We start from the raw sequence: 57,671 nt of genomic DNA on the forward strand, positions 1-57,671 counted from the left end.
CTGCCGCTGTTCCTCGGCTCCTACCCGATCACCCCGGCCTCCGACATCCTGCACGAGCTGGCCAAGCACAAGGCCTTCGGCGTGCGCACCTTCCAGGCGGAGGACGAGATCGCCGCGATCGGCGCGGCCCTCGGCGCGGCCTACGGCGGGTCCCTCGGCGTGACCACCACCTCGGGTCCCGGCGTGGCGCTCAAGTCGGAGGCGATCGGCCTCGCCGTCTCGCTCGAGCTGCCGCTGATCATCTGCGACATCCAGCGCGGCGGGCCCTCGACCGGCCTGCCCACCAAGACCGAGCAGGCCGACCTGCTGCAGGCGATGTTCGGCCGCAACGGCGAGTCCCCGGTGCCGATCGTGGCGCCGCGCTCGCCCGCCGACTGCTTCGACGCGGCGATGGAGGCGGTGCGGATCGCGCTGACCTACCGCACCCCGGTCTTCCTGCTCTCCGACGGGTACCTGGCCAACGGCTCGGAGCCGTGGCGGATCCCGCCGGTGGACGAGCTGCCCGACCTGCGCGAGGCCGCCACGTTCGCGCAGCCCGAGGACTACCCGGACGACAAGGTCTTCCTGCCCTACCAGCGCGACCCGGAGACCCTGGCCCGGCCCTGGGCCGTGCCCGGCACCCCGGGTCTCGAGCACCGGATCGGCGGCCTGGAGAAGGCCGACGTCACCGGGGAGATCTCCTACGACCCGGCGAACCACGACCACATGGTGCGCACCCGCGCGGCGAAGGTGGCGGGGATCGCGAAGAGCATCGCGCCGCTGGAGGCCGACGATCCGGACGGCTCCGCCCGCCTGCTGGTGCTCGGCTGGGGCTCGACCTACGGGCCCGTCCAGGCCGCCTGCCGGCTCGTGCGCGAGCGCGGCGGCGCGGTCGCGCACGCCCACCTGCGCCACCTGAACCCCTTCCCGCCGAACCTCGGCGAGCTGCTTGGCCGGTACGACCGGGTGCTGATCCCGGAGATGAACCTGGGCCAGCTCGCCCTGCTCGTCCGGGCGCGCTATCTGGTGGACGCGGTCGGCTACAACAAGGTCCGCGGCCTGCCCTTCACCTCGACCGAACTTGCCGGCGAAATCGAAGACATGCTTGGAGCTGCTGAGTGATGCTGGACGTCACGGCCTCGGCCGGAGCGCTGTCGGCGAAGGATTTCAAGTCCGACCAGGAAGTCCGCTGGTGCCCCGGGTGCGGGGACTACGCGGTGCTGGCCGCGGTGCAGAGCTTCCTGCCGAGCCTGAACCTGAACCGCGAGAAGATCGTGTTCGTCTCGGGAATCGGCTGCTCCTCCCGCTTCCCGTACTACCTCAACACCTACGGCATGCACTCGATCCACGGCCGCGCCCCGGCGATCGCCACCGGCCTCGCCGCGGCCCGCCCCGACCTGTCGGTCTGGGTGATCACCGGGGACGGCGACGCCCTGTCGATCGGCGGCAACCACCTGATCCACGCGCTGCGCCGCAACGTGAACCTGAAGATCCTGCTGTTCAACAACCGGATCTACGGGCTGACCAAGGGCCAGTACTCGCCCACCTCCGAGCCGGGCAAGGTGACCAAGTCCACCCCGTACGGCTCGCTGGACGCGCCGTTCAACCCGGTCTCCCTGGCGCTCGGCGCCGAGGCCACCTTCGTCGCCCGCACCATCGACTCCGATCGCAAGCACCTGACCTCGGTGCTGACCGCGGCCGCCCAGCACCCGGGCACCGCGCTGGTGGAGATCTACCAGAACTGCAACATCTTCAACGACAACGCCTTCGAGCACCTCAAGGCCCCCGGCGAGCGGGACCGGCACCTGCTGCGGCTCGAGCCGGACGCCCCGCTGGTCTACGGCGAGCACAAGGTGGTGTGGGACGGCGAGCGGCGCGGCCTGACCGTGACCGATCTCACCGACCCGCGCCCGGCCGTCACGCACGACGTCGCCGCCGACGATCCGGCGTACGCCTTCGCGCTCGCCCGGCTGCAGGACCCGGCGACACTCTCGCCGACCCCGATCGGCGTGTTCCGCAGCGTCCGGCGGCCCGTCTACGACGATCTGATGGCGGACCAGCTCACCACGGCCGGCTACGGCGAGAAGGCGCCCGACCTCGGCGCGCTGCTCGCCGGAGGCGACACCTGGACCGTGGGAGGCTAGCCGCCGGACGGGGGTAAGATACGTTTCGATAACTCACTTAGCCTAACTCAATTCTTCTCGCACAGTTCTCACACCACCGGCGGTCGGACAAGTGGATGAACCGACCAGGTCGATGGTAGGAACGATCCTTGGTGAGGGCATGAGCATTGCGTCAGAAGCGTATGCAGCTGGCAAAAAGGCTTGTGCGCACCACCGCGGCGGGCGTGCGGCCCGAGGGCAGAACAGAGTGAGCAGAGGCAACCGGCAGACATGAGCACCTCAACCACGGGGACGACACCCGAGGCGGCGTCCGACGCGGCAGCGCAACCCCCAGCGCTGTCCGCCGCCGCGGTGGACATCCCGGAGAGCCTCGGCTACCGGGTCAAGCGCACTCTCCTGGGCAAGCCGCTGGTCAACGACCAGCTGTACGGCGAGAAGCTGTCCCGGCCGATCGCCCTCGGCGTGCTCGCGCCGGACTGCATCTCCTCCTCGGCATACGGCACCGAGCAGATGCTGACCCAGCTGATCCCGGTCTTCGGCCTGGCCGGCTTCGCCCTGGTGATGCCGATCACCGGCGTGATCCTGGTGCTGCTGATCGTGCTGACGCTGTGTTACCGGGACGTGGTCTCGGTCTACACGAAGGCGGGCGGCTCCTACGTCGTGGCGCGCGAGCAGTTCGGCGTGAAGGTGGCCCAGGTCGCCGCAGTCGCCCTGCTCATCGACTACATCGTGACCGTGGCCGTGCAGATCGCGGCGGGCACCATCGCCGTCTCCTCCTGGTTGTCGCTGACCTTCAACATCGACATCACCGGCTGGAGCATCTGGATCTCGATCTTCATGATCATCCTGCTCTGCTACGGCAACCTGCGCGGGATCCGGGAGGCGGGCCGGGCGTTCGCCTTCCCGATGTACTTCTACGTGTCGATGATCGGGCTGACCGTCGTCGCCGGCCTGATCCGGCTGATCATCGGCGACCTGCCGCACGCGACCAACTTCAGCGACACCAAGTACGGCGGCGCGCTCGGCACCCAGCTCGACTCGGGCGCGGGCACGCACGCGATCCTGACCGGGATCGCGATCGTCGGCCTGCTGCGCGCGTTCGCCAACGGCGGTTCCTCGCTGACCGGTCTCGAGGCGATCTCCAACGGCGTCTCGGCCTTCCGCAAGCCGGCCGGCCGCAACGCGCGCAAGGCCATGGTCTGGATGTCCGTGATGCTGGGCTCGCTGGTGCTCGGCGTGTCGATCCTGGCCTGGCAGACCCACGCCACGCCGTACTCGTCCGGCAGCCCCTCGGTGCTCGGCCAGCTCTCCAGCCTGATCTGGGGCCACAACGGCTTCGGCAACGTGATGCTGACGATCGTGCAGCTGGCCACCGCGCTGATCCTGTACACCGGCGGCAACACCTCGTTCAACGGCTTCCCCTTCCTGGCCTCCTTCGTCGCCGAGGACTCCTTCCTGCCGCGGCAGTTCCTGCACCGCGGCCACCGGCTGGCGTTCTCCAACGGCATCATCGTGCTGGCGGCCATCTCGATGGGCCTGCTGGTCTTCACCGGCGGCAACCTGACGCGGCTGGTCTCGCTCTACGCGATCGGCGTGTTCACCGGCTTCACCATGGCCGCCGCGGGCCTGTTCAAGTACCACAAGAACCGCAACGAGAAGGGCCGCACGATCAAGCTCGTGATCAACGGCACCGCGTGCGTGCTGAGTGCGGCGGTCGTGCTCATCTTCGCGATCTTCAAGTTCACCGAAGGCGCGTGGATGGTCGTCGTGATCTTCCCGATCGGCGTGTTCGCGCTGATCAAGCTGAATGAGCGGTACCGCAGGGAAGCGGCGGCGCTGGCCGGCGCCCCGGCCAGCGCGAGCGTGCCGACGCTGACCCGCAGCACGGTGCTGGTGATGGTGGACTCCGTGGACCTGGCGGTCGTCAAGGCGCTGCGTTACGCGCGCTCGCTGCGGCCGGTCGAACTGCGCGCCGTGCACCTGATGATCGACTCGAAGCACGCGGAGCACCTGCGCAAGCGCTGGGACGCGTCGGTCGCCGCGGACGTGCCGCTGGAGGTCATCGAGGTCCCGGACCGGCGGCTGCGCCGCGCGGCGGCCGAACTCGCGGCCCGCACGCACGAGGAGACCGGAACCGAGGTCACCGTGATGCTGCCGCGCCGCGTCTACGCCTTCACCAGCCGGCTGCTGCACGACCGTACGGCCGACAAGATCGCCGGCGCCGTCTCCCGGCAGCCGCACGTCGCGGCCATGATCGTGCCCTTCGACGTGGTCGAGGCGATCGAGGAGATGCAGGGCGCCTCGGCGGACGGGGCCTCCGGCAAGGTCACCCGCGGCGGCCGGGCCAAGCCCGGCGCGGGCACCAGGAACGACGGCACGCCGGCGCACCAGGTGCGGCGCACCAAGAAGATGCTGCTGGACGCCGAGTGCGTGATCGACGAGGACCAGCCCGCCGGTGGCGCGCACACCGAGGTGCGCCCGCCGATCGCGGTCCGCGAAGTGCGCTGGCGCAACCGCGCGACGCTCGAGGGCCGGATCCGCAGCGTGTACGTGGGCCCGGTCTCGGGTTCGCCCGCGCTGGAGGCCGAGCTCTACGACGAGACCGGCGGCATCACCCTGGTGTTCCTCGGCCGCCGGTCCATCCCGGGCATCGAGCCCGGCGCGAAGGTCCGCGTCGAGGGCATGGTCGGCGAGACCGAGGGCTACCTGGCGATGACCAACCCGTCCTACCGGCTGCTGCCGCGCGAGGGCGAGGAGGACGGCGACGAAGAGGGCTGAGCCGCTGTTCCGGCGCCCCGGGCGTACCCGACGATCTCGGTCGGGTACGCCCGGGGCGCCGTCGTTTTCGCACCCGCCAAGTACCGGAACCTGGCTCAGCTCTTGACAGCGGTGTTACGCGGCCGTAAACAATTCCGTGATTGGAGAGCGCTCTCCCAGTCCGCGCCAAGGCACCTCGCACCCGAACTGCGCGCGCCGCGTTGAAAGGGAACTCCAGCATGCCCGCACACTTCCGCGCCTTACTCACCAGCGCCGCCCTGCTCGCCGGGAGTCTCACCGGCGTCGCGGCCGCGACGATAGCGTTCGCGCCCACTGCGTCGGCCGTCACCGTGCCGCCGGCCCCCTCGGGATGGAACACCGTGTTCAGCGAGGACTTCGCCGGAGCCGCCGGCTCCGCGCCGTCCGCGCAGAACTGGTTCTACGACATCGGTACCGGCTACGGCACCGGCGAGACCGAGCAGACCACGAATTCGACCAACAACGTCTACCTCGACGGCAGCGGGCACCTCGTGCTCAAAGCCACCAACAACAACGGCACATGGGACTCCGCGCGTATCGAGAGCACGCGGGACGACTTCCAGGCGCCGGCCGGCGGCAAGCTCGAGATGACCGCGTCGATCGAGCAGCCGAATCCCGCCAACGGCCTCGGCTACTGGCCCGCGTTCTGGGCGCTCGGCTCGCCGATGCGCACCGGCGGCGGCTGGCCGCAGTCCGGCGAGATCGACATGATGGAGGACGTCAACGGCCTGAACCAGGCCTCGCAGACGCTGCACGACTCGGCCGGCAGCAGCGGCCACGGGCTGATCTCGTGCCCTGACACGAGTTCGTCCTGCCAGACCGGGTACCACACGTACTCGGTGATCGTGGACCGCACGAACACCAGCGCCGAGACGCTCGAGTTCGTGATGGACGGCACGGTGGAGAGCACCATCACCGAGGCGTCCGTCGGCACGGCCGCCTGGCAGGCGGCCGTCGACCACGGCTTCTTCATCATCTTCGACCTCGCGATGGGCGGGAACTACCCGGACGGGGTGTACGGCTCGACCACGCCGACGTCGGCCACCTCCTCCGGCGCCTCGATGAGCGTGGGCTACGTCGCCGTGTACGAGCAGGGCGGCAACTCCACGCCCACCGGGACGGCGACCGCCACCGGAGCGGTCACCGGCATCAACGGCCTGTGCGCCGCGAACCAGAACGTGCTCAACACCGAAGGCAATCCGATCGTGGTCAGCGGCTGCGACGGAGACCCCGGCCAGCAGTGGTCGCCGTACTCGGACGGGACGGTGCGCGTCCAAGGAGGGTGCCTCGACGTGGTGAGTGCGGGGACTACCTCGGGCACGAACGTCGACTGGTATGCGTGCAACGGGTCGAACGCGCAGAACTGGACGTACCAGTCCAACGGCGAACTGGTGAATCCGAATTCAGGGCTCTGCCTGACTGATCCAGGCGGCAACACGAGCTCCAGGCTCGACATCGAGACCTGCACGGACTCCGCGCAGCAGCAGTGGAAGCTGCCCACCGGTTCATCGACCGGCGGCGGTTCTGGAACGATGTCGGTCACCGCGTCACAGTACGCCGCGCAGAACTCCACCCAGAACGAGGCCACGGCGGACACCGGCGGCGGCAACGACGTCGGCTGGATCAACTCCGCCAGCTGGCTCGAATACACCGGCGTCAACTTCGGCAGCGGGTACACCGGCGTCGAGGTACGCGACGCCTCGGCAATCGCCGGCACGAACATCGGATCGATCCAGTTCCGGCTCGATTCGCTGACGGCCACACCGTTCGCCACCGTCAACGTGAACGGCACAGGCGGCTGGCAGACGTGGGTGACGAGCTCCGATTCGGGCGCGTCGCCAACACCCACCGGTAGTCACACGCTCTACGTCACCTTCACGACGTCGACCGGCGCCAACTTCGTCAACGTCAACTGGTTCGAGTTCACCGGCGGCAGCACCTCGAATTCCGCTAACCCGGTGACTCTCACGGCGTCGCAGTACGCCGCGCAGAACTCCACCCAGAACGAGGCCACAGCGGACACCGGCGGCGGCAACGACGTCGGCTGGATCAACTCCGCCAGCTGGCTCGAATACACCGGCGTCAACTTCGGCAGCGGATTGTCCGGCAGCGTGCAGGCCCGCATCGCCTCGGCCGACACCGGAACCAATATCGGCACGGTGCAGTTCCGACTGGACTCGCTGACCGCCACGCCGTTCGCGACAGTGAACGTCAGCGGCACCGGTGGCTGGCAGACCTGGGTCACCGGGACGGCCACCGCGAGCCCCGTCCCCAGCGGTACGCACACGGTGTACGTCACCTTCACGACGTCGACCGGAGGCAACTTCGTCAACGTCAACTGGTTCAAGTTCAGCTAGCGGATCCGGTGTCGATGCCCCGTTCAGAATTCGGACGGGGCATCGACACACGTAATAATCAAATTAGACTTGCGCCCATGACGGAGCGGCGGCGCGGGTTGATATTCGGCTTCGGCGCGTACGGAATCTGGGGCCTCTTCCCGCTCTACTGGCCGCTGCTGGAGCCCGCGGGGGCCGGGGAGATCCTGGCGTGCCGGATGCTGTGGTCGCTGGTCTCGGTGGCGCTCGTGCTCGCCACGATGCGGCACTGGGCCTGGGCCGGCCCGCTGCTGCGCTCGCCGCGCAAGATGCTGCTCCTGCTGGGCGCGTCGGTCTGCATCAGCGTCAACTGGGGGACGTACATCTGGGCGGTCAACGCGGGGCACGTGATCGACGCCGCTCTCGGCTACTTCCTCAACCCTCTCGTGACGGTGTTGTTCGGCGTGCTGATCCTGCACGAGCGGCTGCGGCCCGCGCAGTGGCTCGCCGTGGGGATCGGCGCGGTGGCAGTGCTCGAACTCGCATTCGCGGCCGGGCACCTGCCGTGGATCGCGCTCGTGCTGGCCTGCTCGTTCGGGACGTACGGGCTTTTGAAGAAGCTCGCCGCGGTGCCCGCGCTGGAGTCGATGGCGGTCGAGTCGGGGTACCAGTTCGTGCCCGCGCTCGGTTATCTCATCTACCTGCAGGTCGCCGGCACCGCCGTCTACGGACACGCCGCGTGGCACGTCACTTTCCTGCTGACGCTCGCGGGCGCGGTGACGCTGGTTCCGCTGCTGCTGTTCGCCGGTGCGACGAACCGCCTGCCGCTGTCGATGATCGGGCTGCTGCAGTTCCTCACACCGGTCCTCCAACTGCTCTGCGGCGTGCTCGTCAACCACGAGACCGCGGCGGGCAGCGAGTGGATCGGATTCGGGATCGTCTGGGTCGCGCTGACGGTGCTCACCGTGGACGGGCTGCGCCAGGCGGGGGCGTCGCGCGCTGCGGCCCAGACGAGCGCCGCGGCTCAGACGGCCGGCGCAGCTCAGGCGAGCGGCTCCGGGAGCACGCCCTCGAGCACCAGCAACGCCTCCTTGGTGGCCAAGCCGTCCGCGTAGCCCGTCAGCGAGCCGTTCGCGCCGATGACGCGGTGGCACGGGATGAGGATGCCGAGCGGATTGGAGCCCACCGCACCGCCGACCGCGCGGGCCGCGACGCGATCGAGGCCCAGGGCCGCCGTGACCTTGCCGTAGGTCGTCGTGCTGCCGTAAGGGATCTTCCGCAGTTCGTCCCACACACGGCGCTGGAAGGACGAGCCGCGTGGCTCGAGTTCGAGGTCGAACTCCTTCAGGTCGCCGGCGAAGTACCCCTGGAGCTGCGCGATCGCGTGCGCGAACTCCTCGGGCGCATGCTCCCAGCTCTCGTCGATGCGGGCGACGGGCCGGTTTCTGTCCTCGCTCCAGACCTGCAGCGTGACGCCGGTGAGCACGACGCCGCCGGGGGCGGACGCGTCGCGCACTCCGGTCAGCAGGTAGCTGCCGACGGGGCTTTCCGTGGTCGTGTAGATGGTGGCTGTGCTGGTGGAAGTCATGAGTTGCTCCAGAAGTAGTGGATCGCGTAGGACGCCCAGGGGTGCCAGGACTCGACGTCGGTACGGTCGAGGCCCGCCTTCTTCATCGCGGACTTGATCACGACGTCGCCGGCCGGCACGACGTCCGGGTCGCTCAGGGCACGCATACGCAGGTAACCGGCCGTCCACGGCCCGATGCCGCGCAGTGCCAGCAGCTCCTGCTGTGCCTGGTCGCGGTCCGCGCCCGGGTCGAGGCGCACGCTGCCGTCGGCCAACGCGCCGCTGATCGTGCGCAGGGTCTGCTTGCGCGACTCCGGCATGCCCAGCTCGGCGAAGTCCGCGTCCGCCAACGCCTGCGCCCCGGGGAACACGTGCGTCAGGCCGCCGGTCGGCTCCGGCAGGGGCTCGCCGCGCTCGGCGACGAGCGTGCCCGCGAGCCTGCGTGCCGCCGCCACGGTGATCTGCTGGCCGAGGACCGCGCGGATCGCCATCTCGTCCGCGTCGGCCGCGCCGGGCGAGCGCAGGCCCGGGGTCTTCCTGCTGAGCGGACCGAGGACGGCGTGCGGACCGAAGTACTCGGCGACGGCCACCGGGTCGGCGTCGAGGTCGAACAGCCTGCGCATCCGGCCGATCGCCGTCGTGAACCCGCGCAGATCGGCCAGATCCAGCCGGCAGTCGAGCCACGCTCCGCCGCCGCCGGAACCGTCGTTGTGCCGCTCGCGCACCTCGACGATGCCGGGCCCGTGCTCGAAACTCAGGGTCCGGCGGTACACGCGGTCGCCGCGCTCACCGACCATCTCCTCGACGCCGGGGATCGCACGCGCGCCGATGAAGTCGAAGATCTGCTCGCGGGCGTACGGTTCGCGGTACGCCAGCCGCAGCGAGATCCCGCTGCCGCCGTTCGTCCCCCGTTCGGCCTTACGCGCCGAGTCGCGCAGCTCGGTCGGCGTCGCCGCGTAGATCTCGCGGATCGTGTCGTTGAACTGCCGCACGCTCGCGAAGCCCGCCGCGAACGCCACGTCCGTCGCGGGCAACTTCGTGGTCTGCAACAGCACGCGCGCGGTGTGCGCACGCTGCGCCCGGGCCAGCGCGAGCGGACCCGCGCCGAGCTCCGCGACGAGATGCCGCTGCACCTGCCGTTCGCTGTAGCCGAGCCGCACCGCGAGCCCGGACACGCCCTCCCGGTCGATCACACCGTCGTTGATCAGCCGCATCGCGCGCCCGATCACGTCGGCCCGCAGGTTCCACTCCGCAGAGCCCGGCACCGCGTCCGGCCGGCACCTCCGGCACGCGCGGAACCCCGCCGCCTGCGCCGCCGCCGCACTCGGATAGAAGCGCACGTTCTCCCGCTTCGGAGTCGTCGCCGGACAGCTCGGCCGGCAGTAGATCCCGGTGGTCAGCACCGCGATGAAGAACACGCCGTCGAACCGCGGATCACGCCCGCGCACGGCGTCGTACCGGTGCTCGTCCGTCTGAATTCCGCTGGTCGCCATGAGTCCATGATGACCCCGGACCCGCCCGGTCTCTAGCGGCTTTCGGACATGGATGCTGGCGTCGGCACAGCACGGTCGGTGCAAGTCGGCACAACGCCGACCGCCGCTCAGACGGTGCGGGAGTGGACCAGGTCGCAGAGGGCGTAGAGGGCGGCGCGGGCGGGGATGTCGGGGAGGGTGGCGAGCAGGGCGCGGGCCTCGTCGGCGTAGCGGCGGGCGGTGGCGCGGGCCTGGTTCATGGCCTCGTGGGCGCGCAGCGACTCGAGGGTCTCGGAGACGAGGTCGTCGTCGGTGATGGGGCCGGAGAGCAGCTCGCGCAGGCGGGCGGAGGCGGCGTCGGTCGAGGCCAGCGCGTAGAGGGTCGGCAGGGTCGGGACTCCCTCGCGCAGGTCGGTGCCGGGGACCTTGCCGGACTCCTCGGGGCTGCCGGCGATGTCCAACACGTCGTCCGCCAGCTGGAAGGCGAGGCCGAAGACCTCGCCGAAGCGGGTGAGCTGGTCGACGACCGGGCCGGGGGCGCCGGAGAGCAGCGCGCCGAAGCGGGCCGAGGTGGCGATCAGCGAGCCGGTCTTGTCCGAGAGCACGCGCAGGTAGTGGTCGATCGCCGACTCGCCGGGGGCGGGCTCGAGGCATTCGTTGATCTGGCCGGTGACGAGCCGCTCGAAGGTGATCGCCTGCAGCCGCACGGCCTCCGGGCCGAGGTCGGCGAGCAGCTGAGAGGCCTTGGCGAACAGGAAGTCGCCGGTGAGGATCGCGATCGAGTTGTCCCAGCGGGCGTTGGCGGTCTGCACGCCGCGGCGCAGCGGGGCCTCGTCCATCACGTCGTCGTGGTACAGCGTGGCCATGTGGGTGAGCTCTACGACGCAGGCCGCCACGAGCACGTCCGGGACGACCGCCTCGCCGAACTCGGCCGCCACGAGGGTGAGCAGCGGACGGAAGCGCTTGCCGCCGGCCTCGACCAGGTGGCCGGCCGACTCGCGGATCAGCGGATGGTCGCTGTGCGCGGCCTCCTGGAGCAGCGCCTCCACGTCCGCGAGGCTCGAGGTGACCCGCGCGATGAGTTCGGCGTCCGAGGTGATCAGCCCCCAGGGAAGGGTGCTCGCGCGTCCGGTCTCCACCTGCACGCTCACGTTCTCGCCTTCCGCCCGATAGGGTCAGCCATTGTCCACACTTGCAGCTTCCCAACCTAGTGCATGCCCCTCCTCGGACGACGCCAACGTCGGCATATCGAAACGCCCCGTCCTGCTGCTACGCTCCCCGGCGTAGCGGCCACATGTCGAGGGAGCGGCGCGCGAATGAGCGAAGCGATAGTCAAGGCGCTGGACGAGGCGGCGAGTCGGGTCGGGGCATCGCTCGGCAAGGACGCCTCGAAGGCGATCACCGACCTCTACCGGGATTCGAGCAGCAAGCTCACCGATGTCGTCAAGCGCAGCGTGGGCTCGGACGTCGAGCACGCCGGCCAGCTGAAGCAGATCGCGGACAAGCTCGAGCAGAACGCCGCGCGCACCGGCGTGAGCGACGCCGAGAAGGCCACCGAGAACGCGGCGCTGAAGCAGAAGCTCTCGGACATCCTCCACGATCCGGGCAGCGGCACGAAGCCGACGATCAAGCGCGAGGACAACGACTTCTCCCAGGACCACTTCGTCCCGAACGACCCGAAGACGAAGCAGCCGAAGATCGACAAGACGACCGGCAAGCCGGTCGAGGTCGGCAAGTCCCACATCAACGCGAACGGCGACCTGGAGCCCGCGAACCCGAACGGCAAGACGACGATGACCCAGCACGTCATCGGCGGCAACAACCCGGCAATCAAGGGCAGCAGCCCCTACACCTCCTTCGCGCCCTCGAAGGGTGTCGGCGGCAAGCAGTACGGCAGCCACGAGTACCAGGTGGACTACAACAAGCTGCAGCAGGACATCGGCGGCGGGAAGGTCAACGGCGTCGAGATCCACGACCCGGCCTCGGTGCAGGGCTCGATCCAGGGCGAGATCGACGGCATCGCGGGCCAGCACGTGGTCGTGCCGCACGGCTCGCTGCCGAACGGGGAGATGACCCAGCCCGAGAAGGCCGCCTTCGGCAAGCAGGTCGCGCAGCAGTTCGGGATCAAGGGCGAGGCGAAGAACGACCTCACGGCCCGGATCAACGCGCTGTCCAACTCGCGCCGCGACAACGAGTGGCTGGTCAAGGGTACGATTCCGGGCAGCTACCTGACGAAGATCCGCTAAGCCGGTGGAGGGAACGCAGATGGACGACACGGCCGGGGACGGGCAGTACCAGCCGGGCGAGGTTGCCGAGCGCCTGTTCTTCACCAGGCCCGACGGTACGGAGACCGAGCCGGACTCCGCGATCGCGGTGGCGGCGGACGACGAGGGCTGGGTGCCGCTCGAGCCGGACGCGCGGGCCCTGCTGGCGGACGAGTCGGCGGAGCCGTACGACCGCTACCTGGCGATGACCGCGCTCACCCGCTGGGGCTCGCCGGTCGGCTACGCGGCCGTCCAGGCGGCCGCCCAGGACCCGGACGAGCAGCCCTGGCGGGACTACTCGATCGACCGGTTCTACAGCCTGGACAATACCTTCGCGCTGCTCAGCCGGGCCGTCATCGACAGCGTCGACCAGGCCGTCGAGCGCGGCAGCACCGCCGAGCGGCTCGCGGCGCTCGCGGCGCTGATCGGCATCACCGACCGGGTCTACTTCGAGCACAACCTCTCCCCCTCCGGCATGTACCCCGAGGACATCGCGCAGCTGCGCGGGCCGATCGAGACGCAGATCGAGCGCGGGCTCGCCGAACTCGCCGCGGCCCCGGCCGACGTGCCGCTCCCGGGGTGGGTGTCGGACCAGGTCGAGGAGCTCGCCAACGCGCTCGGCATGATCGACAAGGACGCGGCGGACGCGTACAAGGCGCGGATTCCCGCGTAGCCGCACAGCCGGCCGGGCAGTTGGCCGCCGCCCGTCGCCCACGGCCTCTTTGACGTGGGCGCCGGACGGACGCTTTCTGGTTACTTGGCGAGGGTTCCCGCCGAGTTGTTCGCCAGGTGCAGCAGCAGGCTCGGCGCCACGCCGAGGGCCACGGTGGCGAACGCGGCGACCGCGAGGGCGGTCTTGACCGCGATGGACGGGTGGGCGATGGTCGGCCCCTCCGGCAGCGGGTCGGAGAAGAACATCACCACCACCACCCGCAGGTAGAAGAAGGCCGCGAGCGCGCTGGCCAGCACGGCGACGATCACCAGGTCCGGCGAGCCCGCGTTCAGGGCCGCCTGGAAGATGGCGAACTTGCCGATGAAGATGCTGGTGAACGGGATTCCCGCGAAGGCCAGCAGGAACACGGCGAGCAGCGCGGCCGGGATCGGGGCGCGCCGGCCGAGTCCGGCCCAGCGGGACAGGTCCGTGGCCTCGCCTCCCGCGTCGCGCACCAGGGTGACCACGGCGAACGCGCCGACGATGGCCACGCCGTAGACCGGCAGGTAGAACAGGACTGCCGCGCGGGCCTGCGCGGTCGTCGACGTGACGCCGATCAGCAGGTAGCCGGCGTTGAGGATCGCCGAGTACGCGAGCATCCGTTTGATGTCCCGCTGGGTCAGCGCGAGCACGCCGCCGACGAGCATCGTGATGATGGCGATGGCCTGCATGACGGGCCGCCAGACGGTCTCCGCGCTGCTCACACCCATGCCCACGTCGAGCACCCGGACCAGCGCCCCGAACGCCGCGATCTTCGTGGCCGCGGCCATGAAGCCGGTGATCGGCGTCGGCGCGCCCTGATACACGTCGGGCGTCCACATGTGGAAGGGCGCCGCGCCGACCTTGAACAGCAGGCCCATGCCGAGCAGCGCCAGGCCCGTGTACAGCAGCGCGGATCCGGCGGTCGGGTGGGCGACGTGCTGCGCGATGACCTCGAGGTTCACCGAGCCCGCGTAGCCGTAGAGCATCGCGGCGCCGTAGAGGAAGAACGCGGAGGAGAACGCGCCGAGCAGGAAGTACTTGAGCGCGGCCTCCTGGGACAGCAGGCGACGGTGCCGGGACAGGCCGCAGACGAGGTAGAGCGGCAGCGACAGGACTTCGAGCGCGACGAACATCGTCAGCAGGTCGTTGGCCGCCGGAAACAGCAGCATGCCGCCGACCGAGAACATCAGCAGCGGGTAGACCTCAGTGGTCTGCCAGCCGCGGCGCGTGGTGTCCCGCTCGGCCTGCGAGCCGGGCACCGTGGCGCCCTGCGCGGCGAACGCGTCCTGGTTCTGGTCGGTCTTGCGCTCGGCCACGACCAGCAGGCCGACGAACGCGATCACCAGGATCGTGCCCTGCAGGAACAGCGTCGTGCCGTCCACCGCGACGGCGCCCTGGGCGACCAGGTTCGCACCGCTGTTGTGCAGCGCGATGACGGCGCCGAAGGCGACGGCGATGCCCAGCAGCGCGAGCCCGACCTGGATCCGGTAGCGGTGCGCGCGCGGCGCGAAGGCCTCCACCAGGATGCCGAGCGTGGCCGTGCCGAAGGCGATGAGCATCGGCGAGAGCTTGCCGAACTCGACGTGCGGCGCGACGAACGGGGCTGTGGTGGATGCGGCGGCGAGGACGCTCACTGTTGGCTCCCTGCGGCTCGGGCGGCGTCTGCGACGGTATGCGGAGGCGCGGTGACCACGTGCGTGGTCGACTGCGTGACCGCCGGGTTGATGTACTTGGTGAGGATCCCGGGCGCGAAGCCGAGCACCAGGATCAGCGCCAGCAGCGGGACCACGGCGGTCAGCTCACGCCGGTTCAGATCCTTGAAGCCGGCCACGGACTCGCTCACCGGCCCGGTCATCGTGCGCTGATACATCCAGAGGATGTAGACGGCGGCGAGCACGATCGAGGTGACTCCGAAGATCGCGGCCACCGGGTACTTCTCGAAGGTCCCGACCAGCACCAGGAACTCGCTCACGAACGGGCTCATGCCGGGCAGCGCCAGCGAGGACAGGCCGGCCAGCAGGAAGGTGCCGGCCAGCAGCGGCGCGACCTTCTGCACTCCGCCATACGCGTCGATCTCCGCGGAGCCGCGTCGGCGGATCATGAAGCCCGCCAGGAGGAACAGCGCGCCGGTCGCGAGGCCGTGGTTGACCATGTAGAGCGAGGCGCCGACCTGGCCGCGCGAGGTCCACGCGAACACGCCGAGCGTGATCAGGCCGAAGTGCGAGATCGAGGTGTACGCGATGAGTCGCTTCATGTCGCTCTGGCCGATCGCGAGCAGCGCGCCGTAGATCGTGCTGATGACCGCGAGGACGAGCACGACCGGCGTGAACCAGTGCGAGGCGTTCGGGAACAGTTCGAGGCAGAACCGCAGCATCCCGAAGGTGCCGATCTTGTCGAGCACGCCGACGAGCAGCACGGCGGTTCCCGGCGTCGCCTCGGACGCCGCGTCGGGCAGCCAGGTGTGGAACGGCCACAGCGGCGCCTTCACCGCGAAGGCGATGAAGAACCCGAGGAACAGCCAGCGCTCGACTCCGGTGGAGAAGTGCAGTGTGCCGCTGGAGACGGCGTTGGCCAACGCGGGGAAGTCGAAGGGGTTCGCGACGGTGCGGTTCGCCACCACGTACAGCCCGATCACCGCGGCCAGCATCAGCAGTCCGCCGAGCAGGTTGTAGAGCAGGAACTTGACCGCCGCGTACGAGCGCTTCTGCTCGCCGCTGCGTCCGTACGAGCCGATCAGGAAGTAGCTCGGGATCAGCGTCGCCTCGAAGAGCACGTAGAACAGGAAGACGTCGGTGGCCGCGAAGACGCCGACCATCATGACTTCCAGCACCAGCAGCAGTGCGAAGAACGGGCGCGGCCGGTCCTTGTCGTCGTGCCAGGAGGCCAGGATGACCACCGGCGCGAGGACGGCCGTCATCAGGATCAGGACGAGCGCGATGCCGTCCACGCCGACCGCGTAGTTGATATGGAACTGCGTGATCCAGTTGTAGCTCTCGGTCAGCTGGAACCTCGGCCCGCCGACGTTGAACTTGACCGCGTCGAGGACGGCGAAGACCAGGGTGAGGATCGACGCGCCGAGCGCGATCTCCTTCGAGCGCTTCACCATCCCGGACGGCAGTAGCGACATCGCGGCCACGCCGACCGCCGGCGAGGCGATCGTGAGAGTCAGATACGGGAAGCTCGACATGTCAGCCTCGCACCAGGAGTAGGGCCAGGATCAGCAGCGTGGCGCCGCCGAACATGGAGAGCGCGTAGGAGCGGACGAAGCCGGATTGCAGCTTCCGTAGTCGGCCCGAGCTTCCGCCGAGCCCGGCCGCGAGGCCGTTGACGACGCCGTCCACGCCCTTCATGTCGAAGTACACGAGCACCCGCGTCAGCATCTGGCCGGAGCGCATGAACGCGACCTCGTTGAACGCGTCGCCGTACAGGTCCTGACGCGCCGCGCGGGTCGCGAAGGAGCCGAGCGGGGGCTGCGACGGAGCCTGCTGCAGGCCGTAGCCGAGGTAGGCGTAGCCGGCGCCCGCGACCACCACGGCCAGCGTGATCACCTGGAGCACGACGGAGTTGATGGGCGAGTGGCCGTCGCTGTGGCCGGTGACCGGGGTCAGCCAGTTCAGGAACGCGCTGTGGTAGGAGAACAGGAAGCCCGCGGCCACGGATCCGATCGCCAGCACGGCCATCGGGATCACCATGACCCACGGCGACTCGTGCGGGTGCGGCTCGTGGCCCTCGGCGTCCGGCACCCAGCGCTTCTGGCCGAAGAAGGTCATCAGCATCACGCGGGTCATGTAGAACGCCGTGATCAGCGCGCCGAGCAGCGCCGTGCAGCCGAGGATCCAGCCGGACGTGCCGCCCTGGCTGAACGCCGCCTCGATGATCTTGTCCTTCGACCAGTAGCCGGAGAACGGCGGGCAGCCGATGATCGCGAGATAGCCGAGACCGAAGGTCGCGAAGGTCCACGGCATGTACTTGCGCAGCGCGCCGTAGTGCCGCATGTTCACGTCGTCGTTCATGCCGTGCATGACCGAGCCCGCGCCGAGGAAGAGCCCGGCCTTGAAGAAGCCGTGCGTGATCAGGTGCATGATGGCGAAGACGTAGCCGACCGGACCGAGGCCGGCGGCCAGGATCATGTAGCCGATCTGCGACATCGTCGAACCGGCCAGCGCCTTCTTGATGTCGTCCTTGGCGCAACCGATGATCGCACCGAACATCAGCGTGACCGCGCCGACGATGGTGACGACGAGCCGCGCGTTCGGCGAGACGTCGAAGATGGCGTTCGACCTGACGATCAGGTAGACGCCCGCGGTGACCATCGTCGCCGCGTGGATCAGGGCGCTGACCGGGGTCGGGCCCTCCATCGCGTCGAGCAGCCAGGACTGCAGCGGGAACTGCGCCGACTTGCCGCACGCGCCGAGCAGGAGCAGCAGGCCGATCGCCGTCATCGTGCCGGTCTTCGCACCGGACGCGCCGTTGAGCACCGGACCGAAGGCGAAGCTGCCGAAGGTCGTGTACATCAGCATGACCGCGATCGACAGGCCGACGTCGCCGACCCGGTTGACGATGAAGGCCTTCTTGGCCGCGACCGCCGCCGAGGGCTTGTGCTGCCAGAAGCCGATCAGCAGGTACGAGGCGAGGCCCACGCCCTCCCAGCCCGCGTACAGCAGCAGGTAGTTGTCGGCGAGGACGAGCACCAGCATCGCGGACAGGAAGAGGTTCAGGTAGCAGAAGAACTTCCGCTTGTTCTCATCGTGCTCCATGTAGCCGATCGAGTAGATGTGGATCAGCGAACCCACACCCGTGATCAACAGCACGAAGACGATGGAGAGCTGGTCGAGGTGGAAGCCGGCGTCGGCGCTGAAGCCGGGGACCGGGATCCAGGTGTAGATGTGCTGGTCGTAAGAACGCTGATTGCCCGGCTTGGCGAGCAGCGCGAAGAAGAGCACCGCGCCGAGGACGAAGGAGCCGACGGCGGTGGCACAGCCGAGCAGGTGGCCCCAGCGGTTCGTCCGCCTCCCGCCGAGCAGCAGGATCGCAGCGCCCGCCAGGGGCAGCAGGACCACCCACGCGGTCAGGGTGAACGTGCCGGTCGCCGCGACCGGGGCATAGGACGGTGTCATGCGCCTTCGGCCTCTCAGTACTTGAGCAGATTGGCGTCGTCGACCGAGGCCGAGCGGCGAGTGCGGAAGACGCTGATGATGATCGCCAGGCCCACGACGACTTCGGCCGCCGCGACCACCATCGTGAAGAAGGCGATGACCTGGCCGTCCAGCGCGCCGTGCATCCGGCTGAAGGTGACGAACGCCAGGTTGGCCGCGTTGAGCATCAGCTCGATGCACATGAACACGACGATGGCGTTGCGCCGGATCAGCACGCCGAGCGCGCCGAGGGTGAACAGGATCGCGGACAGGTAGAGGTAGTTGTCCGGGTTCACTTCGACACCTCCTCGTTGCTCGTGTCGTCGCGCGGGACGACGGCCGTTCCGTTGCGGCGGGCGCCGGGCAGCGGCAGCGGACGGAAGCCGCGCACCGTGCCCCGGCCGCGCAGGGTGGCGTTGACGCTGACCTCGCTGGGCGTGCCGTCGGGCAGCAGCGCCGGGGTGTCCACCGCGTTGTGCTGCGCGTACACGCCCGGGTTGGGCAGGCCGGTGAGCGCGATCTTCTCGCCCTTGCCCCAGCGCTCGAAGCGCTCGATGGACAGCTCGCGCTGCGACTTGCGCGGCACGGTGCGCTCCCGGTGGGTGAGCACCATCGCGCCGGTCGCCGAGGTGATCAGGACGGCCGAGGAGACCTCGAACGCCCAGAAGTAGCGGGAGAACAGCAGCAGCGCGAGGGACTGGACGTTGCCGCCGCCCTTCGCGTTCGCCGCGTTCGTGCCGATGAACTCCGGCAGGTTCGCGTGCGCGTAGACGCCGATCAGCACGGCCCCGAAGGCGAGCACGAACGGCACGGCGAGCCAGCGCTGGCCGCGGATCGTCTCGACCAGCGAGTCCTGCGACTCGATGCCGATCAGCATGAGCACGAACAGGAACAGCATCATCACGGCGCCGGTGTAGACGACGATCTGCACCACGCCGAGGAAGACCGCGCCCTGCGCCATGTAGAAGAAGGCCAGGCAGAGCATCACGGTGCACAGGCACAGCGCGGCGTGCACGATCTTCTTGGAGAAGATCAGGCCGAGTGCGCCGGCGACCGAGATGATCGAGCCGATCCAGAAGAGGAAAGTCTCGCCGTGACCGGTGTTGCCCATCAGAAACTCCCTCCAGCCATGGCTCCGAGGCGCGAAGATGATCGAGCCGATCCACTGTGCCCGAATCGGACGGTCTCGCCGTGACCGGTGTTGCCCATCAGGAGCTCACCTCCTCAGCATCCGAGTCCGAGGCCTTGGCGACCGCGAGCATCTGGCCGAGCAGATCGTCGTCCGCGCGCGGGACCTCGCCGCGGTAGTACTCCTTCTCGGTGACCTCGTGGCCCGAGGCGTCCTCGTACATCCGGTGCGGCGGCGGGACCATGCCCTCGGCCAACGGCGCGAGCAGCCGATCCTTGGTGTAGATCAGCGATTCGCGGCTGGTGTCGGCGAGCTCGTACTCGTTCGTCATGGTCAGCGCGCGGGTCGGGCAGGCCTCGATGCACAGGCCGCACAGGATGCAGCGCAGATAGTTGATCTGGTAGACGCTGCCGTACCGCTCGCCCGGGGAGAAGCGCTCCTCCTCGGTGTTGTCCGCGCCCTCGACGTAGATCGCGTCCGCGGGGCACGCCCACGCGCACAGCTCGCAGCCGATGCACTTCTCCAGGCCGTCCGGGTGCCGGTTGAGCTGATGCCGGCCGTGGAAGCGCAGCTGGGTCGGTACCTTCTCCTCCGGGTACTGCTCGGTGTTCGGCTTCTTGAACATCGTCCCGAACGTGGTGCCGAAGCCCGCGACCGAGGCGAGCGGGCCCGGCTTGCCGCCCTCGCCGACCTTCTTGCTGGACCTATTGGTGGCCATCAGAGGCCTCCTCCGCTGGAGTGTGTCCGTTGGCGGTGAGAGCGGCGGCAGCTACGAGCGAGCTGCGCAGCGGCCGCGGCGTGATCGGCGTGCGCTGCTGACCGGGCATCGGCGGCACCGGGAAGCCGCCGCCGAGTCCGTCCTGGTCCTCTTCGCGGGCCAGTTCCTCGGCGTCGCGCGCCCGGCGGTCGAGGCCGATCTGGTTGCGCTCGCGCACCTCCAGGGCCACGAGCACGAGCACGAACAGGGCGGCCGCGCCGATGCAGATCGGGATCAGGTGCGCCTGGTCCATGTCCCCGACGTTCCGCAGCTGCCGGATCACCGCGACCAGCAGCAGCCAGACCAGCGAGACCGGGATCAGCACCTTCCAGCCCAGCCTCATGAACTGGTCGTAGCGCAGCCGGGGCAGCGTTCCGCGCAGCCAGATGAAGAAGAACACGAAGATCATCAGCTTGACGAGGAACCAGATCATCGGGTACCAGCCCTGGTTCGCTCCCGACCAGAGCGAGATCGGCCAGGGCGCCCGCCAGCCGCCGAAGAACATCGTGATCGCCAGGCAGGACACGGTGACCAGGTTGATGTACTCGGCGAGGAAGAACAGCGCGAACTTCAGCGAGCTGTACTCGGTGTGGAAGCCCCCGACCAGTTCGCCTTCGGCTTCCGGCAGGTCGAAGGGCGCGCGGTTCGTCTCGCCGACCATCGCGATGATGTAGATGATCCCCGAGACGCACAGCGGCAGGATGTACCAGGTCTGCGCCTGCGCCGCGACGATTCCGCTGGTGGACATGGTGCCCGCGTAGAGGAACACGCCCGCGAAGCTCAGTCCCATCGCGATCTCGTAGGAGATCATCTGGGCGGACGAGCGGATGCCGCCGAGCAGCGGGTAGGTCGAGCCTGAGCTCCATCCGGCGAGCACGATGCCGTAGATGCCGATCGAGGAGACGGCCAGGATGTAGAGCACGCCGATCGGCAGGTCGACCAGCTGGAGCGTCGTCCGGTGATGGAAGATCGAGACGCTGCCGCCCCACGGAATCACCGCGAACGCGAGGAACGCGGGGACCGCGGAGAGCACCGGCGCCATCCAGAACACGGGCTTGTCCGCGTTCGTCGGGACGATGTCCTCCTTCAGCGCGAGCTTCACGCCGTCGGCGAGGGACTGCAGCAGCCCCTGCGGTCCGACCCGGTTGGGCCCGATGCGCATCTGCATCCAGGACACCACGCGGCGCTCGAACCAGATGTTGAACAACGTCAGCACGACCAGCATCGCGAAGGCCGCTACCGCCTTGATCAAGGCGATGATGAACCACCACTCGATGTGGGTGTCGAAGCCGTTGATGACCCAGTGGTCCATGTTCACGAGTCCTCGCCCCCTTCGATGTGGAGCTCCGCAGTAGCGGTCGCGACGGCCGGGGACGACAGCGCCACAATCGAGCCGGTGTCGGCGCTGAGCGTGGCGCGCACGTGCGAGCCAGGCGAGTTGGTCGGCAGCCAGACGACGCGGTCGGGCAGTTCGGCGATCTCCAGCGGCAGCAGGATCGTTCCGGCGTCAGTGCTGAGCGCGACCGTCTCTCCCTCCGCGACGCCGATCTCGTTCGCGGTGGCCGCGGACAGCCGGGCGGCCGGTCGGCGCGCGGTCGCGGCGAGGTACTTCTCGCCGTCCTGCAGCCGTCCGTCGTCGAGCAGCTGATGCCAGGTGGCCAGCACGGCCTGTCCGGCGGCGGGCGCCGGAAGCTGGAGCATCTCGGCGCGCGGCGGCAGTGCGCGCGGACCGTCCCAGCTGCCGAGCGCGTCGAGCTCGCGACGAGCCGCGGCGACGTCCGGCAGGCCGAGGTGCACGTCCATCGCGTCGGCGAGCCGGTCGAGCACCCGCAGGTCCGCGATCTGCCCGCCCTGGGTCTGGGTGACCTCGGGGCTCAGCGCGGCGGTGAACGTGCGCGTCCGGCCCTCCCAGTCCAGGAAGGTGCCGTCCTTCTCGGCGACCGCGGCCACCGGGAAGACGACGTCGGCCAGCTCGGTCACCGCGCTGCGCCGCAGCTCCAGCGAGACCAGGAAGCCGACCGCGGCGAGGGCGTCGAGCGCTCCGGTCGGGTCGGGCAGGTCCGCCGGGTCCACGCCGCCGACCAGCAGGGCGCTGATCTCGCCGGACCGGGCCGCGGTCAGGATCGCATCGCCGTCCCGGCCCTCCAGCGTCGGCAGGGCCCTGACTCCCCAGGCCGTGGCCACCTGGCCGCGGGCCATCGGGTCGCCGATCGGGCGGGCGCCGGGCAGCAGGTTCGCCAGCGCCCCGGCCTCGACCGCGCCGCGCTCGCCCGCGCGCCGCGGAATCCAGGCCAGCTTCGCCCCGGTGTCCTTGGACAGCCGCAGCGCGGCGCTCAACGCGGCGGGCACGGAGGCGAGCCGCTCGCCGACCAGGATGACCGCGCCTTCCTCGCGCAGCTGTCGGGCGACTTCGAGCCCGGCGTGATCGAGCCCTGCTTCGAAGCTGCCCTCGGCGAGTGCGCGGAGGAACTCGGGCTCCGTGTGCGGCGCCGCCTTGAGGAGCGTCCCTTCGCACTTGCGCAGCCCGCGCGTGGCCATCGGCGCTATGGCGATGACGTGCGTCTTGTGCACCCGCGCGGCCTTGCGCAACCGCAGGAAGACGATCGGCGACTCGTCCTCCGGCTCGAAGCCGACGAGCAGCACGGCCGGCGCGGAGTCCAGATCCGCGTAGGTGACCGCGCCGGAGCGGGGTGCCTTGCCCGCCACGTGGGCGGCGAGGAACTCGGCCTCCTCGTGGCTCTGCGGCCGGGCGCGGAAGTCGATGTCGTTGGTGTCCAGCGCGAGCCGGGCGAACTTCGAGTAGGCGTAGGCGTCCTCGAGGGTCGAGCGTCCGCCGACGAGCACGCCGGCCTGGCCGCGGCTCGACCGGAGCCCTTCCGCCGCGACGCGCAGCGCCTCGGGCCAGGACGCCGGGACGAGCTCGCCGTCCTTGCGCACCAAGGGAGTCGTGATCCGGTCGGACTGCGTCGCGTACTGGAAGGCCCAGCGGCCCTTGTCGCAGTTCCACTCCTCGTTGACCTCCGGGTCCTCGCCCGCCAGGCGTCGCAGCACCGTGCCACGCCGGTGGTCGGTGCGCAGCGCGCAGCCGGAGGCGCAGTGCTCGCACGCGCTCGGCGCGGAGACCAGGTCGAAGGGCCGGGAGCGGAACCGGTAGGCGGCGCCGGTGAGCGCGCCGACCGGGCAGATCTGCACGGTGTTCCCGGAGAAGTAGGACTCGAAGTCCTGGTCCCCCGCCACCGAGATGCCGACCTGCTGCTGCGGGCCGCGCTCGATCAGCGTGAGGAACGGGTCGCCGGCGATCTGCTCGGAGAAGCGGGTGCAGCGCGCGCAGTTGACGCAGCGTTCGCGGTCCAGCAGCACCTGCGCCGAGACGTTGATCGGCTTGGGGAACGTGCGCTTCTTGTCTCCGAAGCGGCTCTCGCCCCGCCCGTTGCTCAGCGCCTGGTTCTGCAGCGGGCACTCGCCGCCCTTGTCGCAGACCGGGCAGTCCAGCGGGTGGTTGATCAGCAGCAGTTCCATCACGCCGCGCTGCGCCTTGTCGGCGACGGTGGACGTGCGCTGCGTCTTGACGACCATGCCGTCGCCCACGGTCGTCGTGCACGAGGCGAGCGGCTTGCGCTGGCCCTCGACCTCGACCAGGCACTGCCGGCAGGCGCCGACCGGGTCGAGCAGCGGGTGGTCGCAGAAGCGCGGGATGGCGATGCCGAGCCGCTCGGCGACCCGGATGATCAGCTCACCCTTCTTGGCGATCACGTCGATGCCGTCGACGGTGAGCTTCACGTGCCCGGGCGGGACCTCGAGCTCGACTTCCCCGCCCTGGGCGGGAACATTGGTCGTGACTGTCATGGGTCAGAACGCTCCCGTCAGGGCCGGGGCCCATACCGTGGTGCGGGCCGGGTCGAAGGGGCAGCCCCCGTGGCGCAGGTGGTCGAGGTACTCGTCACGGAAGTACTTGATCGACGAGACGATCGGCGCCACGGCACCGTCACCGAGCGCGCAGAACGCGCGGCCGTTGATGTTGTCGCAGATGTCGAGCAGCTTCTCCAGCTCCGCCTCGTCGCCCTGCCCGGCCTCGAGCCGCCGGTAGGCCTGGACCAGCCAGTAGGTCCCCTCGCGGCACGGGGTGCACTTGCCGCAGGATTCGTGCGCGTAGAACTCGGTCCAGCGCAGCGCGGCGCGGACCACGCAGGTGGTCTCGTCGAAGATCTGCAGCGCGCGGGTGCCGAGGATGGATCCGGCCGCCGCGACGTTCTCGAAGTCCAGCGGCACGTCCAGGTGCTCGTCGGTGAACAGCGGCGTCGAGGAGCCTCCGGGCGTCCAGAACTTCAGCCGGTGTCCGTGCCGGATCCCGCCCGCGAGTTCGAGCAGCTCCCCGAGCGTGACCCCGAGCCCGGCCTCGTACTGCCCGGGCCGGGTCACGTGCCCGGAGAGCGAGAAGAACCCGAAGCCCGGGCTCTTCTCGCTGCCGAAGGTGCGGAACCAGTCCTTGCCGTTGCGCAGGATCGACGGCACCGAGGCCACCGATTCGACGTTGTTGACGACGGTCGGGCTGGCGTAGAGCCCTTCGACCGCGGGGAACGGCGGCCGGTTGCGCGGCTGGCCGCGGCGCCCCTCCAGCGAGTCGAGCAGCGCCGTCTCCTCGCCGCAGATGTAGGCGCCCGCGCCGACGTGCACGACGAGTTCGAGATCGAATCCGCTGCCGAGGATGTCCTTGCCGAGCAGGCCCGCCGCGTAGGCCTCGCGGACCGCGGCCAGCAGCCGCCGGACCACGTGCGTCACCTCGCCGCGCACGTAGATGAAGGCGTGGCCGGAGCGGATCGCGTAGCTGCCGATGATGATGCCCTCGATCAGCTCGTGCGGGTTCGCGAGCATGGTCGGGATGTCCTTGCAGGTGCCCGGCTCCGACTCGTCCGCGTTGACCACGAAGTAGTGCGGCTTGCCGTCGCCCTGCGGGATGAACGACCACTTCACGCCGGTCGGGAAGCCGCCGCCGCCGCGGCCGCGCAGCCCGGACTCCTTGACCTCGGCGATCACCTCGTCCGGCGTCATCTGAGTCAGGGCCTTGCGGACGGCCGTGTAGCCGTCGCGCCGCCGGTAGCCGTCGATGGTGTACGAGTCCTGCTCGTCCCAGGCTCGGGAGAGCACCGGTGCCAGCTTGAGCGTCACGCCGTCTCTCCCCTCGCCTGCGCCACGCGCAGCCCGACCAAGGACTCGGGGCCCGCGGAACCGCCGCCGCGCACCGCGTCCTCGCGCAAGTCCTCGAAGCCCGCGAGGATCCGCTCGGTCTCCCGGAAGGAGCAGACCGCCGGACCCCGGGTGGCGATGACCGGGCGGCCGGCCAGCAGGTCGTCGACCAGCTGCTTGGCCTTCTCCGGCGTCATGTTGTCGAAGAACTCCCAGTTCACCGTCATCACCGGGGCGAAGTCGCAGGCCGCGTTGCACTCGATGTGCTCGAGCGTCAGGCTCCTGCCTTCCGCGCTGACCTCGGTGCGCTGGTCGTTGCCGACGCCGAGGTGCTGCTTGAGCGCCGCGAAGATCTCGTCGCCGCCGAGCACCGCGCACAGCGTGTTGGTGCACACCCCGACGTGGAAGTCGCCGACCTGCTGCCGCTTGTACATCGAATAGAAGGTGGCGACGCCGCTGACCTCTGCCGTCGTCAGATCGAGCTTGTCGGCGCAGTACTTGATGCCGTCACCCGAGACGTAGCCCTCCTCGGCCTGCACGAGGTGCAGCAGCGGCAGCAGGGCCGAGCGGTCGACCGGGTACCGCGCGATCACCGCGTCGGCGTCCCGGTCGAGCCGGTCGCGCACCTCCTGGGGATAGCCCTTCGGCGGAACGACGGGCATTCCGATCTCAGTGCTGCTCAACGGTCGACACCTCCCATCACGGGGTCGAGGCTGGCGACAGCCACGATCAGGTCGGCGATCATGCCGCCCTCGGCCATCACGGACACGGCCTGCAGGTTGTTGAACGAGGGATCGCGGAAGTGCACCCGGTACGGCCGCGTGCCCCCGTCCGAGACCGCGTGGCAGCCGAGCTCGCCCTTCGGCGACTCGATGCCCACGTAGACCTGCCCGGGCGGTACGTGGAAGCCCTCCGTCACCAGCTTGAAGTGGTGGATCAGCGCCTCCATGGACTCGCCCATGATGTGCCGGATGTGGTCCAGCGAGTTGCCCATGCCGTCGCCGCCGAGGGCGAGCTGCGCGGGCCAGGCGATCTTCCGGTCCTCGATCATCACCGGGCCCGGCTTGAGCTTCTCCAGGCACTGCTCGATGATGCGCAGCGACTGGCGCACCTCGTCCATCCGGATCCGGTAGCGGCCGTAGGAGTCGCTGGTGTCCCAGGTGACGACCTCGAAGTCGTAGTTCTCATAGCCGCAGTACGGCTGCGACTTGCGCAGGTCGTGCGGCAGGCCGGTCGCCCGGAGCGGCGGCCCGGTGATGCCGAGCGCCATGCACCCGGTCAGGTCCAGGTACCCGACGCCCTCGGTGCGCCCCTTGAAGATCGGGTTCTCGTTGCACAGGGCCTCGATGTCCTTCATCCGAGTCGGCATCAGCGCCAGGAACTCGCGGATCTTGTCCACCGCGCCGGGCGGCAGGTCCTGCGAGACGCCGCCCGGCCGGATGAACGCGTGGTTCATCCGCAGGCCGGTGATCATCTCGAAGATGTCCAGCACCAGCTCGCGCTCGCGGAAGCCGAAGATCATCGCGCTCAGCGCGCCCATCTCCATGCCGCCGGTGGCGATGCACACCATGTGCGAGGCGATCCGGTTGAGCTCCATCAGCAGCACCCGGATGACGCTGGCCCGCTCCGGGATCTGCTCCTCGACGCCGAGCAGCTTCTCCACCGCGAGGCAGTACGCGACCTCCTGGAACAGCGGCGTCGTGTAGTCCATCCGCGTGACGAAGGTGCAGCCCTGCGTCCAGTTGCGGTACTCGAGATTCTTCTCGATCCCGGTGTGCAGGAAGCCGATCCCGCAGCGGACCTCGGTGACGGTCTCGCCCTCGGTCTCGACGACGAGCCGCAGCACCCCGTGCGTGGACGGGTGCTGCGGCCCCATGTTGACGACGATCCGCTCCTCGACCGGCTCGCCCTCCTCGGCGGACGCCAGCTCCCGGGCGATCTCGTCCCAGTCGCCTCCGGTCAGCGTGAAGACCGCGTCGGTGCCCTCCTCGGAGCCGGCCCCGCCGGCCGCCGCGTACGGGTCGAAGTTCGGCTCGTCGGACGCGCCGCCGTCCACCGGCTGTGCGAGATCGACGCTCATCGGTAGCTCCTTCGCTGATCCGGGGAGGGGATCTGCGCGCCCTTGAACTCGACGGGGATGCCGCCGAGCGGGTAGTCCTTGCGCTGCGGATGGCCGGGCCAGTCGTCCGGCATCAGGATCCTGGTGAGCGCGGGGTGGCCGTCGAAGACGATGCCGAACATGTCCCAGGTCTCCCGCTCGTGCCAGTCGGTCGCGGGGTACACCCCGGTCAGCGACGGCAGGTGCGGGTCCTCGTCGGGACAGCTGGTCGCCAGGTGCACGCGCCGGTTGTGCGTGATCGACAGCAGCGGCACCAGGATCTGCAGCTCGCGGCCGGCGTCGTCGGGGAAGTGCACCCCTGACACGCCGAGGCAGAGCTCGAATCTCAGGGCCGGATCGTCGCGCATCGTCTTGGCGACGGCGACCAGGTGCTCGCGGCGCACGTGGAAGGTGAGCTGGTCGCGGTGCACCACGACCTTCTCGATGGCCCGCTCCGGCGCCAGGTCGCGCTCCTCGAGCGCGCCGAAGAGCTCGTTCTCGACCTCGTCGAAGTAGCCGCCGTACGGCCGGGGCGACTGCCCGGGGAACTCGATCGTCCGCACCAGGCGGCCGTAGCCCGAGGTGTCCCCGCTGGTCCCGTTGCCGCCGAACATGCCGCGGCGCACGGCCACGACCTCGGCCGCCTGCTCGGCGAGCGGCTGCGGCAGCTCAGGCCCGGCCTTCTCGGGAAGGTTCTGACTCATGCGACCACCTCGCCGGCGCTCGGCGGACGCATGCGCGCAACCACTGTGCTCAATGATTCGCTCGCAAGCTCGCTCATCGTCATCAGCGCAGCAGCCCCTTCATCTCGATCGTCGGGAGCGCGTTGAGGGCCGCCTGCTCGGCCGCGCGCGCGGCCGCCTCGCGGTCGACGCCGAGCGGCATCTTCTGGATCTCCTCGTGCAGCTTGATGATCGCGTCCATCAGCATCTCCGGCCGGGGCGGGCAGCCGGGCAGGTAGATGTCGACCGGCACGACGTGGTCCACGCCCTGCACGATCGCGTAGTTGTTGAACATGCCGCCGGAGGAGGCGCAGACCCCCATGGAAAGCACCCACTTGGGGTTCGGCATCTGGTCGTAGATCTGCCGCAGCACCGGCGCCATCTTCTGGCTGACCCGGCCGGCCACGATCATCAGATCGGCCTGCCGCGGCGAGGCGCGGAAGACCTCCATTCCGAAGCGGGCCAGGTCGTAGCGGCCGGCGCCGGTGGCCATCATCTCGATGGCGCAGCAGGCCAGACCGAAGGTGGCGGGCCACAGCGAGCCCTTGCGCATGTACCCCGCGAGGCCCTCCACCGTGCTGAGCATGAAGCCGCTGGGGACCTTCTCCTCGATACCCATAGGACCCGAAGACCTCCTAGTCCCACTCGAGTCCGCCGCGCCGCCAGACATAGGCGTAGGCGACGAAGACGGTGAGGATGAACAGGAACATTTCCGCGAGCCCGAACCAGCCGAGGGAGTCGAAGGCCACGGCCCACGGGTACAGGAAGACGATCTCGATGTCGAAGACGATGAAGAGCATCGCCGTCAGGTAGTACTTGACCGGGAAGCGGCCGCCGCCGACCGGCTGCGGGGTGGGTTCGATGCCGCACTCGTAGCTGTCGTACTTGGCCCGGTTGTATCGCTTGGGGCCGGTCATCGCGCCCATCGCGACCGAGAAGACCGCGAAGCCTCCCGCGATCAGGGCCAGGATGAGCACCGGGACGTACGTGTCCATCCGCGCCGCCACCTCCCTTGCTCCTCGTGAAGGAATTCACAAGCCCAACGCGGTGGGGGCCGCCGCGTCACGCTCTTCGCCTGGGACTGTGATCTTTTGCCGCGAACCTGCCTTACTCGCCGCACATCCTACGCCGCGTCAGATGTGATGTCCGCCACGGCCCGATGTCGCGAGCTTCGCCTGATCCGTAACGTAGTCCTCACAGGCCGCATCGCGCTTCGTGATCTGCGTCACGCCCAGGTCACCCGCAATCGGATAGATCCGAAATGATCGTCGATCACGGCGTGGACATTTCGTGATGATCTACGCTTGTGATCGCCGTCACAATCCTTCGAGTGACGGTCCGCGCATGATCCAACCGGTGAGATCGCTTTGACTTCCGCTCTCTACCTAATGTAGAAGCCGATCACCGTATCCGGAAGACGACCGGAAGACAAAAAGTCCCCTTCATCCGAAATCTGGATGAAGGGGACTTTCCCCGCAATACATGTCTTACTCGGGCGTCGTGGGCGTCGCGCGGCTACGCCCGCGGGGTCACCTTGGCGAGGCCGTTGATGATCCGGTCCATCGCGTCGCCGCCGCGCGGATCGGTGAGGTTCGCCAGCAGCTTGAGGGTGAACTTCATCAGCATCGGGTGCGAGAGGCCGCGCTGGGTCGCCAGCTGCATCACCTTGGGGTTGCCGATCAGCTTCACGAAGTACCGGCCGAGCGTGTAGTAGCCGCCGTAGGTCTCGCCGAGGATCCGCGGGTAGTCGGACAGCGCCAGCTCCCGCGCGTACGTGCCGGTGCGCGCCTTGGCCTGGGCGATCACCCGCGCGGCCAGCTCGCCGGATTCCATGGCGTACGCGATGCCCTCGCCGTTGAACGGGTTGACCATGCCGCCGGCGTCGCCGACCAGCAGCAGCCCGCGGGTGTAGTGCGGCTTGCGGTTGAAGCCCATCGGCAGCGCGGCGCCGCGGATCGGGACGGTCCGGTTCTCCTCGGTCAGCTCCCACTCCTGGGGCGTGGTGGCCAGCCAGCGCTGCATCATGTCCCGGTAGTCCACCTTGCCGAAGGCCTTGGAGGTGTCCAGGATCCCGAGGCCGATGTTCGAGGTGCCGTCGCCCATGCCGAAGATCCAGCCGTAGCCGGGCAGCAGGCGGTCCGGGTGCTTGGCGTCGGACAGCTCGAGCCAGGACTCGAGGTAGTCGTCGGTGTGCCGCGGGTTCTTGTAGTACGCGCGGTAGGCCACGCCCATCGGCCGGTCCTCGCGCTTGTGCAGGCCCATCGCGATGGACAGCCGGGTCGAGTTGCCGTCGGCCGCGACGACGAGCGGTGCGTGGAACTCGGTGTCGGTCTTCTCGCCGCCGAGCCGCGCGGACACGCCGGTGATCCGCGAGGTGCGCGGGTCCAGGATCGGCGCGGTGACGTTGCAGTCCTCCAGCAGCCGCACCCCCGCCTGCTTCGCCTGCCGGGCCAGCAGGTCGTCGAAGTCGGCGCGCGGCCGGACGAGGCCGTAGTTCGGGTGCGCGGCGAGTTCCGGCCAGTCCAGTTCGAGCTGGACGCCGCCGGCGAGGATGCGCAGGCCGCGATTGTGCAGCCAGCCGTTGGCGGGCGAGGTGTCGATGCCCATCCGCACCAGCTGGGTGACGGCGCGCGGGGTGAGCCCGTCGCCGCAGATCTTCTCGCGCGGGAACGTGGTCTTCTCCAGCAGCAGGACGTCGAGGCCCGCCCGCGCCAGGTGGTACGCGGTCGTCGACCCGGCCGGTCCGGCGCCGACGACGATGACGTCGGCCTGGTTCTCGCTCAAGCTCTGCACATCGGAAGTCTAGCCGGACCGATTGTCCGCTCTTCGGTTGCTCCCGCTTCACGGTCTGCCGGCCGCCCCGCCCAAGTCAGTCGATGCCGAGCCCCTCGCCGGACGGCGCGCCGTCGGCCGCGGTGTTGTCGTTCGCCGGGTGCGTCCTGCCGACCGGTCCCCGCGCGAACGCCGTCAGCAGGTTCAGCGTCGCGCGGCGCACGAACTGCCGCGCCGCGGTGCCGAAGTGCGACGAGCACTGGGATCCGAGCGCGCACTCCCAGCGCATCGTGCCCGCGTCGAACACGCCGGCGCCGGAAGTGACCGTGTAGTACGCGGATTCCTGGTAGCTGCCCCGGCCCTGGCAGGTCAGCGGCGAATGGCTGAGCACTTCGATCGGATGCGGCGTCGTCGCGATGTCCACGACGCGGTCGTACTCCGGACCGACGAGCCCGGGGAACGACGTGCCCTGCGTCGCTCCCGTCCCCGCGAAGATCCAGTTGTCGGGGTCGTACACCACGTACGCCGCGTCGACCGGATTGCATTGGTAGAGCGCGCCGGTGAGCGCGTTCTCCGGCCGCGGGTCAGGGGCATAACGCCAGTCCTGCGTGGCGTCGGACGGGTTGGTGGAGGCGAGCGGGTCGATCGAATAGTCCTTGTAGCAGATCACCAAGCGGTCGGCCCCGAGCTGCGTCGTGCCCCACCTGATGTGCCGGAAGATCGAGTTCGCGCCTAGGAACGCGAGGTTCGTGCCGTGCTGATCGCGCGCGTTCGTCAGGGTGCTGCGCATCGTCGCGGAGTAGTACTCGTCGTGTCCGTCCGAGACGATCGCCCGCGCGCCTTCGAAGAGTTGAGGACTGGTCTCGAGTTCGAGGTCGGTTTCGTAGGCGACCGGAAGGTCGTGCTGTTCGGCGAAGGAGACCATGGCCTGATCGAAGGGAAAGAACAGGCCATCGCCCTCCGGCTCGTCCGGATCGATATAGGGCCGATCGAATGACACCGCGTACGCCCGATCGCCGTACGCGCCGTCCGCCCCCTGATAGAGCGAATAGCCGCCCCAGGTGTTGTAGGCCTGCCACGTCGTGATCCCGGCGACCAGCACGACCTTGCCGGCAGTGGAGGTCGAGTGCACGACCAGCGGCACGTAGCGCTGCTTGCCGGCCGAGGAGACGAGCTTGATCAGATATTCGCCGGGCACCCATCCGGTGGTATCGACGGTCACCGAGGGCTGCCAATTGCATTCGACCGTCCGAGTGGACGCATTCGTGGATTGCGCCGTCTGATGGACGCCTTTCGTCTCCGCGGATTGCCATACCTTCGTGCCGTCCGCGCCGCCGTAGTAACCGATCCGGTAAGCCGTCGCGGTGAATGAGGCAGCCGTGGTCGAGACGTAGAGCTTGAAGGACTGCCCCGGCGCGACCGAGGCGAGGTTCGTGTAGCCCTCGATCGCGTCCTGCGCGCCGAGCGCGTTCTCGTCGATGGCCCAGGAGCGGTCGCCGGGCTTGGCGTTCTCGGCGGCCACGTCGATGCCGGGCGTGGCCGCGGCCGTTGCCGCCCCGGTGCCCGTGCCCGCAGGCCTCTGATCCGGGCCCGCGGACGCCGACGTACCGCCGCCGGAGCCCCCCGTGCACGCCGCGAGGAGCATGAGCAGGCAGGTCAGCGCCGCCGTGGCCGTCCGACGCGCAACCATATCGAGCCCCTTTACCCACACGCCTACCCGAAGGTGCCAGGATAGGTCTATGAGCAGAGCGTCGTTGGCCAAGAAGCCTCACGAAGTCGCGGAAATGTTCGACGGAGTCGCCGAGCGCTACGACCTGACAAACGACCTGCTGTCGCTGGGCCAGGCCCGACTGTGGCGGCGCGCCGTCGCGCAAGCGGTGGACGCCCGGCCCGGCGAGCGCGTACTCGACCTCGCGGCCGGGACCGGCACCTCGTCCGCCCCCTTCCAGCAGGCCGGCGCGAGCGTGGTGGCCTGCGACTTCTCGCTCGGCATGCTCGAGGTCGGCCACGACCGGAACCCGCACCTCGACTTCGTCGCCGGCGACGCGACCAGGCTCCCCTTCCGCGACGCGAGCTTCGACGCGGTCACGATCTCCTTCGGCCTGCGCAACGTCGAGGACACCACCGCCGCCCTCCGCGAACTGCACCGCGTCACCAAGCCCGGCGGCCGCCTCCTGGTCTGCGAGTTCTCGCACCCGACGTTCGCCGCGTTCCGCACCGTGTACCTCGAGTACCTGATGCGCGCGCTCCCGGCGATCGCCAGCAAGGTCGCGAGCAACCCCGACGCGTACGTGTACCTCGCCGAGTCCATCCGCGCGTGGCCCGACCAGCGCGGCCTCGCCACCCTGATCCAGGCCTCGGGTTGGTCCAAGGTCGCCTGGCGGGACCTGACCGGCGGCATCGTGACGCTGCACCGCGCCACGGCGTGAACCCCGAGATCCTCGCGCAGGGGGTCTACGTGGTCGCCGGCGTCTTCAACGACGGCGCGCGCGACTATCCGGCCGGAACCTTCCTGCACGCCCCGGCCGGAACGTGGCACGTACCCGCGACGACGACCGGGTGCACGCTGTTCGTTTTCTACCCCGAGGGCTAGCCGCCTCTAGCCGCGGTGCACGATCGTGCCGCCGAGGATGGTGCCGAGGCACTTGTGCGTGCCCGCGGCGGCCGCGTCGAGCAGCGCGCCGTAGGCGGATTCCGGGGTGACGGACTCGGATTCGGGGACCGAGAAGACCGCGAGGTCGGCGCGGGCGCCGGGCTCGAGGCGCCCGACGTCGGCGAGGCCCATCGCGCCTGCGCCGCCGAGGGTGGCCGCCTCGACGATCCGCCGGTCCAGGTCGTCCGCCTCGTATCCCTGGCTCACCGCCAGCGTACGCAACGCGGCGGCCTCTTCGAGCAGGTCCAGCGAGGGGGTCGAGGCGAGCGAGTCGGTCCCGATCCCGAACGGCGAGTTCTCCCGCAGGTAGTCGGCGACCGGCGGCTGGCCGGACTGCAGGATCTTGTTCGACCGCGCGCACAGCGCCGCGTAGACGCCACGCGCACGCAGCACCTCGCGGTCGGTCGGGTCGCAGTGCACGCAGTGCGCGGCGTGCACGTCCGGCCCGAAGACGCCGAGCTTGTCGAGGTACTGCACCGGACTCAGGCCACTGCCGCCGTCGCGGATCAGCTCCATCGACTTGCCGAACTCCGTCATGCTCTTGGCGAACGGCCCGGTCCCGGTGAGCACGTACTCCGACTCGGCGGGCGATTCGGCGACGTGCGGGTGCAGCCGCAGCCCCTTGTCCCGTGCGATCGCGACGCAGTCCGCGAATACGGCGCCGGCGACCGTGTAGGGCGTGTGCGGCGAGACTCCGAGCGCGCGACCCGCGGGCCCGGACGCGAGGCGCTCCAGCAGCAGCGCGCGGCCCGATTCGGACCAGCTGCGTGCGTCCTCGAACACGATCTCGATGTAGGAGACGCCGCCGACGCCGCTGCGCGCGGTCGGCGGCAGTACGCCGACCGGGTCGGTGACGATGTCGGCCACGGCGGTGATTCCGGCGCGCAGCATCATGTGCAGGCCGCGCCGGGTCGATTCGCCCCACATCGCGTCGGTGAAGGTGGCGCGCTTCTCGACCATCCGGCCGATCCACACGTGGAACGGCTGGTCGAGCGAGTTGAGCTCCTCGAAGTCCGTGTACTGCAGGTGCGCGTGCGCGTTCACCAGACCCGGCGTCAGGACGCCGGACCAGGCGCGCTCCCGGACCTCCGGGTTGGCCGCGAGCAGTTCCGCCCGCGGCCCGACGGCCAGGACGCGATCGCCGTCGACGAGCACCGCTCCGTCGCCGATCGGATCCGCGGAGACGGGCAGGACTATCGGCGCGCTGTGGAGGGTCTGCATGACCCCGACTTTAGTCGACGACGGTCAGCGCGGTGGACGCGATGTGCGAACGCACCCGCTCGTCCACCGGGTCCTCGGCCGGATCCTCGTGCACCGCCAGCAGTTCGTACGTGGTGCTGCGCTGCGCCGGGACGCGGCCCGCCGTGCGGATCAGGTGGATCAGCTCGCTGCGATTCGAGCGGTGCCGCGCGCCGGCCGAGGAGACGACGTTCTCCTCCAGCATGACCGAGCCGAGGTCGTCCGCGCCGTAGTGCAGGCTGAGCTGGCCCGCCTCCTTGCCGGTGGTCAGCCACGAGCCCTGGATGTGGTTGACGTTGTACAGGAACAGCCGCGCGACCGCGATCAGCCGCAGGTACTCCAGCGTCGTGGTCTGCGTCCGGCCCTTGAGGTGGTTGTTCAGCGGCTGGTAGGTGTACGGGATGAACGCGCGGAAGCCGCCGGTGCGGTCCTGCACCTCGCGGATCATCGCGAGGTGCCGGATGCGCTCGGTGTTCGTCTCGCCGGTGCCCATCAGCATCGTCGAGGTCGACTCCAGGCCGAGCCGGTGCGCGGTCTCCATGATCTCCAGCCAGCGCTCGCCGCTCTCCTTCAGCGGCGCGATCACCGTCCGCGGCCGCTCCGGCAGCAGCTCCGCGCCCGCGCCGGCGAGCGAGTCGAGGCCCGCGGCCTTGATCCGGGCCACCGCCTCCTCGATGGAGACGCCGGAGACCTTGGCCATGTGCTGGATCTCGGAGGCGCCGAGCGAGTGGATGACCAGCTGCGGGTACTGCTCCTTGATCGCGGAGAACGACCGCTCGTAGTACTCGACGCCGTAGTCCGGGTGGTGGCCGCCCTGGAACATCACCTGGGTGCCGCCGAGTTCCACTGTCTCGCCGCAGCGGCGCAGGATCTCGTCGAGGTCGCGCGACCAGCCGTCCGGCGACTTGGGCGCGACGTAGAACGCACAGAACTTACACGCCGTCACACAGACGTTGGTGTAGTTGATGTTGCGCTCGATGATGTACGTCGCGGTGTCCGCGAGGTAGGGCAGCTTCGCCCGGCGCGCGGCGTCGGCGGCCTGGCCGAGATCGTGCAGCGGCGCGTGCCGGTAGAGCTCGAGTGCTTCCTCTTCGCTGATCCGGCCGCCCGCGGCGGCCCGCTCCAACACCTCGGTCATGGATCCACCCTACGCATCGGCACTGAGGACTTCGATCCGCACGTTCGGATCGATGTCGATCTGCCCGCTGATCTGGCGGGCGAACTCCAGGGCGCCGGCCAGTTGGCGCGGCCCGAAGGAGAAGTCGAGGCTCGTGTAGTACTTCTCGAGCTCCACGGCGTCGAACACCTCCCAGCGGGCGACCTGTGCGGCCACCTTGTCCACCTCGCTGACCGCGAGCTCGACGGAGCGCAGGAAGGCCTGGTGCACCTCGCGCACGAGATCGGGGTGCGCGGCGAGGTAGTCGCGTCGCACGGCCCAGACCGCGAAGACCATCGGCAGGCCGGTCCAGTCCTTCCAGGCCTCGCCGAGGTCGAGCATGTGCAGGCCGTGCCGGGGCACGTCGTGCAGCGCGGCGCGCAGCGCCGGGTCGCCGATGAGCACCGCGGCCGGCGCCTCCTGCATCATGGCGCTGAGATCCGGCGGGCAGGTGAAGTACTCGGGTGTCACGTGGAACCGCTCGCGCAGCATCAGCCGGGCGAGCTGCACCGTGGTGCGCGAGGTCGAGCCCAGGGCCACGCGCTGCCCGTCGAGGTCCTCGAAGGGCACCTGCGAGATCAGGTTGCAGGACATGACCGGGCCGTCGGAGCCGACCGCGGGCCCATCCAGGACGACGAGGTCCTCGCCGTGCTTGAGGAGGGCGGCCAGCGGGATCGGCGCGATGTCCAGGTCTCCCGCGATCAGGCGCTCGCCGAGCCGCTCCGAGCTGTCCTTGACGAGCTCGATGTCGAGCAGGGCGCCGGAATGCACCAGGCCCCAGTAGATCGGCATGCAGTTCAGGAACTGGATGTGCCCTACCCGCGGCTTGCGCAACGGCCCGGTCGCGCCGGGCGTCACGCGTCCTGCTCCTCGTCCTCGAAGGACGCGGAGTCCTCGAGCTTCTTGCTCAGCCGCTGCGAACGCGCGACGAGCCCGGCCGACATGGCGTCGCGGTACTTGGAGAGGGCGAAGAAGGACACCGAACTGGACAGCAGCAGCGCGATGGCCAGCAGGATCAGCCGGTTCGTGTCGGTGCCGAGGTCCATGCCGGCCAGCTTCGCGATGCCCCACATCACCACCAGGGCGACGAGGAAGAGCCCGAGCCGCAGCGTTGTGTAACGCAGGGTGGCGTGCGGGATTCGCTGCGGGGTCTGCTGCACGGGCTCATTGTTCGCACTCACGGATTCACGGTACCTCACAGCTCCAGGGACATGAGGATGAGGTCCCGGTACGGCGTAGCGCCGCCGCAGTCCGCCGTCCGGTCGGGCAGTTTGATGCCCTGTCGCATCCGGCCGTATTCGGCGTAGCCGCACTTCTTGTAGAACAGCTCGGTCCCACCGCCGCCGCGCACGTCGAGGTGCAGCTGCTCGGACCCGGCCTGCCGCGCCACGGCGGCCAACTCGGCCATCAGCCTGAAGCCGTAGCCGTCGCCCTGGAAGTCGGGGTGCACCATGACCCGCTTGACGGTCTGCCAGTGCGCGGTGAAGGCGAAGTCGTTCGACACCAGGAAGGCGAGCGCGGCGACGCGGCCGGGCTGCTCGCCGCCCACGGTGCGCGCCACGACCAGCCGGTCGCGGCCGGAAAGGACCCCGGCGAACTGCGCCTCGGCCTTCGGCAGCACATCGTCCATGGAGACCGGGGGCACGAAGCCCACCGCCCCGCCCGCGTTGGAGACATCAGTCCAGCAGGCGACAATCTCGGCCCGGAGCTGCTCGGACAGCTCCGGGTCAACCTCGAATCGCAGCGTCATGCGCATCATTCTCGCATAAAACTGCCGTGCCATGCATGTTGTTTCACGTGGAACACTGCGCGACCCCGCGGCTACGCATAGCCATACGCTATTCGGCGAAGACCATCGACTGCGGCGCCTCCCGCCGCCCCAGGTCCGGCCCCGGGAACTCGCGCACCACCTCGTAGCGCGTGTTGCGCTCGACCGGCGTGAAGCCGGCCTCCCTGATCAGGTCGAGCAGGCTGTCCCTGGTCATCTTGTTCGGCGTGCCGAACTCGTCCGCGTCGTGCGTGATCTTGTACTCGACGACCGAGCCGTCCAGGTCGTCCACGCCGTAGTTCAGCGACAGCCCGGCGGTCCCGAGACCGTGCATCACCCAGAAGCACTTCACGTGGTCGAAGTTGTCCAGCAGCAGCCGGGACACGGCGAAGGTCTTGAGCGCCTCGGCCCCGGTGGCCATCGGCTGGTTCATCAGCCGGTTGCGCTGCTTGCCGTCCTTCGAGTCGTGGAAGTCGTGCTGGAAGCGCAGCGGGATGAAGACCGCGAAGCCGTTGGTCTCGTCCTGCAGTTCGCGCAGCCGCAGCACGTGGTCGACGCGATGCCGCGGCTCCTCGATGTGCCCGTAGAGCATCGTCGAGGGCGTACGCAGCCCCTTGCTGTGCGCGAGCCGGTGGATGCGCGACCAGTCCTCCCAGTGCGTCGCGTGGTCCACGATCTGCTGCCGGATCTCCCAGTCGAAGATCTCCGCGCCGCCGCCGGTGAGCGACTCGAGCCCCGCGTCGATCAGCTCGTCCAGGATCTCGTCCGCGCTCAGCCCGGAGATCTTCTCGAACCAGTGGATCTCGGTGGCGGTGAACGCCTTGATCGAGACTCCGGGCAGCACGGCCTTCAGCTCGCTGATGGACTTCGGGTAGTACCGCCACGGCAGCGTCGGGTGCAGCCCGTTGACGATGTGCAGCTCGGTGATGCCGTCCGGCTCCATGGCCTTGGCCAGCCGCACGGCCTCCTCGATGCGCATCGTGTAGGCGTCCTTCTCCCCCGGCTTGCGCTGAAAAGAGCAGTAGGCGCAGGAAGCTGAACACACGTTCGTCATGTTCAGGTGCCGGTTGACGTTGAAGAAGACCTTGTCGCCGTTCTTCCGGGTGCGCACGTGGTGGGCCAGCGAGCCGAGCCAGGCCAGGTCGTCGCAGGCGTACAGGGCCACGCCGTCCTCGCGGGACAGCCGCTCGCCCCCGACCACCTTGGCTTCGAGTTCCCGCTTGAGTCCGACGTCCACGGCCCGCTCCTCTTTCCAGCTACGCGGTTGAGATGACCGAACCAGCGTACGCCGAACCCCGGGATCAGTCCTCCGCCGGGATCGGGATCTGCCGGGCCTCCCACTTGGTCGACAGCGCGATCGTCGTCCTGGTGCGCGCCACCCCGCGGATCCGCCCCAGCTTGCCGATGATCTTCTCGAGCCCGACCGGGTCCCCCACCCGCACCTTGAGCACGAAGGACTCCTCGCCCGCGACGAACCAGCAGTCCTCGATCTCCGGCACGTCCTTCAGCCGGCGCGCCACGTCGTCCAGGTCGGCCGCGTCGGACAGCAGCACGCCGATCAGCGCGGTAACGCCGAGCCCGAGCGTGCTCGGATCCACCGCCGCCCGGTACCCGGTGATCACCCCGGCCTGCTCGAGCCGGTTGATCCGGTCGGTCACACTCGGCCCGGACAGCCCCACCAGCCGCGCGAGCTCCGCGTACGTGGCCCGACCGTTGGCACGCAGTGCCTCCACCAGCGTGCGGTCGACCGCATCCACTGTGCTTCCGCCTTCCTTGTGCCCGGGGGCCCACCCCCTCGCGCCGAAAAGGTTACTGCCCTCTTCCCAGGCCCGGACAATACCTGCAAACGACTGCACGATCCCACTCGGTTACTCCCGTCGCTCCCCCAGCCTCCCGTCCCAGCGCCGCAGCAGCGCGTGCGACACCCCGAGCGCGTCCAACGCCTTCCCCGCCACGAAGTCCACCAGCCGCTGCACGCTCTGCCCGCCCGCGTAGAACCCCGGCGAGGCTGGCAGGATCACCGCCCCCTCCCGACTGAGCGTCAGCAACTGCTCCAGCGTGCTCGAACTGAGCGGCGTCTCCCGCACCACCAGCACCAGCGGCCGGCGCTCCTTCAGGTTCACCGACGCGGCCCGCTGCAGCAGGTCCTTCGAAAGCCCGATGCTGATCCCCGCCACCGCCGCCGCCGTGGCCGGAACCACCAGCATCCCCCGCACCGGATAGCTCCCCGACGAGGGCCCCGCCGCGAAGTCCCCGGCCGTCCAGTACCGCACGGCGTCCAGCCGCGAGTCGGACTCCTTCCACCCCAGCAGCGCCGCCAAGTCGTCCCGCCAGTGCGAGTCCCGGAACGAGATCCCCGTCTCATCCAGAATCGTCAGCCGTGCCGCCCGGCTCACCACCAGGTCGACGTCCTCCCCGCCGTCCAGCAGCGCCCCGATCGCCGCCACCGCGTACGGCGTCCCCGAAGCCCCCGAGATCCCGACCACCCAAGGCCTGCGCTGTTCGCTGCTCATGCCTCCAGGGTGCACGGCGAAAGACGCCCGGGCCAACTCGGCGCCGGGCGGACGCCGGTTTCAGCCGGCCAGGCCGCGGATGAGGAGGTCGACGAGGGCGAAGCAGAACAGTGTGATGCCGACGAAGCCGTTCACGGTGAAGAACGCGCGGTTGAGGCGGGAGAGGTTGTTCGGGCTGAGCAGTGAGTGCTCGTAGATGAACGCGCCGGCGACGACGGCGATGCCGAGCCACCAGAAGACGCCGGCGTGGGTGAGGAGCCCGAAGAGGACGAACAGGGCGGTGGTGACGGCGTGCGAGGCGCGGGCGCCGTTCAGGGCGACGGCGACGCCCCAGCGGGCGGGGACGGAGCCGAGGCCCTGGTCGCGGTCGGTCTCGATGTCCTGCAGGGCGAAGATCAGGTCGAAGCCGCCGATCCAGATGCCCACCGCCACGCCCAGCACCACGGCGTCCCAGCTCCACGTGCCGGTGACGGCCATCCAGGCGCCGATGGGGCCGATGGCCTGGGCGAGCGCCAGCAGGGCGTGCGGGACGTTCGTGAAGCGCTTGCCGTAGGGGTAGACGACCAGCGGGACGGCGGCGACGGGGGCGAGCCAGAAGACCAGCCAGTTCAGCTCGGCCGCGGCGCCGAGGAAGACGGCGAGCGCGATGACGGCGCCGATCCAGGCCGTCTTCACGGACAGCACGCCGGTGACGAGCTCGCGCTTCGCGGTGCGCGGGTTCCTTGCGTCGAATTCGCGGTCGATGATGCGGTTGACGGCCATCGCGAAGCTGCGTGCGCCGACCATCGCTATCGTCACGAGCAGCAACTGGAGCCAGTGCACCGACTTCGAGACCGTGAACATCGCCGTGAGCGCCGCGATGTAGGCGAAGGGCAGCGCGAAGACCGAATGCTCCAGGAGGACCAGGTTCTTGAAGGCCTTCGCCTTGCCGCCGAGCCCCTGCGCGGGCATGGGCGCCGCGGCTTCCAAAGTCGTCACAGGCCGTACTCCTTCCAACGTCGGTCGACCTTCGCCGCCGTGGCCGGGTCGGAGACGATCATCTCCGGCCAGCCGCCGTTGCGGGTGTAGCCCTCCTCGGGCAGCTTGCGGGTCGCGTCGATGCCCACCTTGCCACCCCAGAACTGCTGGTACGAAGCGTGGTCCAGGTGGTCGACGGCGCCCTCGGTGAGCATTAGATCGCGCCCGTAGTCCACATTGCCGAACGCGCGCCAGGAGACCTCGGCGTAGTCGTGCACGTCGCAGTCCGCGTCCACCACCACGACGAGTTTGGTGAGCGACATCAGGCCGGCGCCCCAGATCGCGTGCATGACCTTCTGCGCGTGCTTGGGGAAGCGCTTGTCGATGGAGACGATCGCGCAGTTGTGGAAGCCGCCGGTCTCCGGCAGGTCGTAGTCCACGATGTCCGGGATGATCATCTTGAGCAGCGGCAGGAAGAAGCGCTCGGTGGCCTTGCCGAGCGGGCCGTCCTCGGTCGGCGGGCGGCCGACGACGATGGACTGGAACCTCGCGTCCCTGCGCAGCGTCATCGTCTCCACGGTCAGCGCGGGGAAGGGCTCGACCGGTGTGTAGAAGCCGGTGTGGTCGCCGAACGGGCCCTCGGGGCGGGTGACCCCCGGTTCGAGCCAGCCCTCGAGGACGACCTCGCAGTTCGCCGGGACCTGCAGGGGCACGGACTTGCAGTCCACCAGCTCGACCCGCTCACGCTGGATGAACCCGGCGAACAGGTACTCGTCGATGTCGGCGGGCAGCGGCGCGGTGGCCGCGTAGCTGACGACCGGCGGGCAGCCGAAGGCGATCGCGACCGGCAGCCGCTCGCCGCGGCGTTGCGCGACGGCGTAGTGGTTCGTCGAGTCCTTGTGGATCTGCCAGTGCATGCCGACGGTGCGTTCGTCGTGCCGCTGCAGCCGGTAGAGGCCCAGGTTGCGCTGGCCGGTCTCGGGGTGCTTCGTGTGCGTCAGGCCCAGGTTGAAGAACGCGCCGCCGTCCCGCGGCCACGTGTGCAGCGCGGGAAGCAGGTTCAGGTCCACGGCGTCGCCGGTGAGCACGACCTCCTGACACGGCGCGTCCTTCACCCGCTTCGGCGGCACGGTGCGCAGCTGTGCGGCCTTGCCGAGCGCGTCCTTGAAGCCGGACAGGCCGTGCGGCAGTTCGGGCTTGAGCAGCCCGGCGATCCGCTCGCCGATCTCGTCCAGGCTGTCCAGGCCGAGCGCCATGCACAGCCGTCGCTCGCTGCCGAAGACGTTCATGGCCAGCGGCAGCTTGGAGCCCTTGACGTTCTCGAACAGCAGCGCGGGGCCGGGGACGCCGTTCACCCGGCTCTTCTGCACGCGGTCGGTGATCTCCCCGACCTCGAGGTACGGGTCCACCTCGGCGCGCACGCGGCGCAACTCGCCCTCCTTCTCGAGGGCTTTCAGGAAGGACCGCAGATCGTCGTAGGCCATGCCAACCAGTATCGGGTACCGGCTAGTCGCGTACCTCGACCAGGTCGCCGTAGTGCAGGAAACGGTAGAAGTACTCGGCGTTCGTCAAGGACAGGTGTATGCAGCCGTGCGAGCGTACGGTCACCGGGTCCTCGTGGAACGCGTCGCCCTCGTAGAAGTAGATGCTGTACGGCATGGGCGCGTCGTACGTGTTGGACCAGCCGTCGACGACCTTGTAGAACACGCGGAAGTTGCCCGTCGGGGTCGGCAGGCCGGCGCGGCCGGTCGCGACGCGGACCGGGCCGTACACGACCCTTCCGTCGTGCATCAGCCAGGCCTCCTGCCTCGACAGCGAGACGCAGGCCACGGCGTGCACGTCGCAGGGGACGCCTCTGGCCCGCAGCGCGGCCGTCTCGCCGGGCACGGAGTTCCGGTACGCGGCGGCTTCGGCCACTGCGGCCGCCCTCGCCTCCGCAGCCTCGGAGGCGGCCGCGGCCAACGCCGAGACTGAGACCTTTTCAGCGGAGATCTGAGCGGACAGCAGAGGCCGGGCCTCCGCGGCGGTCCGGCTCGCGGCGGCGATCGCATCGTTCGACGACGCCAAGCCGTGCGGCGTCAGGGCCGCGGTCACCGCGACGGCGGCGAGTGCGGAGGTCACGGCTATCAGGGGCATGGAACGACGAAATGCGGACACTGGCGACTCCCCACAGATCGGCGCGCTCTTTCTGTAGTTAGTAGCCCTCTGCGACGTGTCCGAACCCTGCCGAACGGGTGATTTGTCGTATTTTTGATCCGGTCAGCCCTGAGCCAGCACCTTGCGGTTGACCTCGCGCACGGCCGGGGCGAACTCCGGAAGCTCGACCACCTCGACCCCGGCCGTCCGCAGCCGCTCCGCGCCGTCGCACACGGCGAGCAGCGCGGGCTCCCGGTAGGCCAGCACGACCCGCGGGATCCCGGCCGCGAGGATGTGATCCGTGCAGCTCAGCGGGCGTGAGGCGCGCGGCGAGCAGGGCTCGAGCGAGGTGTAGAGCGTCGCGGTGCGCAGCCGGGGATCGGCCGCGTCGAGCTTCGCGATCGCGACCTCCTCGGCGTGGTTCTTGGCCGGATCGCCGAGTCCGTACAGCGGCTCGCGCGAGTAGCCGGTGCTCAGGATCGTGCCGTCCTCGGCGACGATGATCGCGCCGACCGCGTACGCGTTGAGCACCGGCGGGCAGGAACGCGAGAGCTCGATCGTCAGCCGCAGCAGCTCCTCGTCGGAATCACTCCGCCGAACGAGGTACCGCGCATAGAGCACGTCACCCAGCGAGCGGGATTCGGCCAGCAGCATCCGGCGCTGCGGGGACTGCGGGAAGCTCGCCGCGCCCGGCAGCCCGAAGGCGCGCGGCGCGGCGGCGTCGCCGATGAGGAAGGGCGCGTAGGCCAGCTGGATCTCATCAACCAGGTCCGCCGCCAGAAACTCCGTCAGGACCGCCGAGCCGCCCTCGACCATCAGCCTGCGCACGCCGCGCTCGGAGAGGTCCGCGAGCACGCCCGGCAGGGCGCGGCGGCCCTCGTACACCACGGTCTCGGCGCCGGGTTCGGTCAGCACCGCGGCGGTCGGGTCGATGCCGCGCGAGCCGCCGAGCACGACGCGCAGCGGACTCGGCGTGAGACCGAGGCTGACGCGCTCGTCCCTGCGTTCGGCCGAACGCACCAGCAGCCGCGGGTTGTCCGCGCGGACCGTGCCCGCACCGACGAGGATCGCGTCGCATTCGGCGCGCGTCGCGTCCACGCGGTCGAAGTCGGCGGCGTTCGAGAGCAGCAGTCGGTTGGGCGAGGCGTCGTCCAGACAACCGTCGAGCGACGCGGCGAAACTGAGCAGGACCTGCGGGCGTGAGTCGGCCATAGCCCCGATGCTATCGACGCCCGCCGATCTGGTTCGCCGGCGTCTAGTTCACGATGTCGCCCGACGCCACCTGCACGCACTGCCCGGTCGTCGCCGCGTTCAGCTGCGAGGACGAAGTGGGGGCGGAGGCCGCGGCGCTCGCCGAGGTGCTCGGGCTCGCCGACGAGGACGAGCCCGCCGAGGAGTACGTCGCGCCGCCGGCCCAGTCGGTGCCGATGACGACCGTCACCTCGGAGTAGTTCGAGGACTCCTGGACCTGCGAGCTCGGGATGCCCAGCGCGCCCGCCACCGCCGCGGCCGACTGCGCGCGGTCCGAGGGGTAGTAGACGACCGTCTTCGAGGTCGTGCTCGCGTTGCCGGTGGAGATGTTCGACGAGCTGAAGCCGCCGGACACCAGGCCCTGCGCGACCGTCGAGGCGCGACCGGAGACGCCGGTGCCGTTGAGGACCTGCGCGTGCACCTGCGAGGTGATCACGCTGGAGGTCGCGTCCGCCGCGGCCGGGGACGCGGCGGCCTCGGCGGCGGCCGCGCTCGTCGCGCTGTCCGACTCGCTCTTCATCGAACTCGACGAGGTGCTGGCGGAGGCCGAGGAGTAGGGCACGTCGTTCTTGATGTTCGCGAACATCTGCGCGGCTTCGGAGGAGTTCGGAATCACCCGGTTGGTGTTGTTCGGGTCGAGCTCCCAGGGCATGGTCACGAAGGTGACCCGGTTCGTCGGCACCTTGTTCATCGTGTCGAACAGGCTGATCAGGTTCGTCACGCCCGCCAGGCCGTCGTCCACCTGGACGGACTTCGTGGCCGCGTCGGCGATCGTGTAGAGGTTGCCGATGTCGGTGAACGAGGCCTGTGAACGCAGCTGCCTGATCATGTTCGAAAGGAAGATGTGCTGCGCCTTCTCGCGGCCGAGGTCGGAGCCGTCGTAGAAGCCGTGCCGCGTCCGGACGAACTCGAGCGCCTGCTGCCCCTTGATGACCGTGGTCCCGGCGTTCAGCCGCAGGCCGGAGTCCTTGTCGTACATGTTGTTGCTCACGCAGACCGGCACGCCGCCGAGCGCGTTCGACATCGTGACCACCCCGGAGAAGTCCACCTCGACGTAATGGTCGATGGTCAGGCCGGTCAGCTGGTGCACGGTGGCGACGGTGCAGGACGCGCCGTAGGCCAGCGAGGAGTTGATCATGCCGTAGTACGACGAGTTGCCGCCGCAGCTCGGGATCGTCGTTTCGGTGTCCCGGGGTATGGACATGATCGTCGAGTTGGTGCGGTCCGCCGCGAGGTGGATGACCATCAGCACGTCGGAGTTGCCGCTGCCGCTGGCCGAGCAGTCGCCGCCGAGCTTGCAGTCGGCCGCGGAGACGCGCGCGTCCGTCCCTATGAGCAGGACGTTCATCGCCGTGTTGCCGAACTTGTCGGGTATCTCGGCCTGCTGGGTGACGCCGGTGGGCAGCAGGGTCGTGTGCTTGATGTTGCCGTCGAGGTGGGCGATGACGTACGCGCCGACGCCGGCGACCACGGCCAGCAGGCCGGCGGTGCCGAACGCGGTGTACTTCAGCGCCTTCTTCTTGCGGCCGGGCGCGGCCTTGCCCCGACGCTTCGCGTTCGACCGCGCTATTCGGCCCTTCGGATCCAGCTCGTCGAGGTCGAGATCGCCGTTGACGTTCCCGGGCAGCTCGGGCTCGGCGGCCAGCGCGCTGCCGGCGGCGGCCGTCCGCATCGGGCCGGGGGCGGGGGCTCCCGGGCTCCACGGGTCGGCGGCGCGCTCGTCGAAGGCCGGCGGCCGGTACGGGTCCTGGTAGTACGGGACGCCGCCCTGCTCCGGACGGCCGCCACCGTGACCGCGGCGCGGAGGCTGCGGTTCGTAGTGGTCGTCGTCGTAGCTCATGGTGGCGCTCGCCCTTCCCAGACACAGTTGTCTAGAGGAAGGACGACCGCCCCGGACTGTTGGTTGCCCGTTCAGTTATCTGTCGCCCGGCTGTTACAGTCCAGCGTATGAGTGCTTGCCCGTGAGCAAGGTGTTAACACCGAAGTAGTTGAACAGCACGCAGGCGAACGCGATCAGCGCGATGTAGGCGGCGGCCTTGCCCTTCCAACCGTGCGTGGCCCGCGCGTGCAGGTAGGCGGCGTAGAACACCCACACGATGAAGGACCAGGTCTCCTTCGGGTCCCAGCCCCAGTAGCGGCCCCAGGCCTTCTCCGCCCAGATCGCGCCGGCCATGATCGCGAACGTCCACAGCGGGAAGATGAACGCGATCACCCGGTACGCGGTGCGGTCCAGCGCGACGGACGAGGGCAGCCGGTCGAAGGTGTTGTTCAACCGCCGGAGCGAACCCTCCTCGTTGGCGGACTTGAGCAGGTAGAGGATCGTGGCCACGGTCGCCACGCCGAAGGCGCCGGTGCTGATCACGGCCGCGGTGACGTGGATGTAGAGCCAGTACGAGTGCAGCGCCGGGACGAGTTCCTCGGCGTCGGTGTACAGCAGCGTGTAGGCGATGCCGAGGGTCAGCAGCACGATCCCGGTGACCGGCAGGCCCATCCAGCGCACCTTCTTGCGCAGCACGACCAGCGTCAGGTACGCGAAGCTCATCGCGAGCGAGGCGGCACAGGAGAACTCGTACATGTTCGCCCACGGCACGCGGTGCGCGGCGAGACCGCGGCAGAGCACCCCGGAGGCGTGGAACGCGAAGCCGATGAACGTGGCCATCACGGCGAAGCGGCCGAGGATCTCGGCGCGCAGGTTGCCGCCGGCGATGGTCGGCTCCTCCTCCTCGGCGACCGAGCGGGTGAGCACCGTCACGCCGTTGCCGCCGTCGCTCGCGTTCACCGCCTCGACCGCCGGGGCCGCGGCCTGCCGGCCGACCTTCGCCGTCTCCGCGGCCTCGGCTTTGTCCTCGGCGCCCAGCGCCGCGACACTCCTGCCGAAGCGCGAGTTCGTGCCGAAGGCCCACTCGCCGCAGTACGCGAAGAACGCCGCGGCGTACGCGACCAGCGCGAGGGCGATGAACAGGTTGCTGTAGTGCGCGAAATTCTGGTTGATGCTCACGCGGAGGCTCCATCGGAAACGGGCTGCCGCGCGGCCGCGGCGAGGGCTTGCGCGGTTTGGGTGACTTCGGCGGTGGGCGTGGCGCCCTCGGTGCGGGCCAGGCCCGCGACCTCGACCAGGCGGGTGCCGTCCGCCTGCTCGCTCACGCGCACCCAGATCCGGCGGCGGCGCAGGCCGAGCGAGCCGATCAGGCCGAGCACGGCCAGGATCGCGGCGGGCAGCACGACCTGCTGTCCCGGGTCGTAGGCGATGTTGAACTGGGCCCACTGCCGCACGCCGACGAACGTGATCGAGCCCTGGTTGTTCGGCAGCGTCGCGGTCTGACCGGCCTTCAGTTCGAGCGCGTTGCCCGCGGCGGCGCCGGCCCCCTTGGCCTTCACGTTCAACTGCTTCATGTCGGTGGTGTCCAGGCTGTAGACGCTCTGGTCCGCGCCGCCGTTCACGTTCAGGTCGCCGGAGTACGCGGAGAGGATGAGCATCGGGTTGTACGCCGCCGGGAAGATCGAGGCGGGCATCGCACCCGACTGGATGACGGCGTCCGGCAGGAACCAGCCCTGGAAGCCGAGGTCGGTGCCGCCCTTGATGGAGGACGGGGCCTTGATCGCGCCGGAGGAGTCGAAGTACTCGTCCTGCTCGAGGAAGATCTGCGGACCGTTGAACAGCACGTGGCCCTGACCGTCCTTGACCTCGACGACCGGCGAGTAGCCGTGGCCCTCCAGGAACACGTTCGTCCCGTTGACGGTGAGCGGCACGTTGACCTGCACGTCCACCTTCTTGGCCTTCGCCTGCGGCGAGGACTTGAAGTTCACGTACGCGTCGAAGGTGCGCGGCTGGGCGAACTGGTCGCCGCTGGTCTGGTAGGTGGCGGAGAACTTGTTCAGCACGAAGCTGAAGTTCGGCAGGTCCTGCGCGCCCACCCCCGGGCCGAGCGTGAGGCTGTCGTAGCTGGTGACCGTGTCCGCGAAGCCGCTGCCCTCGGTGACCAGGACGGCGCCCTTGAAGCCGAAGAAGTGGCCGAGCGCGACGCCGACCAGGATGCCGATCAGCGAGAGGTGGAACAGCAGGTTCCCGGTCTCCCGCATGAAGCCCTTCTCCGAGGAGACCCAGCCGCCGGACCTGTCCTTGCCGCGCACGGTTTTGAACCGGCGGCGCCTGAGCCGCTGGGCCGCGAGCTCGAGCACCTCGTCGGCGTCCGCGGTCGTGCTGAACGAGGCGTGCACCGGCAGCCGCTTGAGGTTGCGCGGCGCGGCCGGGGGGTTCGCGCGCATCGCCTTGAAGTGCGCCCAGGAGCGCGGCACGATGCAGCCGATCAGCGAGACGAACAGCAGGCAGTAGATCGCGCCGAACCAGACCGACTCGAAGACGTCGAACAGCTGGAGCCTGTCCAGGATCGGCGCCCAGGTCTTGTGCGTCTGGTAGAAGGTGAGCACCTTCGTCGGGTCGATCGAGCGCTGCGGCAGGATCGAGCCGGGGATCGCGGCGAGCGAGAGCAGGAACAGCAGCACCAGCGCGATGCGCATCGAGGTCAGCTGCCGCCAGGTCCAGCGCAGCATGCCGAGGACGCCGAGTGACGGGACCGCTATCCCGTCGTCCGCCTTCGGCGCGGTGGACAGCTTCTCGGCACGCTCGGTCGCCGCCGCCTCGACCGCGTCCTCGGTCAGGCGCTGCTGCTCCGCGGGCTCGGGCGGGACCGCGTCGTCGGACGGGGCCGTACCGACCGTCTCCTGCGCTGTCTGCTCACTCACCTGGACAAATCCTTCGTTGTGTACGTCGTCCGCGCCTTCGCCTAAAGGGGCAGTGTCGTTCCGGAAACCCACGTCTGCATCTGCGTGATCAGGTGCTCCCACAGGCCGGACACCAGGGCCAGCCCGACCAGGCCGATCATCGCCCCGCCGAGCCTGGTCACCAGCGCGTAGTGGTTCTTGATCCAGCTGATCGCGCGCATCGCCCAGCCGAAGGCCACCGCCGCGATCAGGAACGGCAGGCCGAGGCCCAGGCAGTAGAACGCGGCCAGCAGGGCGCCGCGGCCGGCCGTGCCCTGGGTGAACGCGAGCGACTGAACCGCCGTCAGGGTCGGGCCGAGGCAGGGCGTCCAGCCGAGCCCGAAGACCAGGCCGAGCAGCGGCGCGCCGATCAGGCCCATCGCCGGGCGGTAGTGCACCCGCACGTCCCGCTGCATCCAGCCGCTCCACCGGTCCGGGACCAGCCCGGCGAAGAACACGCCCATCAGGATCATCAGCAGCCCGAACGTGATGTCGAGCCCGCGCTGGTGCTCGATCAGCGTCTCGCCGAAGGACCCGAAGGCGTATCCGGCGGTGACGAAGACCGTGGAGAATCCGAGCACGAACAGCAGTGCGCCGAGCAGCGTGCGGTGCCTGGCCCCGAACCGCGGGCGGCGGACCGCGGCCGCGTCGCCCTCGTCCGCCGTCGCGGCCGCCGACCCCGTCGAGCGGGCCCGATCCTGCGCGTCCACCGCGGACATGCCGGTGACGTACGACAGGTAGCCGGGTACCAGCGGCAGCACGCAGGGCGAGGCGAAGGAGATCGCGCCCGCCGCCACGGCCACGGGGACCGCGAGCAGCAGCGACCCGCTGTCCATCAGGGACCCGATCGACACGGTCAGCTCCCGGTGATGGTGTAGTCGATCTCCTTGAGCAGTTCCGGCTCGGTGATACCGCCGAGCGCGCGCACCGCCACCTTGCCGCTGCTGTCCACGATCACCGTGGACGGCACGCTGGTCGCCGGGATGATCTGCTTGAGCGCGAGCACCAGCGTCTCGTCCGGGTCCTGCAGCGAGGGGTACTTGATGCCGAACTGCGAGTCGTAGGCGAGCGCCGCGGCGTTGTCGTCCCGCGTGTTGATGCCGACGAACTGGACGCTCTTGGCCGCGTACTTCTGCGCGGCCTCGGAGAAGTCCGGCGCCTCCTCCCGGCACGGCGTGCACCACGAGCCCCAGACGTTGACCACCGTCACATGCCCGGTGTACGACACGGACATCGACTTGCCCTGCAGCGTGGTCCCGGTCAGCGCCGGCATCGCCTGCCGGTCAGCCGCGGAGACCTGCGAGATCCCGGTAGTCACGCTGACGTAGCCGGTCTGCGCCCCGTTCGAGCTGCCGGAACCGCTGCCGCAGCCCGCGAGGACCGCGGCCGCGGCGAGGCCCGCGGCCGCGACGGCGAGCGCGCGGCGGCGGGCGAGTTTCGGTGCGACCATGCGAAGAGTTTCGCATGCCCGATTTCTGGCGAAGCCGTCGGGTCAGCAGTTCTCAGGAACGCTCAGCTGGCCGTGATCGCAGCGTGATGTTCCGGGCGTCTGACGGATCGTCGGTCAGCCGCCCGACCGCACGTAGCCGAGTTCCGCCGTCAACTCGGGCTCGGTGATCGATCCGAGCGCACGCACCGCGACCCTGCCGCTGCTGTCCACGATCAGCGTGGAGGGCACGTCGTCCACCGGCACGATCCCGCCGATCGCGAGCGAGAGCGTCTCGTCCGGATCCTGCAGCGACGGGTAGTGCACGGAAAACTGCGACACGTAGGCGAGAGCCGCCGCGTTGTCGTCCTGCGTATCGATGCCGAGGAACTGCACGCCCTTCGCGCGGTACTCGTCGTACGTCTCCGCGAGCGACGCTGCCTCCACACGGCAGTTCGAGCACCACGCGCCCCACATATTGACCACGGTCACGTGGCCCTTGTGGGCGGCCGTGTACGACGCGCCCTGGAGCGTGCTGCCGGACAGCGCGGGCATCGCCTGCCGATCCGCCACCGAGATCTGGGTGATCCCGAGGGCGACCTGCGTACTGCCCGCGCCCACCATGCCGACATTCGTCGACGAGCCACCGGAGCACCCCGCGAGCGACGCGGCGGGCACCGCCGCCACGGCCGCCACCCAGACCGGCTTTGAGCTTCCCGTTCCATCCCCCCGCTGTGATGGGTCGTCAGGCTCCGGCGACGAACTTCTTCGTGGTCTTCGACGGCAGCAGGTCCTTGGCCGGCTCGTGGTACTCGAGGCCGACGAGCTGCGTGCCGACGTAGACGAAGGAGGTGACCGAGGCGAGCGAGCACTCGCGCTTGCGCGGGTCGTGCCACAGCGGGCGGTGCTCGGCGGCCAGCCGGCTGACCCAGATCGGCAGCTGGTGGCTGACGCACACGGCCTCGTGGCCCAGCGCCTTGTCCCGGGCCGCCTCCAGCGCCGCCCGAACCCGCGCGACCTGGGTCTTGTACGGCTCGCCCCAGGACGGCCGGAAGGGGTTGTACAGCTTGGGCCAGACCTGCGGGCGCCGGAGCACGCCGTCGCCGACGCTGAACCGCTTGCCCTCGAAGAAGTTCGCCGCCTCGATCAGCCGGCCGTCGGTGGCGAGCTCCACATCGCGGCGGGCGGCGATCGGCGTGGCGGTCTCCTGCGCCCGGTCCAGCGGCGAGGCGACCACGTGCACGACGTCGCGCTCGGCGAAGTACTCGGCGCCGCGCTCGGCCATCTTCCGGCCGAGCTCGGACAGGTGGAAGTCGGGCAGCCGGCCGTACAGGATGCCCTCCGGGTTGAACACCTCGCCGTGCCGCATCAGGTGGACGACGGTCTTGATCCCGGGGTCGATCTGCTGCGTCATGCGGGTTCCTTCTCGTGAAAGGGGCGAGGGGACGGCGGGACGGGACAACGGACTGACGGGACGGGGCCGCGGCTCAGGCGCTGGCGGCGGCCCGGGCGGCGATCGGCAGGGCGTCGGCGATCCGGGCGACGGCGGCCTCGTCGTGCGCGGCGGAGACGAACCAGGCCTCGAAGGCGCTCGGCGGCAGGTAGACGCCGTTGGCCAGCATGCTGTGGAAGAAGGCCTTGAACTTCTGCGTGTCCTGCGTCTTGGCCGCCGCGTAGTCCTTGACCTCGGCGTCGGTGAAGAAGACGGAGAACATCGTCCCGGCGAACTGCACGCGGTGCGCCACGCCCGCCTCGGCCAGCGCGTCGGACGCCAGCTGGGCCACGGTCTTCGCCGTCGAGTCGAGGTGCGTGTAGACCTCGGGGGTGCAGTTCCTCAGCGTGGCCAGCCCGGCGGCCGTGGCGACCGGGTTCCCGGAGAGCGTGCCCGCCTGGTAGACCGGCCCGATCGGCGCGAGCTGCGCCATCACGTCCGCGCGACCGCCGAACGCCGCGGCCGGGAAGCCGCCGCCCATCACCTTGCCGAAGGTCATCAGGTCGGGCACCACGCCGTCGATGCCGAACCATCCCTCGCGCGAGGAGCGGAATCCGGTCATCACCTCGTCGGAGATGTAGAGAGCCCCGTTGGCGTGGCACAACTCACGCACGGCGGCGTTGAACCCCGGCAGCGGCGGGACGACGCCCATGTTCCCCGCGGCCGCCTCGGTGATGAGGCAGGCAATCGAGTCCCCGTACTCCGCGAACGCGGCGCGCACGGCTTCGACATCGTTGTACGGCAGCACGATCGTGTCGCCCGTCTGGGTCCCCGTCACCCCCGGGGTGTCCGGAAGCGCGAGCGTCGCGACCCCCGACCCCGCCGCCGCCAGCAGCGCATCCACGTGCCCGTGGTAGCAGCCCGCGAACTTGACCACCTTCGCGCGCCCGGTGAAACCGCGCGCGAGCCGGATCGCCGACATCGTCGCCTCGGTTCCGGACGACACCAGCCGCACCTGATCGACCGGCGCGATCCGCGCCGCGATCTCCTCGGCCAGCGTCACCTCCCCCTCGCTCGGTGTCCCGAACGACGTACCCCGAGCGAGCGCCGCCCCGGCCGCCTCCAGGACGGCGGGATGCGCGTGCCCCAGGATCATCGGCCCCCAGGAGCAGACGAGGTCCACGTACTCCCGCCCGTCCGCGTCGGCCAGGTAGGCCCCTCGCCCCGAAACCATGAACCGCGGCGTCCCGCCGACCCCCCGGAACGCGCGTACCGGCGAGTTCACCCCGCCGGGCGTGACCGCCTGCGCGCGGTCGAACAGTGCAGCCGATTTCGGTGCGTCGTAGTCGTAGCTCACGCAGCCAAGTCTCTCACCACCAGGGGACGCGGTACGTCAGACCCCGGCGTGGTACCTGTTCTGCGCCGTCTCCAGGCCGCCGGTGAGCAGAGCCTCCACGGCATCCGCCGCGCGGTCCACGTTGAGCGAGAGCTCCTTCGCCTCCGTCGAGGAGAAGGGCTTGAGCACGAAGTCCGCCGGGTCCTGGCGGCCCGGCGGTCGGCCGATGCCGAAGCGCACCCGGAGGTACTCCTTGGTGCCGAGGGACTTCGAGATCGACTTCAGGCCGTTGTGGCCGCCGTCGCCGCCGCCGCGCTTGAGGCGCAGCAGGCCGTAGTCGATGTCGAGCTCGTCGTGCACGACGATGATCTGCTCGAGCGGGACCTTGTAGAAGTTCTGCGCGGCGACGGTCGGGCCGCCCGAGAGGTTCATGAAGGACCTGGGCTTGGCGAGCACGACGCGCAGGCCGGCGACGCGGCCCTCGAGAACCTCCGCGCCCGCCTTATGCGCCTTGAACCTGCCGCCCATCCGCTCGGCGAGCAGGTCCGCGACCATGAAACCGGCGTTGTGCCGGGTGGCGGCGTAGCCGGGCCCGGGGTTACCGAGCCCGACCACCAACCAGGGTTCAGCCATGAAGGACTGCCCTCAGCTCCTCGTCCGCGCGGTGCTACTCGGCGGAGCCCTCGGACTCTCCGCCAGCGCCCTCGGCGGACTCGTCCTCGACCATCGTGGCGGCCGGGGTCAGCACGTGCACCACGACGGCCTCGCCGTCGGTCACCAGGGTGGTGCCCTCGGGCAGGGCGACCTCGGCGGCGGTGATCTGGGTGCCCTCGGCCAGGCCCGCGACGGAGACCTCGATGGAGCTCGGGATGTGGGTGGCCTCGGTCTCGACCGACAGGCTGGTCAGCACGAGCTCGAGCAGGCCGCCGGACGCGATCTCGCCGGTGGTGACGATCGGCACGTCCACGGTGACCTTCTCGCCGAGGCGGACGAGCAGCAGGTCGATGTGCTCGAGGGTGCGCTTGACCGGGTCCTTGGACACGGCCTTCGGGATGGCCAGCTCGCTCTTGGAGCCGACGATGTCCAGGTTCAGCAGCACGTTCGAGTTCTTGAGCGCGAGGAACAGCTCGTGCTCCGGCAGCGACAGGTGCACCGGCTCCTGCTTGTGCCCGTAGAGCACGGCGGGGATCTTGCCCTCGCGGCGCAGCTGACGCGCCGCGCCCTTGCCGAAGTTCTCGCGCGGCTCGGCCGCGATCTTGATCTCAGCCATGGTGTTGCCTCCGTTTTCGGGGTCGGTTTCAGCCTGGACGATCTGGCGAATCGACCCCCGGCCGAGGCGGGCGCCCGAAAGAAGGGGCCGCGCAACGGCCCGGAGCGCGATCAGCACGTCGATCACGGAGCCCGCCCGGATCCTCGTGCTGCCTGGATCCGCGGCCACTCCCTCGCCGGGCAATAGAGCGAATTCTACCGGTCGGCGAGGGGTGCTGCGGACCGCGCGCGTGCTAGTCGTCGGCGCCTTCGAACATGGAGGTCACCGAGCCGTCCTCGAAGACCTCCGAGATGGCCTTGGCGATGATCGGGGCGATGGAGAGCACCGCGAGCTTGTCGAAGCGGCGGTCGTCGGGCAGCGGCAGCGTGTCGGTGACGATGACCTTGCTGACCCGCGAGTTCTTCAGCCGGTCGACGGCCGGGCCGGAGAAGACCGCGTGCGTCGCGACTATGACCACCTCGGCGGCGCCGTGCTCGAACAGCGCCTCCGAGGCTGCGCAGATCGTGCCCGCGGTGTCGATCATGTCGTCCACCAGAACGCAGACCCGACCCTTGATGTCGCCGACGATCTCGTGCACCGAGACCCGGTTCGCCATATTCGTGTCACGCCGCTTGTGCACGATGGCGAGCGGGGCGCTGAGCTTGTCGCACCACTTGTCGGCGACCTTCACCCGTCCGGCGTCCGGGGAGACGATGGTCAGCCGCTCCTGGTCGATGTTCTCCCGGATGTAGTCGATCAGCAGCGGCATCGCCCACAGGTGGTCCACCGGGCCGTCGAAGTAGCCCTGGATCTGATCGGTGTGCAGATCGATGGCCATCAGCCGGTCGGCGCCCGCCTGCTTGAACAGGTCGGCCATCAGCCGGGCGGAGATCGGCTCGCGGCCGCGGTGCTTCTTGTCCTGCCGCGCGTAGCCGTAGAAGGGCATGATCACGGTGATGTTCTTCGCGGACGCGCGCTTGAGCGCGTCCACCATGATCAGCTGCTCCATGATCCACTGGTTGATCGGCGAGGTGTGGCTCTGCAGCACGAAGGCGTGGCTGCCCCGTACCGACTCCTCGAAACGCACGTAGATCTCGCCGTTGGCGAAGTCCCTGGCCTGGGTCGGGGCCAGCTCCACGCCCAATTCGCTCGCCACCGCCTCGGCCAGTTCCGGATGCGCCCGGCCGGAGAACAACATGAGTTTCTTCTGGCCGGTGGTCTCGATCCCGGTCACGCGACTAGCTCCTTGGGGAGTTGACGAGCCTTTGCCCGATCCTGCGGCAAAAACGGGGGAAGCATCGGGCGTGATCCCGTTCATCGCGAGACGGCGGGTTCTGCCCCCTCCTATTGTCGCAGAAGTCACGACGTCGCGACCCCCGTCGGACACCATACGGAGGTGTGCAGTTCATCGCATCATGACTTGTCCGTGGCGTTTTCCGCCTTCGCCCGCGCGGCCGCCCTGGCCGCCTTGCTGTCCGGGCGCTTGCGCTCGATGTAGCCCGCGATGTTGCGCTGCCGGCCGCGGGCCACGGCCAGTTCGCCGGGGCCGACCGGGCTACTGACGGCCGAGCCGGCGGCCACGAACGCGCCGTCCCCGAGCTTGGCCGGGGCGATCAGCACGGTGTCCGAGCCGACGAACACGTGGTCGCCGATCTCGGTGCGGTGCTTGGCCACGCCGTCGTAGTTGGCGGTGATGGTGCCCGCGCCGATGTTGCAGCCCTCGCCGATGGTCGCGTCGCCGACGTAGGACAGGTGCGGCACCTTCGAGCCCTCGCCGATCTCCGCGTTCTTCATCTCCACGAAGCCGCCCGCCTTGGCCCCGCGCGCCAGCTTCGTGCCGGGACGCAGGTAGGTGTACGGGCCGACGGTCGCCTCCGGGCCGATCTCGGCCCCCTCGGTGGTGGCATTGGTGACCCTGGCGCCCTCGCCCACGAACGTGTCGGTGAGGGTGCAGTTCGGGCCGACCTCGGCGCCGGGGGCGAGCACCGTGCCGCCGTAGAGCTGGGTGTTCGGGTACACGATCGCGTCCCGGCCGAGCGTGGCCTGCACGTCGATGAGCGTCGTCGCCGGGTCGATGATGGACACGCCCTCGCGCATCCAACGCTCCGTCAGCCGCCGGTTGAACAGCCGTCGCATGTCGGCGAGCTGGACCCGGTCGTTGATACCGAGGGTCTCGTGCCAGTCCTCGACCACGTGCGCGCCGACCGAGAGCCCGTCCGCCGCCGCGATGCCGAGCACGTCGGTGAGATACTCCTCGCCCTGCTTGTTGTTCCGGTTGAGCCGTCCGAGCGCGTCCCGCAGCACCTTGGCGTCGAACGCGAAGACACCGGAGTTGACCTCGGTGATCGCGACCTGCTCGGGCGTCGCGTCCTTCTGCTCCACGATGCCGACGACGGACTCGCCGTCCCGGATGACGCGGCCGTAGCCGGTGGGATCGTCCGGGATGGCCGTGAGCACGGTGACCGCGCGGTCGGCCCGCTGGTGTTCGGCGAGCACGGCGCTCATGGTCTCGGTGCTCAGCAGCGGGGTGTCGCCGAACAGGACGAGGACGGTGCCCTCGATCTCGCCGTCGGTCTCGGTCAGCGCCTCCATGGCCACGCGCGTGGCGTGCCCGGTGCCGTGCTGCTCCTCCTGGACCACGGCGCGGATCTCCGGATCCACGCTCGCCAGGTACGCGGCGACCTGCTCGCGCCCGTGCCCGACGACCACGGCCAGCCGCCGCGGTTCGAGGCCGAGCGCGTTCGCCACCACATGGCCGACGAGCGGACGGCCGCACAGGGTGTGAAG

50 protein-coding genes and 2 pseudogenes (1 of these 52 running past the window's edge) are annotated in these 57,671 nt (G+C 69.5%); 9 read left to right on the forward strand and 43 right to left on the reverse strand.

All coding sequences use genetic code 11. The features are described 5' to 3' along the window. The 5 genes and pseudogenes from VG296_RS03615 to rarD all read left to right on the forward strand — a co-directional run. Positions 1-1,101 (forward strand): annotated as a pseudogene (locus tag VG296_RS03615) (2-oxoglutarate ferredoxin oxidoreductase subunit alpha); the annotation flags it as partial. Beyond that, positions 1,101-2,123 (forward strand): 2-oxoacid:ferredoxin oxidoreductase subunit beta, encoded by a 1,023-nt coding sequence (locus tag VG296_RS03620; protein WP_325563014.1) that lies wholly within the window; start codon positions 1,101-1,103, stop codon positions 2,121-2,123. The pseudogene VG296_RS03615 and the gene VG296_RS03620, both read left to right, overlap by 1 nt. A gap of 249 nt (positions 2,124-2,372) precedes the next feature. Continuing rightward, the gene (locus VG296_RS03625) at positions 2,373-4,880 is read left to right on the forward strand and encodes an amino acid permease (protein ID WP_325563016.1); all 2,508 of its coding nucleotides are present in this window, start codon (positions 2,373-2,375) and stop codon (positions 4,878-4,880) included. Between the two features lie 218 nt (positions 4,881-5,098). Further along, positions 5,099-7,255, forward strand: a complete 2,157-nt coding sequence (locus tag VG296_RS03630; RefSeq protein ID WP_325563018.1) for a carbohydrate-binding protein — start codon at positions 5,099-5,101, stop codon at positions 7,253-7,255. A 77-nt stretch (positions 7,256-7,332) separates the two neighbouring features. Then, positions 7,333-8,328, forward strand: a complete 996-nt coding sequence (gene rarD / locus VG296_RS03635) for an EamA family transporter RarD (RefSeq protein ID WP_325563020.1) — start codon at positions 7,333-7,335, stop codon at positions 8,326-8,328. On the opposite strand, the gene VG296_RS03640 is transcribed toward rarD, so the two are convergent. The 3 genes from VG296_RS03640 to VG296_RS03650 all read right to left on the reverse strand — a co-directional run bounded on the left by VG296_RS03640 (position 8,256) and on the right by VG296_RS03650 (position 11,397). Further along, the gene (locus VG296_RS03640) at positions 8,256-8,801 is read right to left on the reverse strand and encodes a methylated-DNA--[protein]-cysteine S-methyltransferase (RefSeq protein ID WP_325563022.1); all 546 of its coding nucleotides are present in this window, start codon (positions 8,799-8,801) and stop codon (positions 8,256-8,258) included. The genes rarD and VG296_RS03640 overlap by 73 nt on opposite strands. Further along, positions 8,798-10,273 (reverse strand): AlkA N-terminal domain-containing protein, encoded by a 1,476-nt coding sequence (locus tag VG296_RS03645; RefSeq protein WP_325563024.1) that lies wholly within the window; start codon positions 10,271-10,273, stop codon positions 8,798-8,800. The genes VG296_RS03640 and VG296_RS03645 overlap by 4 nt, the downstream gene beginning before the upstream one ends. A 107-nt stretch (positions 10,274-10,380) precedes the next feature. Continuing rightward, positions 10,381-11,397 (reverse strand): polyprenyl synthetase family protein, encoded by a 1,017-nt coding sequence (locus VG296_RS03650; protein ID WP_349259448.1) that lies wholly within the window; start codon positions 11,395-11,397, stop codon positions 10,381-10,383. Positions 11,398-11,568: 171 nt separating this feature from the next. Between VG296_RS03650 and VG296_RS03655 the strand changes: the two genes are divergently transcribed. Then, positions 11,569-12,498 carry a hypothetical protein gene (locus tag VG296_RS03655; protein ID WP_325563028.1) on the forward strand — a complete coding sequence of 310 codons (930 nt, stop codon included), beginning with the start codon at positions 11,569-11,571 and terminating at the stop codon, positions 12,496-12,498. A 19-nt stretch (positions 12,499-12,517) separates the two neighbouring features. Then, a complete protein-coding gene (locus VG296_RS03660; protein WP_325563030.1) occupies positions 12,518-13,189 on the forward strand; it encodes a hypothetical protein in 672 nt (223 codons plus the stop codon). 80 nt (positions 13,190-13,269) lie between these two features. Here VG296_RS03660 and nuoN read toward each other — a convergent pair whose 3' ends face one another. From nuoN to VG296_RS03740, 16 genes are all read right to left on the reverse strand, one after another. Continuing rightward, positions 13,270-14,844, reverse strand: a complete 1,575-nt coding sequence (gene nuoN / locus VG296_RS03665) for an NADH-quinone oxidoreductase subunit NuoN (protein ID WP_325563032.1) — start codon at positions 14,842-14,844, stop codon at positions 13,270-13,272. Further along, entirely contained in the window at positions 14,841-16,397 is a 1,557-nt protein-coding gene (locus VG296_RS03670; RefSeq protein ID WP_325563034.1) for an NADH-quinone oxidoreductase subunit M, read from the reverse strand. The genes nuoN and VG296_RS03670 overlap by 4 nt, the downstream gene beginning before the upstream one ends. 1 nt (position 16,398) lies before the next feature. Further along, positions 16,399-18,327: an NADH-quinone oxidoreductase subunit L gene (gene nuoL / locus VG296_RS03675; protein WP_325563036.1), complete on the reverse strand. Its 1,929-nt coding sequence runs from the start codon at positions 18,325-18,327 to the stop codon at positions 16,399-16,401. A gap of 14 nt (positions 18,328-18,341) precedes the next feature. Next, positions 18,342-18,641, reverse strand: coding sequence for an NADH-quinone oxidoreductase subunit NuoK (nuoK, locus tag VG296_RS03680; protein ID WP_212518589.1), 300 nt, complete (start codon positions 18,639-18,641; stop codon positions 18,342-18,344). After that, positions 18,638-19,456: an NADH-quinone oxidoreductase subunit J gene (locus tag VG296_RS03685; protein ID WP_325563041.1), complete on the reverse strand. Its 819-nt coding sequence runs from the start codon at positions 19,454-19,456 to the stop codon at positions 18,638-18,640. Before VG296_RS03685 ends, nuoK begins: the two co-directional genes overlap by 4 nt. Positions 19,457-19,553: 97 nt before the next feature. Next, positions 19,554-20,099 carry an NADH-quinone oxidoreductase subunit NuoI gene (gene nuoI, locus VG296_RS03690; protein ID WP_349259449.1) on the reverse strand — a complete coding sequence of 182 codons (546 nt, stop codon included), beginning with the start codon at positions 20,097-20,099 and terminating at the stop codon, positions 19,554-19,556. A 79-nt stretch (positions 20,100-20,178) separates the two neighbouring features. After that, entirely contained in the window at positions 20,179-21,543 is a 1,365-nt protein-coding gene (nuoH, locus tag VG296_RS03695; RefSeq protein ID WP_325563045.1) for an NADH-quinone oxidoreductase subunit NuoH, read from the reverse strand. Positions 21,544-21,545: 2 nt separating this feature from the next. Next, on the reverse strand, positions 21,546-24,077 hold the full coding sequence (locus VG296_RS03700; RefSeq protein ID WP_325563047.1) for an NADH-quinone oxidoreductase subunit G: 2,532 nt from the start codon (positions 24,075-24,077) through the stop codon (positions 21,546-21,548). Positions 24,078-24,080: 3 nt separating this feature from the next. Next, entirely contained in the window at positions 24,081-25,397 is a 1,317-nt protein-coding gene (nuoF, locus tag VG296_RS03705; protein ID WP_325563049.1) for an NADH-quinone oxidoreductase subunit NuoF, read from the reverse strand. Further along, a complete protein-coding gene (gene nuoE, locus VG296_RS03710) occupies positions 25,394-26,077 on the reverse strand; it encodes an NADH-quinone oxidoreductase subunit NuoE (protein ID WP_349259450.1) in 684 nt (227 codons plus the stop codon). Before nuoE ends, nuoF begins: the two co-directional genes overlap by 4 nt. Positions 26,078-26,094: 17 nt before the next feature. Beyond that, a complete protein-coding gene (locus tag VG296_RS03715; RefSeq protein ID WP_325563053.1) occupies positions 26,095-27,495 on the reverse strand; it encodes an NADH-quinone oxidoreductase subunit D in 1,401 nt (466 codons plus the stop codon). Then, positions 27,492-28,217: an NADH-quinone oxidoreductase subunit C gene (locus tag VG296_RS03720; RefSeq protein ID WP_325563055.1), complete on the reverse strand. Its 726-nt coding sequence runs from the start codon at positions 28,215-28,217 to the stop codon at positions 27,492-27,494. Before VG296_RS03720 ends, VG296_RS03715 begins: the two co-directional genes overlap by 4 nt. 82 nt (positions 28,218-28,299) lie before the next feature. Then, on the reverse strand, positions 28,300-28,854 hold the full coding sequence (locus VG296_RS03725) for an NADH-quinone oxidoreductase subunit B family protein (protein ID WP_325563057.1): 555 nt from the start codon (positions 28,852-28,854) through the stop codon (positions 28,300-28,302). Between the two features lie 16 nt (positions 28,855-28,870). Beyond that, complete coding sequence (locus VG296_RS03730) at positions 28,871-29,230, reverse strand: NADH-quinone oxidoreductase subunit A (RefSeq protein ID WP_325563059.1); 360 nt, start codon at positions 29,228-29,230, stop codon at positions 28,871-28,873. 520 nt (positions 29,231-29,750) lie between these two features. Beyond that, complete coding sequence (locus tag VG296_RS03735; protein WP_325563061.1) at positions 29,751-31,028, reverse strand: geranylgeranyl reductase family protein; 1,278 nt, start codon at positions 31,026-31,028, stop codon at positions 29,751-29,753. A 76-nt stretch (positions 31,029-31,104) separates the two neighbouring features. Then, positions 31,105-32,697 (reverse strand): N,N-dimethylformamidase beta subunit family domain-containing protein, encoded by a 1,593-nt coding sequence (locus tag VG296_RS03740; protein ID WP_325563063.1) that lies wholly within the window; start codon positions 32,695-32,697, stop codon positions 31,105-31,107. 49 nt (positions 32,698-32,746) lie between these two features. Between VG296_RS03740 and VG296_RS03745 the strand changes: the two genes are divergently transcribed. Beyond that, on the forward strand, positions 32,747-33,436 hold the full coding sequence (locus VG296_RS03745) for a demethylmenaquinone methyltransferase (RefSeq protein ID WP_325563065.1): 690 nt from the start codon (positions 32,747-32,749) through the stop codon (positions 33,434-33,436). Positions 33,437-33,456: 20 nt separating this feature from the next. Further along, positions 33,457-33,600 (forward strand): annotated as a pseudogene (locus tag VG296_RS03750) (cupin domain-containing protein); the annotation flags it as partial. A 6-nt stretch (positions 33,601-33,606) separates the two neighbouring features. Here the strand turns inward: VG296_RS03750 and VG296_RS03755 are convergent. The 24 genes from VG296_RS03755 to glmU all read right to left on the reverse strand — a co-directional run. Then, complete coding sequence (locus VG296_RS03755) at positions 33,607-34,881, reverse strand: amidohydrolase family protein (RefSeq protein WP_325563069.1); 1,275 nt, start codon at positions 34,879-34,881, stop codon at positions 33,607-33,609. A gap of 10 nt (positions 34,882-34,891) precedes the next feature. Continuing rightward, entirely contained in the window at positions 34,892-36,037 is a 1,146-nt protein-coding gene (mqnC, locus tag VG296_RS03760; RefSeq protein WP_325563071.1) for a cyclic dehypoxanthinyl futalosine synthase, read from the reverse strand. Positions 36,038-36,046: 9 nt separating this feature from the next. Beyond that, positions 36,047-36,913 (reverse strand): menaquinone biosynthesis protein, encoded by an 867-nt coding sequence (locus tag VG296_RS03765; protein WP_325563073.1) that lies wholly within the window; start codon positions 36,911-36,913, stop codon positions 36,047-36,049. Next, positions 36,910-37,236 (reverse strand): DUF4229 domain-containing protein, encoded by a 327-nt coding sequence (locus VG296_RS03770; protein ID WP_325563075.1) that lies wholly within the window; start codon positions 37,234-37,236, stop codon positions 36,910-36,912. The genes VG296_RS03765 and VG296_RS03770 overlap by 4 nt, the downstream gene beginning before the upstream one ends. Positions 37,237-37,250: 14 nt before the next feature. Further along, a complete protein-coding gene (locus VG296_RS03775) occupies positions 37,251-37,805 on the reverse strand; it encodes a GNAT family N-acetyltransferase (RefSeq protein ID WP_325563077.1) in 555 nt (184 codons plus the stop codon). Positions 37,806-37,893: 88 nt separating this feature from the next. Beyond that, complete coding sequence (gene mqnE / locus VG296_RS03780) at positions 37,894-39,060, reverse strand: aminofutalosine synthase MqnE (RefSeq protein WP_325563079.1); 1,167 nt, start codon at positions 39,058-39,060, stop codon at positions 37,894-37,896. 64 nt (positions 39,061-39,124) lie between these two features. Beyond that, positions 39,125-39,580, reverse strand: a complete 456-nt coding sequence (locus VG296_RS03785; RefSeq protein ID WP_325563081.1) for an Lrp/AsnC family transcriptional regulator — start codon at positions 39,578-39,580, stop codon at positions 39,125-39,127. Between the two features lie 111 nt (positions 39,581-39,691). Beyond that, positions 39,692-40,336 carry a UbiX family flavin prenyltransferase gene (locus tag VG296_RS03790; protein WP_325563083.1) on the reverse strand — a complete coding sequence of 215 codons (645 nt, stop codon included), beginning with the start codon at positions 40,334-40,336 and terminating at the stop codon, positions 39,692-39,694. A gap of 60 nt (positions 40,337-40,396) precedes the next feature. Then, a complete protein-coding gene (gene mqnP, locus VG296_RS03795; protein ID WP_325563085.1) occupies positions 40,397-41,314 on the reverse strand; it encodes a menaquinone biosynthesis prenyltransferase MqnP in 918 nt (305 codons plus the stop codon). Beyond that, positions 41,311-42,777, reverse strand: coding sequence for a menaquinone biosynthesis decarboxylase (locus VG296_RS03800; protein WP_325563087.1), 1,467 nt, complete (start codon positions 42,775-42,777; stop codon positions 41,311-41,313). Before VG296_RS03800 ends, mqnP begins: the two co-directional genes overlap by 4 nt. 22 nt (positions 42,778-42,799) lie before the next feature. Further along, on the reverse strand, positions 42,800-43,429 hold the full coding sequence (locus tag VG296_RS03805) for a L,D-transpeptidase (protein WP_325563089.1): 630 nt from the start codon (positions 43,427-43,429) through the stop codon (positions 42,800-42,802). A 123-nt stretch (positions 43,430-43,552) separates the two neighbouring features. Continuing rightward, the gene (locus VG296_RS03810) at positions 43,553-44,641 is read right to left on the reverse strand and encodes a dihydrofolate reductase family protein (protein WP_325563091.1); all 1,089 of its coding nucleotides are present in this window, start codon (positions 44,639-44,641) and stop codon (positions 43,553-43,555) included. A gap of 43 nt (positions 44,642-44,684) precedes the next feature. Then, positions 44,685-46,520: an LCP family protein gene (locus VG296_RS03815; protein ID WP_325563093.1), complete on the reverse strand. Its 1,836-nt coding sequence runs from the start codon at positions 46,518-46,520 to the stop codon at positions 44,685-44,687. Between the two features lie 93 nt (positions 46,521-46,613). After that, positions 46,614-47,678: a c-type cytochrome biogenesis protein CcsB gene (gene ccsB, locus VG296_RS03820; protein WP_325563095.1), complete on the reverse strand. Its 1,065-nt coding sequence runs from the start codon at positions 47,676-47,678 to the stop codon at positions 46,614-46,616. Then, positions 47,675-49,423, reverse strand: coding sequence for a cytochrome c biogenesis protein ResB (resB, locus tag VG296_RS03825; protein WP_325563097.1), 1,749 nt, complete (start codon positions 49,421-49,423; stop codon positions 47,675-47,677). The genes ccsB and resB overlap by 4 nt, the downstream gene beginning before the upstream one ends. Before the next feature lie 41 nt (positions 49,424-49,464). Then, a complete protein-coding gene (locus VG296_RS03830; protein ID WP_325563100.1) occupies positions 49,465-50,295 on the reverse strand; it encodes a cytochrome c biogenesis CcdA family protein in 831 nt (276 codons plus the stop codon). Between the two features lie 2 nt (positions 50,296-50,297). Beyond that, positions 50,298-50,891 carry a TlpA disulfide reductase family protein gene (locus VG296_RS03835; protein WP_325563102.1) on the reverse strand — a complete coding sequence of 198 codons (594 nt, stop codon included), beginning with the start codon at positions 50,889-50,891 and terminating at the stop codon, positions 50,298-50,300. Between the two features lie 114 nt (positions 50,892-51,005). Continuing rightward, positions 51,006-51,554: a TlpA disulfide reductase family protein gene (locus tag VG296_RS03840; protein ID WP_325563104.1), complete on the reverse strand. Its 549-nt coding sequence runs from the start codon at positions 51,552-51,554 to the stop codon at positions 51,006-51,008. Between the two features lie 58 nt (positions 51,555-51,612). Next, positions 51,613-52,281, reverse strand: coding sequence for a histidine phosphatase family protein (locus VG296_RS03845; RefSeq protein ID WP_325563106.1), 669 nt, complete (start codon positions 52,279-52,281; stop codon positions 51,613-51,615). Between the two features lie 73 nt (positions 52,282-52,354). Further along, positions 52,355-53,656, reverse strand: coding sequence for a glutamate-1-semialdehyde 2,1-aminomutase (gene hemL / locus VG296_RS03850; RefSeq protein WP_325563108.1), 1,302 nt, complete (start codon positions 53,654-53,656; stop codon positions 52,355-52,357). Between the two features lie 36 nt (positions 53,657-53,692). Further along, positions 53,693-54,268 (reverse strand): aminoacyl-tRNA hydrolase, encoded by a 576-nt coding sequence (pth, locus tag VG296_RS03855; RefSeq protein WP_325563110.1) that lies wholly within the window; start codon positions 54,266-54,268, stop codon positions 53,693-53,695. Between the two features lie 34 nt (positions 54,269-54,302). Beyond that, positions 54,303-54,905: a 50S ribosomal protein L25/general stress protein Ctc gene (locus tag VG296_RS03860; protein WP_325563112.1), complete on the reverse strand. Its 603-nt coding sequence runs from the start codon at positions 54,903-54,905 to the stop codon at positions 54,303-54,305. A 232-nt stretch (positions 54,906-55,137) separates the two neighbouring features. Further along, a complete protein-coding gene (locus VG296_RS03865; RefSeq protein WP_325563114.1) occupies positions 55,138-56,118 on the reverse strand; it encodes a ribose-phosphate diphosphokinase in 981 nt (326 codons plus the stop codon). Between the two features lie 179 nt (positions 56,119-56,297). After that, positions 56,298-57,671 carry the 3' portion of a bifunctional UDP-N-acetylglucosamine diphosphorylase/glucosamine-1-phosphate N-acetyltransferase GlmU gene (glmU, locus tag VG296_RS03870; protein WP_325563116.1) on the reverse strand. It continues 84 nt past the right edge of the window, so 1,374 of the gene's 1,458 nt are visible here — the last part of the coding sequence; its start codon lies beyond the right edge, outside the window; the stop codon is at positions 56,298-56,300.

Origin of the sequence: Actinospica sp. (assembly GCF_035552695.1) — a bacterium.
Taxonomy (GTDB): domain Bacteria; phylum Actinomycetota; class Actinomycetes; order Streptomycetales; family Catenulisporaceae; genus Actinospica.

Bases quoted from the DNA above. Each gene is read 5' to 3' on its own strand.
- VG296_RS03745 (WP_325563065.1), top strand. From the start codon at position 32,747: ATGAGCAGAGCGTCGTTGGCCAAGAAGCCTCACGAAGTCGCGGAAATG.
- VG296_RS03625 (WP_325563016.1), top strand. From the start codon at position 2,373: ATGAGCACCTCAACCACGGGGACGACACCCGAGGCGGCGTCCGACGCG.
- VG296_RS03700 (WP_325563047.1), bottom strand. From the start codon at position 24,077: ATGACAGTCACGACCAATGTTCCCGCCCAGGGCGGGGAAGTCGAGCTC.
- VG296_RS03740 (WP_325563063.1), bottom strand. From the start codon at position 32,697: ATGGTTGCGCGTCGGACGGCCACGGCGGCGCTGACCTGCCTGCTCATG.
- VG296_RS03805 (WP_325563089.1), bottom strand. From the start codon at position 43,429: ATGCCCCTGATAGCCGTGACCTCCGCACTCGCCGCCGTCGCGGTGACC.
- rarD (WP_325563020.1), top strand. From the start codon at position 7,333: ATGACGGAGCGGCGGCGCGGGTTGATATTCGGCTTCGGCGCGTACGGA.
- VG296_RS03860 (WP_325563112.1), bottom strand. From the start codon at position 54,905: ATGGCTGAGATCAAGATCGCGGCCGAGCCGCGCGAGAACTTCGGCAAG.
- VG296_RS03725 (WP_325563057.1), bottom strand. From the start codon at position 28,854: ATGGGTATCGAGGAGAAGGTCCCCAGCGGCTTCATGCTCAGCACGGTG.
- VG296_RS03645 (WP_325563024.1), bottom strand. From the start codon at position 10,273: ATGGCGACCAGCGGAATTCAGACGGACGAGCACCGGTACGACGCCGTG.
- VG296_RS03790 (WP_325563083.1), bottom strand. From the start codon at position 40,336: ATGAGCAGCGAACAGCGCAGGCCTTGGGTGGTCGGGATCTCGGGGGCT.
- VG296_RS03670 (WP_325563034.1), bottom strand. From the start codon at position 16,397: ATGTCGAGCTTCCCGTATCTGACTCTCACGATCGCCTCGCCGGCGGTC.
- nuoH (WP_325563045.1), bottom strand. From the start codon at position 21,543: ATGGACCACTGGGTCATCAACGGCTTCGACACCCACATCGAGTGGTGG.
- VG296_RS03835 (WP_325563102.1), bottom strand. From the start codon at position 50,891: ATGGTCGCACCGAAACTCGCCCGCCGCCGCGCGCTCGCCGTCGCGGCC.
- VG296_RS03685 (WP_325563041.1), bottom strand. From the start codon at position 19,456: ATGGGCAACACCGGTCACGGCGAGACTTTCCTCTTCTGGATCGGCTCG.
- nuoI (WP_349259449.1), bottom strand. From the start codon at position 20,099: ATGTTCAAGAAGCCGAACACCGAGCAGTACCCGGAGGAGAAGGTACCG.
- VG296_RS03630 (WP_325563018.1), top strand. From the start codon at position 5,099: ATGCCCGCACACTTCCGCGCCTTACTCACCAGCGCCGCCCTGCTCGCC.
- VG296_RS03655 (WP_325563028.1), top strand. From the start codon at position 11,569: ATGAGCGAAGCGATAGTCAAGGCGCTGGACGAGGCGGCGAGTCGGGTC.
- VG296_RS03810 (WP_325563091.1), bottom strand. From the start codon at position 44,641: ATGGCCGACTCACGCCCGCAGGTCCTGCTCAGTTTCGCCGCGTCGCTC.
- VG296_RS03640 (WP_325563022.1), bottom strand. From the start codon at position 8,801: ATGACTTCCACCAGCACAGCCACCATCTACACGACCACGGAAAGCCCC.
- VG296_RS03815 (WP_325563093.1), bottom strand. From the start codon at position 46,520: ATGAGCTACGACGACGACCACTACGAACCGCAGCCTCCGCGCCGCGGT.
- nuoE (WP_349259450.1), bottom strand. From the start codon at position 26,077: ATGCCCGTCGTTCCGCCGAAGGGCTATCCCCAGGAGGTGCGCGACCGG.
- VG296_RS03620 (WP_325563014.1), top strand. From the start codon at position 1,101: ATGCTGGACGTCACGGCCTCGGCCGGAGCGCTGTCGGCGAAGGATTTC.
- mqnC (WP_325563071.1), bottom strand. From the start codon at position 36,037: ATGACCGAGGTGTTGGAGCGGGCCGCCGCGGGCGGCCGGATCAGCGAA.
- VG296_RS03775 (WP_325563077.1), bottom strand. From the start codon at position 37,805: ATGACGCTGCGATTCGAGGTTGACCCGGAGCTGTCCGAGCAGCTCCGG.
- VG296_RS03730 (WP_325563059.1), bottom strand. From the start codon at position 29,230: ATGGACACGTACGTCCCGGTGCTCATCCTGGCCCTGATCGCGGGAGGC.
- VG296_RS03845 (WP_325563106.1), bottom strand. From the start codon at position 52,281: ATGACGCAGCAGATCGACCCCGGGATCAAGACCGTCGTCCACCTGATG.
- VG296_RS03660 (WP_325563030.1), top strand. From the start codon at position 12,518: ATGGACGACACGGCCGGGGACGGGCAGTACCAGCCGGGCGAGGTTGCC.
- nuoL (WP_325563036.1), bottom strand. From the start codon at position 18,327: ATGACACCGTCCTATGCCCCGGTCGCGGCGACCGGCACGTTCACCCTG.
- VG296_RS03755 (WP_325563069.1), bottom strand. From the start codon at position 34,881: ATGCAGACCCTCCACAGCGCGCCGATAGTCCTGCCCGTCTCCGCGGAT.
- VG296_RS03720 (WP_325563055.1), bottom strand. From the start codon at position 28,217: ATGAGTCAGAACCTTCCCGAGAAGGCCGGGCCTGAGCTGCCGCAGCCG.
- pth (WP_325563110.1), bottom strand. From the start codon at position 54,268: ATGGCTGAACCCTGGTTGGTGGTCGGGCTCGGTAACCCCGGGCCCGGC.
- VG296_RS03715 (WP_325563053.1), bottom strand. From the start codon at position 27,495: ATGAGCGTCGATCTCGCACAGCCGGTGGACGGCGGCGCGTCCGACGAG.
- VG296_RS03800 (WP_325563087.1), bottom strand. From the start codon at position 42,777: ATGGCCTACGACGATCTGCGGTCCTTCCTGAAAGCCCTCGAGAAGGAG.